This is a genomic window from Mycobacterium sp. VKM Ac-1816D, from assembly GCF_000416385.1.
GTDB classification, from domain to species: Bacteria; Actinomycetota; Actinomycetes; order Mycobacteriales; family Mycobacteriaceae; genus Mycobacterium; species Mycobacterium neoaurum_A.
In genome coordinates this window covers 56,830-114,500 of the sequence record NZ_AOHQ01000138.1, presented here as the reverse complement: position 1 = coordinate 114,500, position 57,671 = coordinate 56,830, and the positions used below count along the sequence as shown (strand labels likewise).

Annotated in this window: 44 protein-coding genes and 1 pseudogene (2 of these 45 only partly in view); 21 read left to right on the top strand and 24 right to left on the bottom strand. The window is 67.5% G+C overall.

The annotated features are described in order from the left end of the window. Nucleotides 1–464: the 3' end of an NADP-dependent malic enzyme gene (locus G154_RS17350; RefSeq protein ID WP_019510454.1), read on the top strand. 706 nt of this gene lie to the left of the window's left edge; only the last 464 of its 1,170 coding nucleotides appear in the window; its start codon lies beyond the left edge, outside the window; its stop codon occupies nt 462–464. Continuing rightward, entirely contained in the window at nt 346–1,311 is a 966-nt protein-coding gene (locus G154_RS17345) for a glycine betaine ABC transporter substrate-binding protein (protein ID WP_187697566.1), read from the top strand. Before G154_RS17350 ends, G154_RS17345 begins: the two co-directional genes overlap by 119 nt. 4 nt (nt 1,312–1,315) lie before the next feature. On the opposite strand, the gene G154_RS27160 is transcribed toward G154_RS17345, so the two are convergent. After that, on the bottom strand, nt 1,316–2,143 hold the full coding sequence (locus tag G154_RS27160) for an SDR family oxidoreductase (protein ID WP_023986119.1): 828 nt from the start codon (nt 2,141–2,143) through the stop codon (nt 1,316–1,318). 123 nt (nt 2,144–2,266) lie between these two features. Further along, nucleotides 2,267–3,058, bottom strand: a pseudogene (locus G154_RS27155) (alpha/beta fold hydrolase); the annotation flags it as partial. Nucleotides 3,059–3,181: 123 nt separating this feature from the next. Between G154_RS27155 and G154_RS17335 the strand changes: the two are divergent. Next, nucleotides 3,182–3,538, top strand: coding sequence for a DUF732 domain-containing protein (locus G154_RS17335; protein ID WP_019510451.1), 357 nt, complete (start codon nt 3,182–3,184; stop codon nt 3,536–3,538). A 75-nt stretch (nt 3,539–3,613) separates the two neighbouring features. Here the strand turns inward: G154_RS17335 and G154_RS17330 are convergent, their stop codons facing one another. Beyond that, a complete protein-coding gene (locus G154_RS17330) occupies nt 3,614–7,423 on the bottom strand; it encodes a multifunctional oxoglutarate decarboxylase/oxoglutarate dehydrogenase thiamine pyrophosphate-binding subunit/dihydrolipoyllysine-residue succinyltransferase subunit (protein ID WP_023986118.1) in 3,810 nt (1,269 codons plus the stop codon). 143 nt (nt 7,424–7,566) lie between these two features. Then, complete coding sequence (locus G154_RS17325) at nt 7,567–8,316, bottom strand: hypothetical protein (protein WP_019510449.1); 750 nt, start codon at nt 8,314–8,316, stop codon at nt 7,567–7,569. 250 nt (nt 8,317–8,566) lie between these two features. On the opposite strand from G154_RS17325, the gene G154_RS17320 reads away from it, so the two are divergent. Both G154_RS17320 and G154_RS17315 read left to right on the top strand, forming a co-directional pair. Next, the gene (locus G154_RS17320) at nt 8,567–9,769 is read left to right on the top strand and encodes a multidrug effflux MFS transporter (RefSeq protein WP_023986117.1); all 1,203 of its coding nucleotides are present in this window, start codon (nt 8,567–8,569) and stop codon (nt 9,767–9,769) included. A gap of 135 nt (nt 9,770–9,904) precedes the next feature. Then, entirely contained in the window at nt 9,905–11,755 is a 1,851-nt protein-coding gene (locus G154_RS17315) for an MFS transporter (protein WP_019510447.1), read from the top strand. A 14-nt stretch (nt 11,756–11,769) separates the two neighbouring features. Here the strand turns inward: G154_RS17315 and G154_RS17310 are convergent, their stop codons facing one another. The 3 genes from G154_RS17310 to G154_RS17305 all read right to left on the bottom strand — a co-directional run bounded on the left by G154_RS17310 (nt 11,770) and on the right by G154_RS17305 (nt 19,029). Continuing rightward, nucleotides 11,770–15,192: a TM0106 family RecB-like putative nuclease gene (locus G154_RS17310; protein ID WP_019510446.1), complete on the bottom strand. Its 3,423-nt coding sequence runs from the start codon at nt 15,190–15,192 to the stop codon at nt 11,770–11,772. A 190-nt stretch (nt 15,193–15,382) separates the two neighbouring features. Beyond that, nucleotides 15,383–18,382 (bottom strand): NACHT domain-containing NTPase, encoded by a 3,000-nt coding sequence (locus tag G154_RS26055; RefSeq protein WP_131701321.1) that lies wholly within the window; start codon nt 18,380–18,382, stop codon nt 15,383–15,385. Nucleotides 18,383–18,474: 92 nt separating this feature from the next. Beyond that, nucleotides 18,475–19,029, bottom strand: coding sequence for an LppP/LprE family lipoprotein (locus G154_RS17305; protein ID WP_019510445.1), 555 nt, complete (start codon nt 19,027–19,029; stop codon nt 18,475–18,477). A gap of 74 nt (nt 19,030–19,103) precedes the next feature. Between G154_RS17305 and G154_RS17300 the strand changes: the two genes are divergently transcribed. Genes G154_RS17300 through G154_RS17290 form a run of 3 tightly spaced genes read left to right on the top strand, consistent with a single transcriptional unit; the run spans nt 19,104 to nt 22,746 of the window. Beyond that, nucleotides 19,104–20,798 (top strand): DEAD/DEAH box helicase, encoded by a 1,695-nt coding sequence (locus G154_RS17300; protein WP_019510444.1) that lies wholly within the window; start codon nt 19,104–19,106, stop codon nt 20,796–20,798. Continuing rightward, on the top strand, nt 20,795–21,997 hold the full coding sequence (locus G154_RS17295) for an acyltransferase (protein ID WP_019510443.1): 1,203 nt from the start codon (nt 20,795–20,797) through the stop codon (nt 21,995–21,997). Before G154_RS17300 ends, G154_RS17295 begins: the two co-directional genes overlap by 4 nt. Nucleotides 21,998–22,032: 35 nt before the next feature. Next, nucleotides 22,033–22,746, top strand: coding sequence for a siderophore-interacting protein (locus G154_RS17290; RefSeq protein WP_019510442.1), 714 nt, complete (start codon nt 22,033–22,035; stop codon nt 22,744–22,746). Here G154_RS17290 and G154_RS17285 read toward each other — a convergent pair. Genes G154_RS17285 through G154_RS17275 form a run of 3 tightly spaced genes read right to left on the bottom strand, consistent with a single transcriptional unit; the run spans nt 22,718 to nt 25,731 of the window. After that, on the bottom strand, nt 22,718–23,311 hold the full coding sequence (locus G154_RS17285; RefSeq protein ID WP_019510441.1) for a TetR/AcrR family transcriptional regulator: 594 nt from the start codon (nt 23,309–23,311) through the stop codon (nt 22,718–22,720). The genes G154_RS17290 and G154_RS17285 overlap by 29 nt on opposite strands. Continuing rightward, complete coding sequence (locus G154_RS17280) at nt 23,302–24,549, bottom strand: cytochrome P450 (RefSeq protein WP_023986116.1); 1,248 nt, start codon at nt 24,547–24,549, stop codon at nt 23,302–23,304. Before G154_RS17280 ends, G154_RS17285 begins: the two co-directional genes overlap by 10 nt. Before the next feature lie 9 nt (nt 24,550–24,558). After that, entirely contained in the window at nt 24,559–25,731 is a 1,173-nt protein-coding gene (locus tag G154_RS17275; RefSeq protein ID WP_023986115.1) for a hypothetical protein, read from the bottom strand. Nucleotides 25,732–25,833: 102 nt separating this feature from the next. Between G154_RS17275 and G154_RS17270 the strand changes: the two genes are divergently transcribed. From G154_RS17270 to G154_RS17260, 3 genes are all read left to right on the top strand, one after another. Beyond that, complete coding sequence (locus tag G154_RS17270) at nt 25,834–26,613, top strand: nitrilase-related carbon-nitrogen hydrolase (protein ID WP_031601628.1); 780 nt, start codon at nt 25,834–25,836, stop codon at nt 26,611–26,613. 96 nt (nt 26,614–26,709) lie between these two features. After that, entirely contained in the window at nt 26,710–29,277 is a 2,568-nt protein-coding gene (locus tag G154_RS17265; protein WP_019510558.1) for an ABC transporter ATP-binding protein/permease, read from the top strand. Beyond that, nucleotides 29,274–31,004, top strand: a complete 1,731-nt coding sequence (locus tag G154_RS17260; protein WP_019510557.1) for an ABC transporter ATP-binding protein — start codon at nt 29,274–29,276, stop codon at nt 31,002–31,004. The genes G154_RS17265 and G154_RS17260 overlap by 4 nt, the downstream gene beginning before the upstream one ends. 13 nt (nt 31,005–31,017) lie before the next feature. Here G154_RS17260 and G154_RS17255 read toward each other — a convergent pair whose 3' ends face one another. From G154_RS17255 to G154_RS17245, 3 genes are all read right to left on the bottom strand, one after another. Further along, the gene (locus G154_RS17255; protein ID WP_019510556.1) at nt 31,018–32,385 is read right to left on the bottom strand and encodes an FAD-binding oxidoreductase; all 1,368 of its coding nucleotides are present in this window, start codon (nt 32,383–32,385) and stop codon (nt 31,018–31,020) included. Nucleotides 32,386–32,391: 6 nt separating this feature from the next. Continuing rightward, nucleotides 32,392–34,995, bottom strand: a complete 2,604-nt coding sequence (locus G154_RS17250; protein WP_019510555.1) for an AAA family ATPase — start codon at nt 34,993–34,995, stop codon at nt 32,392–32,394. A 65-nt stretch (nt 34,996–35,060) separates the two neighbouring features. Continuing rightward, nucleotides 35,061–36,296, bottom strand: coding sequence for an MFS transporter (locus G154_RS17245; RefSeq protein WP_019510554.1), 1,236 nt, complete (start codon nt 36,294–36,296; stop codon nt 35,061–35,063). Nucleotides 36,297–36,371: 75 nt separating this feature from the next. On the opposite strand from G154_RS17245, the gene G154_RS17240 reads away from it, so the two are divergent. Beyond that, on the top strand, nt 36,372–37,226 hold the full coding sequence (locus tag G154_RS17240; RefSeq protein ID WP_110807294.1) for a uracil-DNA glycosylase: 855 nt from the start codon (nt 36,372–36,374) through the stop codon (nt 37,224–37,226). A 7-nt stretch (nt 37,227–37,233) separates the two neighbouring features. After that, entirely contained in the window at nt 37,234–38,286 is a 1,053-nt protein-coding gene (locus G154_RS17235) for an LLM class flavin-dependent oxidoreductase (RefSeq protein WP_019510552.1), read from the top strand. Here the strand turns inward: G154_RS17235 and G154_RS17230 are convergent. The 3 genes from G154_RS17230 to G154_RS17220 are packed head-to-tail and all read right to left on the bottom strand — an operon-like array spanning nt 38,283 to nt 39,639. Continuing rightward, a complete protein-coding gene (locus tag G154_RS17230) occupies nt 38,283–38,732 on the bottom strand; it encodes a nitroreductase family deazaflavin-dependent oxidoreductase (protein WP_019510551.1) in 450 nt (149 codons plus the stop codon). The two genes, G154_RS17235 and G154_RS17230, sit on opposite strands and share 4 nt — an antisense overlap. Before the next feature lie 3 nt (nt 38,733–38,735). Beyond that, nucleotides 38,736–39,173 carry an HIT family protein gene (locus tag G154_RS17225; RefSeq protein WP_019510550.1) on the bottom strand — a complete coding sequence of 146 codons (438 nt, stop codon included), beginning with the start codon at nt 39,171–39,173 and terminating at the stop codon, nt 38,736–38,738. 46 nt (nt 39,174–39,219) lie between these two features. After that, entirely contained in the window at nt 39,220–39,639 is a 420-nt protein-coding gene (locus tag G154_RS17220) for a DNA-deoxyinosine glycosylase (RefSeq protein WP_019510549.1), read from the bottom strand. Between the two features lie 106 nt (nt 39,640–39,745). Between G154_RS17220 and G154_RS17215 the strand changes: the two genes are divergently transcribed. Further along, nucleotides 39,746–40,876 (top strand): adenylate/guanylate cyclase domain-containing protein, encoded by a 1,131-nt coding sequence (locus tag G154_RS17215; protein WP_019510548.1) that lies wholly within the window; start codon nt 39,746–39,748, stop codon nt 40,874–40,876. On the opposite strand, the gene G154_RS17210 is transcribed toward G154_RS17215, so the two are convergent. Together G154_RS17210 and G154_RS17205 are read right to left on the bottom strand one after the other, a co-directional pair. Then, complete coding sequence (locus G154_RS17210) at nt 40,873–43,152, bottom strand: cation-translocating P-type ATPase (protein ID WP_023986112.1); 2,280 nt, start codon at nt 43,150–43,152, stop codon at nt 40,873–40,875. The genes G154_RS17215 and G154_RS17210 overlap by 4 nt on opposite strands. Before the next feature lie 62 nt (nt 43,153–43,214). After that, entirely contained in the window at nt 43,215–43,418 is a 204-nt protein-coding gene (locus tag G154_RS17205; RefSeq protein WP_019510546.1) for a cation transporter, read from the bottom strand. 85 nt (nt 43,419–43,503) lie between these two features. Between G154_RS17205 and G154_RS17200 the strand changes: the two genes are divergently transcribed. Then, nucleotides 43,504–44,133, top strand: a complete 630-nt coding sequence (locus G154_RS17200; protein WP_019510545.1) for a DUF305 domain-containing protein — start codon at nt 43,504–43,506, stop codon at nt 44,131–44,133. Here G154_RS17200 and G154_RS17195 read toward each other — a convergent pair whose 3' ends face one another. After that, a complete protein-coding gene (locus G154_RS17195; protein ID WP_019510544.1) occupies nt 44,134–45,009 on the bottom strand; it encodes an AIM24 family protein in 876 nt (291 codons plus the stop codon). It lies immediately after the preceding gene. 82 nt (nt 45,010–45,091) lie between these two features. On the opposite strand from G154_RS17195, the gene G154_RS17190 reads away from it, so the two are divergent. Then, the gene (locus G154_RS17190) at nt 45,092–45,295 is read left to right on the top strand and encodes a hypothetical protein (RefSeq protein ID WP_023986110.1); all 204 of its coding nucleotides are present in this window, start codon (nt 45,092–45,094) and stop codon (nt 45,293–45,295) included. A gap of 4 nt (nt 45,296–45,299) precedes the next feature. Here G154_RS17190 and G154_RS17185 read toward each other — a convergent pair whose 3' ends face one another. Together G154_RS17185 and G154_RS17180 are read right to left on the bottom strand one after the other, a co-directional pair. After that, nucleotides 45,300–47,183 carry an ABC transporter ATP-binding protein gene (locus G154_RS17185; protein WP_023986109.1) on the bottom strand — a complete coding sequence of 628 codons (1,884 nt, stop codon included), beginning with the start codon at nt 47,181–47,183 and terminating at the stop codon, nt 45,300–45,302. Continuing rightward, nucleotides 47,180–48,907, bottom strand: coding sequence for an ABC transporter ATP-binding protein (locus tag G154_RS17180; RefSeq protein ID WP_023986108.1), 1,728 nt, complete (start codon nt 48,905–48,907; stop codon nt 47,180–47,182). The genes G154_RS17185 and G154_RS17180 overlap by 4 nt, the downstream gene beginning before the upstream one ends. A 158-nt stretch (nt 48,908–49,065) precedes the next feature. On the opposite strand from G154_RS17180, the gene G154_RS17175 reads away from it, so the two are divergent. Together G154_RS17175 and G154_RS17170 are read left to right on the top strand one after the other, a co-directional pair. Then, the gene (locus G154_RS17175; RefSeq protein ID WP_023986107.1) at nt 49,066–49,596 is read left to right on the top strand and encodes a DUF3558 domain-containing protein; all 531 of its coding nucleotides are present in this window, start codon (nt 49,066–49,068) and stop codon (nt 49,594–49,596) included. 5 nt (nt 49,597–49,601) lie between these two features. Beyond that, the gene (locus G154_RS17170) at nt 49,602–50,150 is read left to right on the top strand and encodes a DUF3558 domain-containing protein (RefSeq protein ID WP_110918295.1); all 549 of its coding nucleotides are present in this window, start codon (nt 49,602–49,604) and stop codon (nt 50,148–50,150) included. Here the strand turns inward: G154_RS17170 and G154_RS17165 are convergent. Continuing rightward, entirely contained in the window at nt 50,147–50,647 is a 501-nt protein-coding gene (locus G154_RS17165) for a histidine phosphatase family protein (RefSeq protein ID WP_234713104.1), read from the bottom strand. The genes G154_RS17170 and G154_RS17165 overlap by 4 nt on opposite strands. A gap of 117 nt (nt 50,648–50,764) precedes the next feature. On the opposite strand from G154_RS17165, the gene G154_RS17160 reads away from it, so the two are divergent. Together G154_RS17160 and G154_RS17155 are read left to right on the top strand one after the other, a co-directional pair. Further along, complete coding sequence (locus G154_RS17160; RefSeq protein WP_023986106.1) at nt 50,765–51,934, top strand: exonuclease SbcCD subunit D; 1,170 nt, start codon at nt 50,765–50,767, stop codon at nt 51,932–51,934. After that, the gene (locus G154_RS17155) at nt 51,931–54,582 is read left to right on the top strand and encodes an ATP-binding protein (RefSeq protein WP_019510536.1); all 2,652 of its coding nucleotides are present in this window, start codon (nt 51,931–51,933) and stop codon (nt 54,580–54,582) included. Before G154_RS17160 ends, G154_RS17155 begins: the two co-directional genes overlap by 4 nt. A gap of 10 nt (nt 54,583–54,592) precedes the next feature. Here G154_RS17155 and G154_RS17150 read toward each other — a convergent pair whose 3' ends face one another. Continuing rightward, nucleotides 54,593–55,528: an NtaA/DmoA family FMN-dependent monooxygenase gene (locus G154_RS17150; protein WP_267885075.1), complete on the bottom strand. Its 936-nt coding sequence runs from the start codon at nt 55,526–55,528 to the stop codon at nt 54,593–54,595. 6 nt (nt 55,529–55,534) lie between these two features. Continuing rightward, nucleotides 55,535–56,737 (bottom strand): acyl-CoA dehydrogenase family protein, encoded by a 1,203-nt coding sequence (locus G154_RS17145; protein WP_019510534.1) that lies wholly within the window; start codon nt 56,735–56,737, stop codon nt 55,535–55,537. Between the two features lie 112 nt (nt 56,738–56,849). On the opposite strand from G154_RS17145, the gene G154_RS17140 reads away from it, so the two are divergent. Next, a protein-coding gene (locus G154_RS17140; protein ID WP_019510533.1) for an alpha/beta hydrolase crosses the window boundary here: on the top strand, nt 56,850–57,671 show its 5' portion. The gene runs 426 nt beyond the window's last position; 822 of the gene's 1,248 nt are visible here — the first part of the coding sequence; its start codon is at nt 56,850–56,852; the stop codon falls past the right edge of the window.

Below are 57,671 nucleotides of genomic sequence, written 5' to 3'. Positions count from 1 at the left end.
ACTCGTTCAAGGCCGAGCTGGCGCAGCGCACCAACCCGCGCGGACTCACCGGCGGGGTCGCCGAGGCGCTCGACGGCGCCGACGTGTTCCTCGGTGTGTCGGCCGGGCTGGTCCCCGAGGAGTTCATCGCCACCATGGCGCCGGGCTGCATCGTGTTCGCGCTGTCCAACCCCGACCCCGAGATCCACCCCGACGCGGCCCGTAAGTACGCCGCGGTGGTCGCGACCGGTCGCAGTGACTTCCCGAATCAGATCAACAATGTGCTGGCCTTCCCCGGCGTGTTCCGCGGTGCCCTGGACGCGGGCGCCCGTCGTATCACCGAGGAGATGAAAGTGGCCGCCGCGCATGCGATCTTCTCCGTCGTCGGGGACGACCTCGCCGTCGACCACATCGTGCCGAGCGCGCTGGATCCGCGGGTCGGTCCCGCGGTCGCCGAGGCCGTGGCCGCAGCCTCCGGGGTCTGAGATCGGTTCGGCGATCCGGTATCTGGCAGTCGCGCTGATCGCACTGCTGGTCGCCGGTTGCGGTGGGCAGACGCCGCCGCCACCCTCGGTGGCGGTGGGTGCCGGCCCCGATGCCGAATCGGCTCTGCTTGCCCACCTCTATGTCGCCGCGCTCGGCTATTACGGCAGCGCAGCGCATATCAAGGAAGTCCGGGACCCGTTGGGCGCGTTGGACTCCGGGGATGTCGACGTGGTGCCGGCCTTCACCGGCCGGGCGCTACACCGGTTCGCCCCCGACGCGCCCGCCCGCTCGGCGGCACAGGTGTACCGCGCGATGGTCGGATCGCTACCGGAGGGGCTCGGTGCCGGTGACTACACCGAAAGCGCCTCGGACAAGCCGACTGTGGCCGTGACCGGGCGTACTGCCGCGGACTGGGGGGCCACCGATGTGCTGGCACTGGTCGGCCGGTGCGCGGAACTGGAACCCGGTGCGGTGCGCGGTGCCCAGGTGCCCACCGTGCTGGGAGCCTGCACGCTGCCCGCGCCGCGCGAGTTCGCCGATGCCGTGGCGATGCAAGCCGCGCTGCGCAGCGGCCGGATCAACCTGGCCTGGACGACGGCTGCCGCACCCGATCAGCCCGAGGACCTGAGCGTGCTGTCCGACCGCACGGCGCTGATCCGGGCCGAGAACATCGTCCCGGTGTTCCGGCGCAACGGATTGACCCAGACCCAGCAGCGGTCGGTCAACGAACTGGCCGGTGTGCTCGATACCGATGCGCTGGCCCAGATGCGGTCCGAGGTCACCGCCGGGGGTGAGCCCGGCGCGGTGGCGGGTGCCTGGCTGGGCACCCACCCGCTGGGGCATTAGGCGCCTACTTGGGGATCAGGCCCTTGGCGACCGACGAGAACAGCTTCTGATAGCCGCCGGAGCCGGTGATCCTGATCAGCACGTCCAGGATCTTGGCGTCGGCGCCGACGAGCACCCGGGCCCGGTCCTTGCGGACCGCTTCCAAGATGATCTGGGCGGCCTTCTCCGGGCTGGTGCGGGCAAGTTTGGTGTCGAAGGCCTTGGCCATCTCGGCGACGTCGATGCCCTCGGCCGCGGTGGCGTTGCGCGCAATCGCGGTCTTGATGCCGCCGGGGTGTACGCAGGTCACCCGGACCGGGTGCTTGTTGATCGCCATCTCCTGGCGCAGCGCCTCGGTGAAACCGCGCACCGCGAACTTGGCCGAGTTGTAGGCCGCCTGGCCGGGCACCGCGAACAGGCCGAAGACGCTGGAGACGTTCACGACGTGCCCGTCACCGGAGGCGATCAGGTGGGGCAGGAACGCCTTGGTGCCGTTGACGACACCCCAGAAGTCGACGTCCATGACGCGTTCGATGTCCTTGAAGGAACTGACCTCGATATCGCCCTGGTAGGCGATGCCTGCGTTGTTGTAGATCTGGTTGACCTTGCCGAAGTGTTCCTTGACGGCATCGGCGTAGAGCTCGAAGGCCTCACGCTCGGTGACGTCGAGGCGGTCGGCCTTCACCGGGGCGCCGATGGCCTTGAGCCGCTCCTCGGTGACGGCCAGGCCCTCGGTGTCGACATCGCTGATCGCCAGCTTGGCGCCCGAGCGGCCCAGCTCGACGGCCAACGCCTGCCCGATTCCCGACCCGGCTCCCGTGACGACGGCAACTTTTCCGGCGAAGCCCTCCATGCACGCACTCCTCTGCGATCGACTGTCTACGCGATTGTGTCCGACCTTAGCCGTTACCGGCGGTACCGAGCCCGACAGGGTCGGTCCGTTCTCCACGAAAGCGGTGACGAGCTCGGCGAACTCGTCGGCCCGCTCGATCTGCGGCATGTGCCCGGTCGCGGTGAACAGGTGGACCTGGGCGTCGGGGAACTGTCGCCGTGCCGCGGCCAGATGCGCCGCGGGAAGGATGCGGTCGCGGTCACCCCAGATCAGCAGGGTGGGCCGGGGATGCGCGGCGACGGCGTCCAGCAACTGGGTTCGCCACTGGGGCCGGACGCCGCGCATGGTGCCGAGGTGGTTGGCCATCTCGAGCAGGAATTCACCGGTGCCGGGCTGGGCGGCGATGCGCAGCGCATGGTCGATGCGTTCGCGGGTGGCCAGCGACGGGTCGGCGAACAGTCGCCGTTCCATCAGCCGGGCACCGGCCGGGGTGCTGCGGGTGGCGAGGTAGCGCCCGATTCCGGGAAGCGAGAGCATCCGCAGCAGCGCGGTGACCTCGGCGCCGAAACCGGCGCTGTTGACCAGGGTGAGGCTGGCGACGCGGTCGGGGTGCGAGGCCAACAGTTGCATGGCCACCGCACCGCCGAGTGAGTTGCCGATGACATGGCACGGTCGGTCCTCGTCGAGCGCGGCCAGTGCCCCGGCCACCCCGTCGGCCACGGTGGCCAGGTCGGCGGGGCCGTCGCGACGTGCGGACCGGCCGAATCCGGGCAGGTCGACCGCGATCACGTAGAAGCGCCCGGACAACCGCTCGATCTGCTCGGTCCAGTCCTCCAGGCTGCGGCCGATACCGTGCAGCAACAGCAGCGGGGTGTCGGCTCGATCACCGGCGGTCAGGGCGCGGACGGTGCGGCCATCGACGTTCACGACGTGCATCCGATCATGATGTGATGACTGTTACCCGTTGGCCAGAGGCAAAACGCACCCGATCGAGGTTCATGCGGTGCACTCTGTGCGATCCGGTTGTAATGATCCGGCGCTCGGAAGCGATTTCCCACCATGATGCGTTTGCGATTGGCGGCTGCCGCCGGTGCCGCCCTGTCCATCGGTCTGCTGGCCGCAGCCCCCGCCCAGGCGGACCCGGCCGGTGACTTCCTCAACACCCTCGACGGCACCGGCCTGAGCACCCTCAACCCTGCCGATGCCGTGGCTGCCGGGCAGTCCGTCTGCCCGATGTTGGCCGACGGCGGCCAGAACCTGGCCGATGTCGCCGGCCGGGTGTCCGAGACCATCGGCCGCCCGATCGGGCCCGCCACCATGTTCACCGGGTTCGCCATCTCGGCGTTCTGCCCCGGCGCGGTCACCTCGATCGCCAACGGTGAGTCGCCCGTCCCGCTGGGGCTGCTGGGCTTCTAGCGCCACGAGCGTGCACGAACTGCGCCCCGACACCGAAGTGTCGGGGCGCAGACACGCACGCTCGGCGGGATCAGGTCAGGGCGCGAACGCCTCGTCGAGGATCTCCTGCTGTTCGACGGCATGGACCTTCGACGACCCGGACGACGGCGCGCTCATCGCACGCCGCGAGATCCGCTTGATGCCGGTCAGCTTCTCGGGCAACAACTCCGGCAGGGACAGCCCGAAGGTCGGCCACGCACCCTGGTTGGCCGGCTCCTCCTGCACCCAGAAGTACTGCTCGACATTCGGGTACTGGTCCAGCGTCGCGTTGAGCCGGCGCCGGGGCAGCGGGTAGAGCTGCTCGATACGCACGATGGCGATATCGTCGCGCTTCTCCTTGGCCTTGCGCGCGACCAGCTCGTAGTAGATCTTGCCGCTGGTCAGCAGCACGCGCTTGACCTTCGACCGGTCGCCGTCGCCGTCCTCGTAGGTCGGCTCCTCGAGCACCGAGCGGAACTTGATCTCGGTGAAATCGCGTACCTCGGAGACCGCGGCCTTGTTGCGCAGCATCGACTTCGGGGTGAAGACGATCAGCGGCCGATGGATGCCGTCGAGCGCGTGGCGGCGCAACAGGTGGAAATAGTTGGCCGGCGTGGACGGCACCGCGACGGTCATCGACCCCTCGGCGCATACCTGCAGGAAACGCTCGATCCGCCCCGAGGTGTGGTCGGGGCCCTGGCCCTCGTGGCCATGCGGCAGCAGCAGCACGACGTCGGAGAGCTGACCCCACTTGGCCTCACCGGAGGAGATGAACTCGTCGATGATGGACTGGGCGCCGTTGACGAAGTCGCCGAACTGGGCCTCCCACAACACGATCGCCTCAGGGTTGCCCACCGAGTAGCCGTATTCGAAGCCGACCGCCGCGAACTCCGACAGCGCCGAGTCGTACACCTCGAGCCGGCCGCCGTTGGGGTTGCCGTCGGCGTCGGTGGTCAGCAGATCGATGGGGGTGAACTCCGCACCGGTCTTGCGGTCGATGATCACCGCGTGCCGCTGGGTGAAGGTGCCGCGGCGCACGTCCTGGCCGGTCAGCCGAACCGTCTTGCCTTCGGAGACAAGCGATCCGATGGCCAGCAGTTCGCCGAACGCCCAGTCGACCTTGCCCTCGTAGGCCATCTCGCGACGCTTGTCGAGCACCGGCTGCACCCGCGGGTGCACGTTGAAGCCCTCCGGTACGGCCAGGTGGGCGTCGCCGATGCGGGCCAGCACGGACTTGTCGACGGCGGTGTTGAGGCCCTTGGGCGTCTGCTGGTCGGCCTCTACCGATTCGCTCGGCTCGATCTCGTGCTTCTCCAGCTCACGGACCTCGTTGAACACCCGCTCCAGTTGGCCCTGGTAGTCGCGCAGCGCGTCCTCGGCCTCCTTCATCGAGATGTCACCACGGCCGATCAGCGCTTCGGTGTAGGACTTGCGGACACCGCGCTTGGTGTCGATGACGTCGTACATGCCGGGCTGGGTCATCGACGGGTCGTCACCCTCGTTGTGGCCGCGGCGGCGGTAACACAACATGTCGATGACGACGTCCTTGTTGAACTTCTGGCGGAAGTCCATGGCCAGCTTGGCCACCCACACACACGCCTCGGGATCATCGCCGTTGACGTGGAAGATCGGCGCGCCGACCATCTTGGCCACGTCGGTGCAGTACTCGCTGGAGCGCGAGTCGTGCGGCGAGGTGGTGAAACCGATCTGGTTGTTGACGATGATGTGGATGGTGCCGCCGGTGCGGTACCCGCGCAGCAGCGCCAGGTTCAGCGTCTCGGCGACCACACCCTGGCCTGCGAAGGCGGCATCGCCGTGCAACATCATCGGCACCACCGAGAACGCCGGCTGCTCGTTGCCGGCCTCGAAGTCGATCATGTCCTGCTTGGCCCGGACCAGACCCTCCAGGACCGGGTCGACGGCCTCCAGGTGGCTCGGGTTGGCGACCAGCGAGACGGCGATATCGTTGTCGCCGAACATCTGCAGGTACGTGCCGGTGGCACCGAGGTGGTACTTCACGTCACCGGAACCGTGGGCCTGGCTCGGGTTCAGGTTGCCCTCGAACTCGCTGAAGATCTGGCTGTAGGGCTTGCCGACGATATTGGCCAGCACGTTGAGCCGGCCGCGGTGCGGCATACCGATGACGACCTCGTCGAGACCGTGCTCGGCCGCCTGGTCGATCGCGGCATCCATCATCGGGATGACGGTCTCCGCACCCTCCAGCGAGAAGCGCTTCTGCCCGACGTATTTGGTCTGCAGGAACGTCTCGAAGGCCTCTGCGGCGTTGAGCTTGCTCAGGATGTACTTCTGCTCGGCGACCGTGGGCTTGTCGTGCTTGGTCTCCACGCGCTCCTGGATCCAGCGCTGCTGCTCGGGCTCCAGGATGTGGGTGTACTCGACCCCGACATGGCGGCAGTAGGCGTCGCGCAGCACCGAGAGCACATCGCGCAGCTTCTTGTACTCGGCGCCGGCGAACCCGTCGACCTTGAACTCGCGGTCCAGGTCCCACAGCGTGAGGCCGTGGGTCAGCACGTCGAGGTCGGGGTGGCTGCGGAACCGCGTCTTGTCCAACCGGAGCGGATCGATATCGGCCATCAGATGCCCGCGGTTGCGGTAGGCCGCGATCAGCTCGATGATCCGGGCGTTCTTGTCGAAGATCGAGTCCGGGTTGTCGGTGCGCCACCGGACCGGCTCGTAGGGGATACCGAGTTCGCGGAAGATCTCGTCGTAGAACTCGTCGTCGAGCAGCAGGGTGTGCACGGTCCGCAGGAAGTCGCCGGACTCCGCACCCTGGATGATGCGGTGGTCATAGGTCGACGTGAGCGTGATCAGTTTGCCCACACCCAGTTCGGCGATGCGCTCCTCGGAGGCGCCCTGGAATTCGGCGGGGTACTCCATGGCGCCTGCGCCGATGATGGCGCCCTGGCCGCGCATCAGCCGCGGCACCGAGTGCACCGTGCCGATGGTGCCGGGGTTGGTCAGCGAGATGGTGACACCGCCGAAGTCCTCGGCGGTGAGCTTGCCGTCGCGGGCGCGCCGGACGATGTCCTCGTAGGCGGCGATGAACTGCCCGAAGGCCATCGTCTCGCACTTCTTGATGGCGGCGACCACCAGCGTGCGGTTGCCGTCCTTGCCGGGCAGGTCGATGGCCAGGCCGAGATTCGTGTGAGCCGGTGTGACCACATTCGGCTTGCCGTCGACCTCGGCGAAGTGCCGGTTCATGTTGGGGAACTTCTTGACCGCCTGCACGATGGCGTAGCCGAGAAGGTGGGTGAAGCTGATCTTGCCGCCGCGGGTGCGCTTGAGGTGGTTGTTGATGACCACGCGGTTGTCGATCATTGCCTTGGCCGGAATGGCCCGCACGCTGGTGGCGGTGGGCACCTCCAGCGAGAAGTTCATGTTCTTCACGACGGCGGCGGCCGCACCGCGCAGGACGGCGGTCTGGTCATCGGTGGCCGGCGCGGCAGTGGGCGTCTTGGGCTTGGCCGGTTCGGCCTTCGCAGCAGGCTTCTCGGCGGGCTTTTCCGCCGGCTTCTGGGTGGGCTTCGATTCCGGCTTGGTGTCCGACGTGGTGTCCGACTTGGCCGCGGACTTGGCGGGCTTGTCGGCCGGGGCAGCCGGCTTGGCGGGAGCGGAGCCGTTGGAGGAGGGGGCGGCGGTCGTGTTGGTGGTGGTCTTGTTGGTGGTGGTCGGGGCAGGCGCTGCGCTCTTGGCGGGCTCGCTGCCCCCGTCGACCGGTTCCGGCGCGTAGTCCACGAGGAACTCGTGCCAACTCGAATCGACCGACGAAGGATCCTCGCGGAACTTGCGATACATCTCTTCGACGAGCCACTCATTTTGTCCGAAGGGTGAAGGTGCACTGCTCACAGCAGCTTTTCGCCTCGATTCCATCTGCTCACGGCAGGCGTCGTGCTACGCCACCCGCCCCCTGGATATGTGCGGTTTACCCGCGTTTTGCCGCCCTAAAGGCTACGCCTCGGAGTACACCCCCACCATGAGAGTGGGACTTGTCACTCAGAGTTAGCCGCGGGAAGTACGTGCAGTGTCGATGGCCAGCGCGCGGGCGGTTTTCCGAACGCCAGCCGGGCGTTGCCGACGATCTTCTTGCCCATCAACCGGTTGCCCATCCCGCCGACGACGGCACCGACACCGACCGGGAGCAACTTGCCGAACGCCAGCGCCCCGCGCTTGAGCGCGTACTTCTTGACGAAGTACTTGACCAGCCGGTTGTTCAGCTGGGACACCACAGGCAGCGGCAGGGTGGCCGCGCCGTCGGAGATCCACGCCCCGCTGGTACGTCCACCACCGACCAGGTCGGCGACCGCACCCTTACCGTCCTCGCCGACCAGCACCGCGAGCACCAGCGCGCGCCGGCGCTCGCGGTGATCGGCGGGAATGCCGTGTATCTCGGCCACCGCCAGCACGAACACCGCGGTCGCCTCCAGGAACACCACCGTCTCACCGGCCACCGCTGACAGCGCGGCCAACGTGCCGATACCGGGGAACGCGGCGGCCGAGCCGACCGCGGCACCGGAGGCCATCACCGCGGCCAGGTAGTGCTTCTCGCACGCGGTGACGATCTCGGCCGGGGTGGCATCGGGACGCTGGCTGCGCAGCCGCTGCACGTAGGCGGTGACCGCCGGTCCCTGCAGACGGTTGCTGCGCTCCAGGATCTGGGACAGCGCCTTGGCGGCGGCGCTGGGGTCCTCGTCGACGCGGTCGCGGGTGGCTGGCAGGTTCTTGCTGGAGCGGGCGTTCATCGGCGCACTTCCCTTCGCATCCTCGGGTCATTCCCGCGGTGCCTGTGGAATACCCAGGCTAACGTGCCTTCAACGTCTGAGATGGCGCTCTGGTGCCCGGCGCGCCCGCGGCCGTCAACCGGGCCGCCTTCGCGGTGAGTCGCGGTGGTCGGGAAGAAAAAACCGATGTGCGTTGCTGTCCCTACCCGTGACACCATCGCCGACCGTGACAACCGAGACCCGAACGGATGGTGCGCCGAACCGGCTGCGGATGATCGCGGTGCTGGGACTGATGGTGGCGCTCGGGCCGCTGACCATCGACATGTACCTGCCCGCGCTGCCGCGGATCGCACAGGACCTCACGGTGTCCTCCTCGATGGTGCAGCTCACCCTCACCGGCACGCTGGCGGGGCTGGCCCTCGGCCAGTTGGTCATCGGCCCGCTGTCGGATTCGTTGGGCCGTCGGCTGCCGCTGATGGCGGGCATCGCCATCCATATCGTGGCCTCACTGATCTGTCTGTTCGCCCCGAATATCGCGGTGCTCGGCGCCGGCCGCGTGCTCCAGGGTTTCGGTGCGGCCGCCGCCTCGGTGGTGGCGGTCGCGGTGGTCGGTGATCTGTACGTCGACAATGTGGCGGCGACGGTGATGTCGCGGTTGATCCTGGTGCTCGGGGTGGCACCGGTGATCGCGCCGTCACTCGGCGCGGCGGTGCTGCTGCACGCCTCCTGGCATTGGGTTTTCGCGGTGCTGGTGGTGCTGGCCGCCGCGCTCTTGCTACTGGCGGCGCTGGCCCTGCCCGAGACCCTGCCCGTCAGCCACCGGCGTCCGCTGCAGGTGCGCGGGATCGCGCGCACCTATGCCGGTCTCCTGCGCGACCCGCGCTTCGTGACGTTGGTCGCCGTCGCGGGATTGAGCATGGCCGGGCTGTTCGGCTACATCTCGGCCGCGCCCTTCGTCCTGCAGGGTGACTACGGGCTGAATCAGCAGATGTTCGCGTTGGTGTTCGCAGGCGGGGCGGTTGTCCTGATCGGCTCCACCCAGTTCAATGTCGTGCTGCTGCGCCGGTTCGCTCCGCAGCAGATCATGGTCGCCGCCCTCGGTGTGTCGGTCGTGGCGGGCATCGTGTTCATCGCGCTGGCGTTCACCGGTGCGGCCGGCCTGACCGGATTCCTGGTACCCGTCATGGTGATCCTCGGGGCGATGGGGCTGGTGCTGCCCAACGCGCCGGCGGTCGCGTTGTCGCGGCACTCCGAAGCCGCGGGCACCTCGGCGGCGTTGCTGGGTGCCGCCCAGTTCGGCATCGGCGCGGCCGTCGCCCCCTTGGTCGGGGTGCTCGGCAACAGTGAATTCGCCCTCGCCCTGGTGATGTTGGTGGGATCGGGTGTCGCGCTGCTCGGCCTGCTGACCGTCGGCGCGCCCGCCCAGCAGGACGGATCGGCGTCGTCGGCCGCGATCGCGACCGATACGGTCTGACCGAGGATCTCGACGATCCGACCCGACTTGTCGGGAAACGGGCCGAACCGTACCGTCGGTCCGGTCGCCACACCCCCCGATGACGAGTAGATGTTCGAGAATCCCACTGATCGCCGATCACCCTCGGCCTCCCGGATGACCGGGCAGGCCCGTCCTGCCAACCCGTGGCACGCCCTGTGGGCGATGCTGGTCGGCTTCTTCATGATCCTGGTCGACTCCACGATCGTCGCGATCGCGAACAAGCCGATCATGGACGCGCTGGGCACCGACTACGACGGTGTCATCTGGGTGACCAGCGCCTACCTGCTGGCCTACGCCGTTCCGCTGCTGGTGGCCGGGCGCCTGGGCGACCGGTTCGGGCCCAAGAACCTCTACCTGATCGGCCTCGGCGTGTTCACCGCCGCATCGCTGTGGTGCGGGTTGGCCGGGTCCATCGAGATGCTGATCGCGGCCCGCGTCGTGCAGGGTCTTGGTGCGGCGCTGCTGACCCCGCAGACCCTGTCCACGATCACCCGGCTATTCCCGGCCGCGCGCCGCGGCGTCGCCATGAGCGTGTGGGGCGCCACGGCCGGGGTGGCGACCCTGGTGGGGCCGATCGCCGGCGGGGTGCTCATCGACGGCCTGGGCTGGCAGTGGATCTTCTTCGTCAACGTGCCCATCGGCATCATCGGTATCGGGCTGGCCATGTGGCTGGTTCCCTCCCTGCCCACCGAGCGGCACGATTTCGATCTGCTCGGGGTGGCGCTGTCCGGGCTGGCGATGTTCTTCATCGTGTTCGGTCTGCAGGAGGGACAGTCCCACGATTGGGCACCCTGGATCTGGGCGACGATGGCCCTCGGCTGCGCCTTCCTGGTGGGCTTCGTCTATTGGCAGTCGGTGAACCCGCGGGAACCGCTGATCCCGCTGCGCATCTTCGCCGACCGCGATTTCACCCTCTCGACCGTCGGCGTCGCCGTCATCAGCTTCACCGTCACCGCGATGATCCTGCCGGTGATGTTCTACGCCCCGGTGGTGCTGGGGTTGTCCTACACCCGCTCGGCCCTGCTGACGGCGCCGATGGCGATCGCTTCGGGTGCGCTGGCGCCGTTCGTCGGCCGGATGGTCGACCGCAAGCCGCCGACGCCGATCATCGGCTTCGGGTTCTCGCTGCTGGCCATCGGGCTGACCTGGTTGTCGTTCGAGATGACGCCGTCCACCGCGATCTGGCGGTTGCTGCTACCGCTGACGGTCATGGGTGTCGGCATGGCGTTCGTCTGGTCGCCGCTGGCCGCGACCGCCACCCGCAATCTGCCGCCCGAATCCGCCGGTGCGGGGTCGGGGGTCTACAACAGCACCCGTCAGGTCGGCGCGGTGCTCGGCAGCGCGGCGATGGCGGCCTTCATGACCAGCCGGATCGGAGCCGAGCTAGGCGGCGGCGGGCAACCGGTCTCCGGCGAGGGCCCGGCCCCGGATCTGCCGTCCTTCCTGGAGGCGCCGTTCTCGGCGGCGCTGGCCCAGTCGCTGCTGCTGCCGGCGTTCATCGCGTTGTTCGGGGTGGTGGGGGCGATCTTCCTGCGCGGCGGGGACCGCGGCGACGTGATGCCCGACCATCCGCTCGCGGCGACGCCGCTGGCCGACCAACATTCCCTCGGCGAGGACTGGGCCGATGGTGACCACTATGACGATTACGACGACGACTACGCCGACGACGAATACATGGAGTGGTCGGTGTCGGATCCGCACGCCGACATGCAGCACGACATGCCCACCGATGTCGTGCCTGCCGTCACTCACGAGTTCGCCGACGAGTTCGCCGAGGATGTTGTCGCGGGCGATGACTCGGTGACCGATCAGCTGAGCCTGCGGCACGGCGACACCGGGCAGGTGGCATCGGGCGGACCGCTGGGCGCACACCGCGTCGACGACTCCTGGTCCGCACCGGCCGAGGACTGGTCGAGCCTGCCGGTGGCGCGCCCCGCGCGGGGCAGGCACTCCCGCGGGGACTGACCCGTAGCGGGTGGCTACACCGGATCGGTGAGCGCCAGGAAGGCGCCCAGCTCGATCAGTCCGGCAGGGGTGGCGGGAAGGTAGTCGGTCAGCGTCGCCGAGCGCACGATCACCGCGGCGTACTTGGCTCGGCTGATCGCGACGTTGAGGCGGTTGCGGTTGAGCAGGAACGACACTCCGCGCGGGACGTCATCGGCCGAGGAGGCCGTCATCGAGACGAACACCAGCGCCGCCTGACGGCCCTGGAACTTGTCGACCGTGCCCACCTCGACCTCGTCGAGCCCCGCCGCGTCGAGCCTGCGGCGAAGCGTCACCACCTGGGCGTTGTACGGGGTCACCACCAGGACGTGGTGCTGATCCAATGCGGCGGTGCCCTTTTCGTCGGTCCACTCACTGCCCAGCCTGGACGTGATCTCGGCGATGATCGCGTCGGCCTCCTCCGGGCTGTCGGTGGAGTTGCCGGTGTGCTCGACGGTCAGCACATGCACCCCGGGTTGCACGCCGGCCAGCCTGCGGGCCCCGCTGACCTCCGCCATGGCCTGCAACCGCCCGTCGTAGGACAACCGTGACACCGGACGGCACACCGCCGGGTGCATCCGGAAGGAGCGGTCCAGGAAGTAGCCGCGCTCCTCGGGCAGGGTGGCGTGGCCGTCCACCAACCAGCCCAGCGCCGATCCGTCGACCGGCTCGGGGTGGGTGCCCTGGCTGACCTGCGGTAGCTGCTGCGGGTCGCCGAGCAGCAGCAGGGTGCGCGCCGCCGAGGCGACGGCGATGGTGTTGGCCAGGCTGTACTGGCCGGCCTCCTCGATGACCAGCAGGTCGAGGGCCCCACGAGGTATCCGCGAAGGATTCGCGAAATCCCATGCGGTGCCGCCGATGACACACCCGGGTGTCTCGGCGATGAACGCCGGATAGTCCTTCTCGGCGATCTCGCGCCAGGGGCGGTCCGGGCTCTTCTTCTTGCCGACCCGCTCGGCGTCCACACCGGCATCGATGACCCCGCCCAGCAGGTTCTCCACCACGGCATGGGACTGGGCGACCACGCCGATCCGCCAGCCGTGCTGGTCGACCAAGCGGGCGATCACCGCCGCCGAGGTGTAGGTCTTGCCGGTGCCTGGTGGGCCGTGCACGGCCAGATAGGAGGAGTCGAGATCCAGCAGCGCCGCGGTGATATCGGCGCAGACGTCCTCGGTGCGGGGGAGCGGGCCGCCGCTGCGGGTGCGCGGCGGGCGGCGCAACAGGATGTCGGTGACGGCGGTCGCGGGCAAGGTGGGCAGCCCGGTGGCCACCGTCGCCGCGGTGTCCGCGATCGACTCCTGCAGCGGTTTGGTGTTGATGGGTCCGGGTGGGGTGAGGGCGAACGGCAGCCGGTCGAACGGCTCGCTGTGTTTCTCGACCGCGACGACGGATGTCGGCGCCTCCGGGTTGTCGCAGTCGGTGACGACGACGTTGCCGAAGGCGCGCCGGTCGGGGTCCTCGGACAACCCGGTCGGCGACGGCGGGTCGTACAGGGCGAACATCTCCCGGCACAGCTCACCGTTGGCGAGTTCGCCGGTGAGCCGGATGTGCCGCTGCGGCTTGCGTGCCCGCGGCGGGGTGTGCCAGTCGGCGATGATCTCCGCTGTGTCGGCGACGAACACGTCGCTGTTGTCCGACCATTCGTCGACCGGGTTGTTGACCCGGTCGAAATGCGACCACCAGAACGGTTTGTCCTCGCGTTTGTGATAGCCGCGGGCGGCGGCGATCATGGCCACCGCGGTCTGCTCGGCGCTGCGCTCGGTCGTGTTGTCCCCGGCGAACTTCAGCAGTGCGCGGTCGGTACCGTCGATGACCGTGACGGCGGCCTGGGTGCCGGCCCGGGATCCGTTGTCGCGCACCGATTGCGGGCCGCGCGGGGGGACCGCGGATTCGATGGCGCGGGCCACCAACCAGTCGCGTAGCCGTCGTGTCGAGCGGCAGTCGTAGCGGTTGTAGTCCTCGATCTGTTTGAGCACGATCTCGGCGTCGGCGGTGCGCCCGTCGGCGTTCAGGGCGCAGAACTTCGCGTACTGGGTGATCGAGTCGGTGGCGGTGGTGACCTCACCATCACGCAGTTCGTTGCCCATGTAGAGCGGTTCCAGGTACTTGATGCTGTAGCTCTCCGTGCCGACCCGAATGCTCTTGCGCACCAACGGGTACAGATCGACGAGCACCCCGTTGCGCAGCAGGTCGTCGATATCGTCCTCGCCGACTCCGTAGCGGCCGGCCAGCCGCAGCAGCGTGCTCTTCTCATAGGCCGCGTAGTGGTAGATGTGCATGTTCGGATAGCGCTTGCGCCGTTTGCGGACCATGGCCAGGAAGTCCTGCAACGCCTGCTTTTCCGCCGCCCGGTCATGCGCCCACAACGGGGTGAACTCATCGTTGACGGTCAGCACACCCCACAGGTATTCCAGACCCCAGTCGACACCGTTGCGGGTCCACAGCGGGTCGCCCTCGAAGTCGAAGAACAGGTCACCCTTGTCGGCGTCGGGCAGCACCATCAGCGGTTGGGCGTCGACGATCTCATAGGGCGGCTTACCGTCGGTGCGCTCGGCGATCTGCAACCGGGCCTGCGCGGTCAGCGCGGTGACTGCCCGTGCCGACAGTTCGGGAACGGGGCCGTGATGGCCTGCCAACTCGTGCACGGTGGTGATCCCGGCGTCCAGCAGCCGGGCCCGCTGGCTGACCCGCATCCCGGCGACCAGCAGCAGGTCGTCACTGTCCTTGACCTGCACGCTGCACTCGGGGCAGCGGAAGCAGGCCCGCACCCCCGAGTCGGTCCAGGACACCGGTCGGCCGCCGGCCAGATGCTCGTCGAGCAGCCGTTCCAGCGCGGCGCGGCGCGGTCGGTACACCGGCAACAACTCGTCGACGCGGTAGGTGGCTACCGCGCCGTCGCCGAGCAGCAGGTCGATCTCGTCGGCGACCGGGACACCGGCGGCGGCCAGGGTGTCGGCGTAGGCGGCCAACTGCAGCAGTGCCTCGACCTTCACCGAGCGGGCGAGCTTGGTATCGCGCAGTCGGTAGCTCCCACCGCGGGGGCCGGCGTGCAGCGTGAGAAAGTCGGCGAAACCGGCGAACCGGCCGTCGAACATGGCCGCCTGGTAGATCGCCGGTGCGCGGCGTTCGATGGCGTCCATGGTCTGGGCGGCCGCCGCGGTGAGCCCGGCGACCGTATAGCGCGGCCGCCCGATCACGGTGACCTCGACATCCTCGCGCAGCGACTCCAGGTGACGCTGTTCGTGATCGTCACCCAGATCGGCCGTGCGCGCGAGTAGTTCGTCGTCACCGGAGATCTTCGGGCCGCGGCCGAGGTGCGCGTCGAAGGAGCGCAGCAACGCGTATTCACACCGGGCGGCCGCCGCGAGGTCGGAGGCGCTGTAGACCACGAGGCCTTCGGTCGCGGGGTCGGTGAACACGCGTCCAGGCTAGGGGACGCCTCCGACATCGCCGGGCCTGGCTCAGACCGGCAGTAGCCTCAACAAAAGAGCTGCCGGAGCACAACCAAGACTATCAATAGTCTTGGCCAATGGGTGATGGCTAACGGAGTTGACGAATTAACGGGTCCGCCTAAAGTCCCAAATCAAAGCGAAAAGCTCGAAATTCACTCTAAGTCGGAACCGGCTGTACGAAGCTGACTTTGTTCTCAGCCCATTCGGTAAGCACATTCTGATGGTGAGTGCCGATTGGCAATCGAGCCACCACTTCATCTGTACTCAGCCCGTCAGTATCATGACCGCGCCGTCGGTCCATCAACGTTTGCAAAGGGTCTGGATAACGTCTCATGAATATTTGTCGCTCGGAGCTTGATTGGATACTTAACTCCCATTCAATCAAAAGGATAACGACTGCAATCCACAAATATTCTGGTTTAATAGTGCTTAAACTTGTGCGTTTACGGGCCAATCGAAAGCGGCGGCCATAGATAGCTTGATCTTGTTTGAGAAATGGCGGTCCACCGCTCGATTCGATTGCCGTTCCGATCGCTTGAAGGCGTTGTTCATGCCAAGTGCGAATTGAGTCCTCGAGGTCGGCCGGTTCGATACTCAAGCGTTCTGCTGCATGCAGGGTTTGCTCGCAAAGCGCTGAGTAAGTCATCCCTGACAGTTCCGACCAACCACGAACGAAAAAAGCATCAATCAACCGATCGAATCCCAAAATATCAGATAAGTTTTTCGCAGCTTCCATTGTTGTTACCAGCTTTTGTTGCTCGCCTAGAAGCCAGAAGTTGACTGTTGTTAAGCTGTTATCGCCGAAGTACTTTGAAAACTCTCGCCTCTGCTTGGCACTCCAAGTCCGCCAACTAGGGTGTACTGGGCCAGGAAGGTCCCGCTGATTCAAAACAATTGCGGGCGTTGAAAGAAGTTCAGTGACAATAAATCGACCTATTCTTTGCTCTTCATCTGAGCCTGCAAATAGATCGACTAGTGATTCTTCCATCTGTTGCTGTATCGCTGGAATCAGCTCTTCTCGGGTTCGAAGTAGACGCACTATGGACGAGATTGGCCAATTGAAGCCTGGTCTGGTTGGCAGTGTATTACGGATACCGTCGGTCGAGTTCGAAATTATTTCAATCGTCAGCTGTTTGGCGAATGTCTGCGAGACTGGTATGAAGGCGATGCATCGAACTACAAAACTAAGAATTGCGTCGCGCCGCGCTGAGGATCTGCGGCGACGATCTTTTATAAAATAGTTAAACACACGCTCAGCGCCATCTGCACGGGATTTGTCAAAGATCTGAATTGCTAATTGAGCAACAACATCCCATTCCTGACTACTTATTCTTGGTAGTAGGATTCGACCGATGGTATTCGGCGTATCAGCAATCCTCGTCAAGTGGAATGCAGCGAAGTACTCCATGAATGTTTGATGCGTAAATCGGTATAGTGGCTGACCATCAGCCGTTGAGCCGGCATCAGAGAAAACCCAGGCCCTTCCGCGACAGAACTCGATAAATTCGACCGCGGCGTGGCGCGCTTCGGTTTCGTTCTGAAAGTTCTTCGCGAGTAACTGTGTGCATTCATCGACTAGGTCGGCCTCAATTACGCCCACCGGCTCGTTTTGAGAATTGAGCATCCAATACGCAAGATGCTTCATTGCAGCATCTACGTAATCTGCTGCTCTAAGTTCCACATGAATACGCCTGCTGCTGTCCCACTTTTCAAACAAGAGCGTTGCGCATTTTTCGTAAACGGCCGGCCGATTTTTGGGTATGAAATTTTCACCGCGATAAATGATGCAGATCAACGCTAGCATGAGTGGATTCTGTCTCAAGTCTGGAACGTTGTCGCTTTCTGCTATTAGCGCTGCGGCCATAGACTGTGCTGCATCTTCTGCTAACTGTTCGTTTGTAGCGAACCATTTACGTACGTAATGTTCGACCTTGTCCTCTGAAAAATCGGCTAATCCGTATGTCGCGAATATATCGGGGTCTAAGCGAGCTTGCTCGTAACCGACTCTGCGGGAGGTGACTAGAATCCTTGCGAGCGGATAACGTCGGGAGAATAGTTCGACCCGTTCGGTAATCTCGCGGCGTTTTCCAGTATTTATCAGCTCGTCTAGGCCATCCAGAAGTACCAGAGCTCGACCTGAATAGAGAATGTCCTCGACGCAGCCAGCCGGCGCGGGCGTTTGATAATGGATATTCAACCACGCCTCGATATGATCTAATAATGACTCGTCTTGATCGTTAGGCGAATCGTTAATTTTCAGGTTTCGCAATATCACATAGAAGGGGATAAAGTCGCCCAACTCTTTGGACGCTGCCTTGAACGCAATGTAACGAGAAACGGTGGACTTTCCACCGCCCGGATCGCCTAAGATCACCGTTCGATCAATGGTCGCCATCAATGAGGCTAGGGAAATTACCTCAGGATCGTCGGGCTCACGTTTATCTATAAAGTCTGGACTGACATAGAGTTGATCAAAAGGTATCTTAGTTTTTCGATCAAAGTCTGGCGGTTCGAGGTATCCGTGAGCATCCACGGCGACGTTAAGATACGTTTTCTCCCACAGTCGGTAGGTTTCAGTCTTGGCCTGCGAATTACGTAGCTCAACTGATTTCAAATGTTCTTCGATAGATTGTGAGGACGAGATCAAGGTGTGGAATTGTGACGAGAGGCTAAGTTTTTCAAACAAAGCTGGATCTGCCTCGCGTAGCTTCACTACGAGCTCACTGCATGAAGATTGCAACTGATCAAAAATTGCCAACCCTATCTCGCGCAATTCCTCGATAGAGTTGGTGCTAACGCTTCTGGTGAAACAATCCCCGAAATTAGCCTTGATCTTGGAGGTCATCTGGGATGGTAGATCGGCAACCTCTGCTGCCATGAGTTCTTTGACGATCCCAGAAAGCTCTGGCATCGCGAGAGTCTTTTCTATGTCCCTTACAGAGACGTCGTCAGGCAGTTCGAAATACAACGATAGCGTGCTGAATGTTGCTAGTAGGTCGCCCGGGTCCAATGTCTGCATCATCGTTTTCTCGGTGCGTGAGATCCCAACCCGGCGTCGCCGAGCGTCCTGGAGTGCTGCTTTCACGCCGCGCGCCAGAGCTTGGCCAATAACGGGACCTACGATCTTTCCAACGGGTATCTCAACGCCTGTCAGCACGAATCGAGCTCCTTGGTCCGATATCAAAGCGACCGGTGTCGCCTATCGACTTCTCATTATCCGATGAGAAGGAGCTGATCTGGATGATGTCGTCAGCCTGTGTTGCCGATCAGTTCGACACCGGCGCCGTTCCACCGGAACCGCACCACACTGTTCACCCCGGGCACGCCACCGGTGAACATCAGCGCCACGGTGTCCCCGGTGCTGGCGGTGGTGTCGATATCGTTGAACCCGTAGGTATCGGGCACGCCGGTGGGGATGAACTTTCCGAGGTGGAACATCACCGCACGGGTGTTGGCGTTCTGGGCATTGGTGTTGGCCTTGACGATCACCGCCGACAGCTGGGCGCACTCGTTGTAGTTGCCCGCCAACGGTTCCGCGCTCCACGGCTGATTGCTGCGCGGGTCACGCGGCAGCTCGGACACCGCGCGGACGACCTCGGGGGCGGCCAGGTTCACCGCACACGGGTCGGCGGCCGGGGTGGGTTCCGGCGGTGGTGGCGGCGGGGCGGCCGTGACCGTCGCGCTGGCCGGCGCCGACACCGGCGCCGGTGCGTCCGGGGTCTTGGACACCGTGGAATCGCTGGACCCGCAACCCGCCAGTAAGAGGGCGGCTGCCAGTACCAGTGCACCGTTGGCAGTCGTCATCACAACACCGCACCGTACCGGTGTGCCACGTCTGGTCGGGGGTGGCGACGCGCACACATTAGACTGCTCGTGAAATGACCTCGATCGATGAACCCAGCCCCGCCCCCGAACTGACCTTTGCTGACCTGCAGATTCACCCGTCTGTGCTGCAGGCCGTCACGGAGGTCGGCTACGAGTCGCCTTCGGCGATCCAGGCGGCCACCATCCCGCCGATGCTGGCGGGCTCCGATGTCGTGGGCCTCGCCCAGACCGGAACAGGTAAGACGGCGGCCTTCGCCATCCCGATCCTGTCCAAGATCGACGCCGGCAGCCGCAATACCCAGGCCCTGGTCCTGGCCCCGACGCGGGAACTGGCGCTGCAGGTCGCCGAGGCCTTCGGCCGCTACGGCGCACACCTGTCGGTCAACGTGCTGCCCGTGTACGGCGGCTCGTCCTACGGGCCGCAGCTGTCCGGTCTCAAGCGGGGTGCGCAGGTGGTCGTCGGCACGCCGGGTCGCGTCATCGACCATCTGGAGAAGGGCAGCCTGGACCTCTCGCATCTGGATTACCTGGTGCTCGACGAGGCCGACGAGATGCTGCAGATGGGCTTCGCCGAGGATGTCGAACGCATCCTGGCCGACACCCCCGAGTACAAGCAGGTCGCGCTGTTCTCGGCGACCATGCCGCCGGCGATCAAGAAGATCACCTCCAAGTACCTGCACGATCCGGTCGAGGTCACTGTCAAGGCGAAGACGCAGACCGCCGAGAACATCACCCAGCGCTACCTGCAGGTGTCCTACCCGCGCAAGATGGATGCGCTGACGCGGCTGCTCGAGGTCGAAGAGGGCGACGCGATGATCGTGTTCGTCCGTACCAAGCAGGCCACCGAGGAGGTCGCCGAGAAGCTGCGTGCGCGTGGTTTCGCCGCGGCCGCCATCAACGGTGACATCGCGCAGGCCCAGCGTGAGCGCACCATCGCCTCGCTCAAGAGCGGTGCCATCGACATCCTGGTCGCAACCGATGTCGCGGCCCGCGGCCTGGATGTCGAACGCATCAGCCACGTGGTCAACTACGACATCCCGCACGACCCGGAGTCCTATGTGCACCGCATCGGGCGCACCGGTCGCGCCGGGCGGTCGGGCAACGCCATGTTGTTCGTGACACCCCGCGAACGGCACCTGCTCAGTTCGATCGAGCGGGTCACCCGTCAGAAGCTCGTCGAGATCCAGCTTCCGTCGGTGGACGATGTCAACGCCCAGCGTGTCCAGAAGTTCCGCGACTCGATCAGCGAATCGCTCAACTCCCCGGGCATCGACCTGTTCCGCCGCCTCATCGAGGACTACGAGCGTGACAACGATGTGCCGTTGGCCGATATCGCCGCGGCGCTGGCGTTGTTGTCCCGTGACGGCGAAGCGTTCCTGATGACCGAGCCGCCGCCGGAGAAGCGCAAGGAGCGCCCCGACCGCGATGATCGGGGTGCCCGTGAGGACCGCCCGCGCAAGAAGCACAGCACCCGCACCGATCTGGCGACCTACCGCATCGCGGTGGGCAAGCGGCACAAGGTGGCGCCCGGCGCGATCGTCGGGGCGATCGCCAACGAGGGTGGGCTGAACCGCAGCGATTTCGGTCATATCGCCATTCGGGTCGACCACTCGTTGGTGGAGCTGCCGGCCAAGTTGCCGCGTGAGGTGTACAAGAAGCTGGAGAACACCCGGATCCAGGGTGTGCTGATCAACCTGCAACCCGACCGCGGGAGCGGCACCAGCAAGCCTCGCCGCAAGGACTCGTGACGTCGCAGCGCGACGCCCAGGGCGGTTTGGAATCGGTTTCTGCCACCGGGCGGGTCGACGCGCTGACCGGTGTGCGCGCGGTCGCCGCGCTGTTGGTGGTGTTGACGCACGCGGCGTACACCACCGGAAAGTACCCGCAGGGGTTCACCGGGTCGTTCTGGTCGCGCGCCGAGATCGGTGTGCCGATCTTCTTCGTGCTGTCGGGTTTTCTGCTGTTCCGCCCGTGGGTGCGCGCGTCTGCTGCCGGCCTTCCGTCCCCGTCGGTCCGGCGTTATGCCTGGCATCGGGTGCGCCGCATCATGCCTGCCTATGTGGTGACCGTGCTGGTGGCCTACGCGGTGTATCACTTCCGCGAGGCCGGGCCCAACCCCGGACACACCTGGGAGGGGTTGCTGCGCAACCTGACTCTGACCCAGATCTACACCGACAACTATCTGTATTCGTATCTGCACCAGGGCATGACGCAGATGTGGAGCCTGGCCGTCGAGGTGGCCTTCTATCTGGTGTTGCCGGTGCTGGCCTGGCTGCTGCTGGTGGTGCTGTGCCGGCGACGGTGGCGACCGGGTCTGCTGCTGACCGGGTTGGGTGTGCTGTTCGCGATCAGCCCGGCGTGGCTGTGGTTGGTGCACAGCACCGATTTCCTGCCCGACGCCGCACCGCTGTGGCTGCCGACCTATCTGGCCTGGTTCGTCGGCGGCATGCTGTTGGCGGTGTGGGAGGCCGCCGGTGTTCGCGCTTACGCGATGCTGTGCCTGCCGCTGGCGGTGATCTGTTATCTGATCGCCGCCACACCGCTGGCCGGTGCGCCGACCACCTCGCCGGCGTTGTTGAGCGAGGCGGTGGTGAAGACGGTGTTCTACATGGCGATCGCCACGCTGGTGGTCGCGCCTTTGGCGCTGACGGGGTCGGCGCCTTTGGCGCTTACCGGGTCTGCGCTGACGGGGTCGGCGCCGGGGCAGACCGGCTGGTACTACCGGGCGATGGCGAGTCGGCCGATGGTGTTCCTCGGTGAGATCTCCTATGAGATCTTCCTGATCCATCTGATCCTGATGGAGCTGGTGATGGTCGAGGTGCTGCGCTTCCCGATCTACACCGGCTCGATGTGGGCGCTGTTCTTCGGCACCATGGTCGCCACCGTCCCGTTGGCCTGGTTATTGCACCGGCTGACCCGGGTGCGAGACCGTCCGAGTAGAAATTAGGCTACCCTTACCTAAGCATCGACTTAGGAGGGCTCATGATCGATCTGAAGCCGTCACGCGGTATCGAGGGCGTGCTGGTCAAGCTGTGGCGCGGCGGGGATTACGAACTGACCGTCACTGGCCGTACCGATATCACCGACAACTTCCTGCGGTTGCACTTCTCTGCACCCGAACTGCTGAGCGAGCAGTCCATCCACCCGACGATGTGGGTGCGCGGCTGGTTCCCCGACGGGGCGCGTTCCCATCAACGCGGTTACACCCTGGTCAATCCGGACCCCGAAAAGGGCACCGTCGATATCGATTTCGCCATGCACGACGGTGTCGCCACCCGGTGGGCGCGCAACGCCGCGGTCGGTGACACGCTCGAGGTGACGGTGCTGGGCAGTGATTTCGCCATCCCGGAACCGGCGCCCGCGGGGTATGTCATCGTCGGCGATGCTGCGTCGTTGCCCGCGATCAACTCGTTGCTGGCGGCCATCGGCGACGCACCGGCGCAGGTCTTCCTCGAGTCGTCCCATGACGACGACCGCGAGATTCCCACCGGCAGAGCCGATGTCACCTGGGTCGACCGGGTCGACGGCGGTGCCGAGTTGGTGCGGGCCGTCGCCGAGGCGGCCTTCGACGCTCCGGACCACTTCGGCTGGGTGGCGTGTGACAACCGCACCACCAGGGCGGTGGCCAAGGTGCTGCGCGAGGACTACAAGATCCCGCGCAAATCGGTCAAGGCGCGCGCGTACTGGGCTGCGTGAGGAAGCCGCCGACCGTCGGGGCGACGAACGTTTCCAACATGGCGCGTTCATCGGCGTCGTCGTGGCCGGGAAACTGCAGCAGTGAGATCAGCACCCGTACCAGCCAGCGGGCGCGCAGCGTGGCGCCGGGTTGATCATCGCCCATCGACAACAGAAAGGCCTCGGCCAGCGTCCTGATCACCTCGGAGCGTTCGGCCATCTCGCCGCCGATCGGGCGGGCCGAATGAGCGAACCATGACGCCAGCGCCGGGCTGTTCCGCACCCGGTGCAATGCGCCCAGCGCGCCCTCGACCAACCGCTGCCGTGGGTCGGTGATCGTGGCGAGTTGTGCGCCGATCTCACCGAACAGTCGATGCGTCTCGCGGTGCACATAGGCGGTGTAGAGCGCATCGCGGCTCTCGAAGTAGCGATACAGCGTGGCGCGCGAACAGCCTGCGGCGCGGGCGATCTCGTTCATTCCCACGGCGGCCGCGTCGTACTGGGTGAACAGTTCCTCGGCGGCATCGAGAATGCGTTCGGCGGCGGCCTCGGTCCGCCGGTCGGCCAGCCAATCGCTCATCGGCATACGGTGAACGGTACCGACAGTGGCCGCCGCACATAGCTGCCACCGGCCCACGTCACCCTGTCCAGGTCGACCTCGAAATCCGGTATCCGGCGCAGTAATTCCTGCAGCGCGACCCGCGACTGCATCCTGGCGGCCGCGGCCCCCAGGCAGTGGTGCGCACCGTGGCTGAAGGTCAGGATGTTGCGCGGCCTACGCCGGACATCGAGTTGCTCGGCGTCGGAACCATATTGGCGTTCGTCGTGATTGCCCGAACCGTAGAGCAGCAGCACCTTGCGGCCGGCGGGAATCGTGGTGTCGCCCACCGTGGCATCGCAGGTCGTGGTGCGCGCCAACCCCTGTACCGGTGAGGTCAGCCGGAGGAACTCGTCGACCGCATCGTCGATCAGGTCCGGATGTTCGACGAGTAACCGGCGTTGGTCGGGGTGTCGGTGCAGCAGTTGCACCGAGCCGCCCAGCATTCCGGTCGTGGTGTCGTTCCCACCGGTGACCATGGTGAAAGTGAAGGCCAGGATGGCCAGCACCCCGGCGATGTCCCCGTCGGCGCCGACCCCGGCGGCCACCAGATGTGACACGGTGTCGTCCGCCGGTTCGGCGCGCCGCTTCTCGATCAGCGCGGTGAAGTAGGCCATCATGGCGCCGAGCGCGTCGCCGAGGCTTTCCAGTGCGCCGCCGATGCCCCCGTCGGCGGTGTTGGCGGCGACAATCGCGTCGGTCCAGCCGTCGAACTGACCGCGGTCCTCGTCGGGCACCCCAAGGTAATGGGCGACGACCATCGACGGCAGCGGTTTGAACAGCTCGGCGACGATGTCGCCGCCGCCGTCGGCGCGCAACCTCTCGATGCGGTCGACGACGAAGTCGCGCACCTTGGGCTCCGCCGCCTCCACCTGCCGCGGGGTGAAGCCGCGTGCCACCAACTTGCGAAATTCGGTGTGCACCGGTGGATCCTGCATGACCATCGGCGGATTGTCGGTCAGTCCGATCATCTCCAGCTCGCCGTAGTTGACCGTGAGGCCCTCGGCCGAGGAGAAGGTGCGGTGATCGCGGGCGGCGGCCCAGATGTCGGCATGCCGGGACAGCACGTAGTAGTCGTGGCCGGGGTAGTCGCGGTCGGGGTGATCGGTGCGGACATGGTGCACCGGGTCGTGGTCACGCAGGGCCCGGTACATCGGCCACGGATCGGGCCAGGTCTGGGCGGTCGCCAGCTGGAACACCGCATCGTGAGACATTTGAGCCGTCATGTCTCATAACTACGACAATTGGAAAGGACTGTCAAGAGCTCGTCGCGCGGGTATGGCAACAACGGGGCCGTCTGGCTGACATTGCGTCGGCCCCACCGACGTCGACGGGAGGACCGGACAGGTCCGCTCGGCCGTCACCGCGGCGGCCACGATCCCGGAGGTGGCCGCGCCCCGTGTGCTCACCAGCGTCTCGCGCCGCGACGGACCGCCGACCCCGGTGAGCACCAGCACGACGGCGAATCCGTCATGGTCACCGGTGGTGGTGGTCAGGCTCTGATAGGCATTGTCCAGCGCGACGAGACCGCCGAACGTGGCGTGCCCGCTCGTGACCAACGCCGTCGCCAGCGAATCCCGCGCCTGATTCGACGAGACATAGGCATGGCCGGGAAGCCACCCGGTGAACGCGACCCGCTCGGTGGAGAACGCGCCACTCCAGACGAACCCGGTCGCGGTCTCGATCGGATCCGGCCCGAATATCCGGCCATGGTGGTTCTGGCGCAGGAAGAAATCGTCGGAGTAGCTCAGCAGCACCCCGCCCGGCTGTTGGCCGTAGGCGACATCGTCGATGCGTCCCTGGAACCCGAAGCTGTGCAGCGGCTGGGCCGGGAATCCGGACGCGAACATCGCCTGGTTGAGCCGACGCCCGGCCTGCCCCGGCGACGTCGACCGCGGATCGACGATGATCACGTTCACCGCCTCCAACAGCGTCCGGCCGTCGTGTTGCTTACCGCCCCAGTCGGAGATCTGGCCCGCGGGCGTGAGCATCCACTTTCCGATATCACCGTGCGCCGTGGACATCTCGTCGGTCGGTGCGGGCAGGGTCGCCGGTTCGGCGCGCGCAGCGGCCTCGGCCAGCGGGTCGTCGTCATCGAGCAGCGCCCGCGCGCGCGTCGCGACCCGGCCCGTGCTCGGGTGATCGGTACCCACCGCGGCATCGCGGTCGTGATCGTCCGGTCCGGAGATCGCACCGCCGTCGGCCAACCGCACGGAGGCCGTCTCGGGCGCCGGATCCGATGCGGTCGCTACGTCCTGCTGCGCGCTCGCCGTGCTCGTGGAACTCGGCTCGTCGGCCTGCGCCATCCCGGCCCCGCCGATTCCGAACAGCAGAGCGGCCGCAGCCATGGCCGCGGCCGCCCCCGCACGCCGCATCACATACACACGTCCGCCCCCGCGCACCGCCATCCCCGTCCGCCTCCCCAAGCGAAACACCCGTGTCCAGGAGCGTAACGGCGTACTCGTGCCTTCGTGGGCCGGTTCGCCACGCCGCTGCTGCAGAATGGCCAGATGGCCGACAGCGCTGACACCGTCCGAGTCGCGATCGCTCAACTCGACGTCGCCGCACGCGATATCGCGCGCAACAGCGCCCGGCTCAGCGCACTCGTCCGCCGGCACGCCGACGCCGATCTGGTGGTGGTGCCCGAACTGGCCCTCACCGGTTACGAGATCGACGATCTCGACGAGTTGGCCGCCCCGCCGGAGCAGGCAATGGCCGAGATCGCCGCGGCCTGCGCCGCGGCCGGCACCGCGTTCGTGGGCGGTTACCTGGAGCCAGGGCCGGGCAAGCCCTACAACTCGATGGCCGCCATCGACGCCTCCGGCGTGTTGGTCGCCAACTACCGAAAGACACACCTGTTCGACGCCGAGGCACAGGCGTTCACCGCCGGGGACCGGCTGGTGGTCGCGCAGCTCGGCGAGCTGCGGGTGGGCCTGGTGAACTGCTTCGACATGGAGTTCCCGGAGGTGGCCCGCACCCTGGCCGACGGCGGGGCGCAGCTGCTGGTGGTCAGCTCGGCCAACATGGATCCGCTGTACAACGATCACCTGATCGCCGCACAGTCCCGCGCGCTGGAGAACCGGTTGCCGCTGGTCTACGCCAACCGGTGCGGTGCCGAGATCGGGCACCGATTCTGCGGTGGCAGCCGCGCGGTCGACCCCGACGGCCGGGTGGTGGCCGAACTCGGCCGCGACGACGACGTCCTCACCGTCGACCTCGCGTTGCGCAGCGCGCTCGGCGGGCACGTGAACTATCTGCGGTTGCGCCGCCCGGAGCTCTACACCCACTGAGCGCGCGCCGAGGTGCGCCCGGATCGGGCGGCGGGTAAGGCTAGCCTAAACTCCTAACGGATGCAGACCGGTGGCATCTGAGAAGGAGGCCCCGAGATGGCACGCGGATTCCAGGGCGTGATGATGCGCGGTTTCGGTGCGCGCGATCACCAGGTGACCGTGCTGGGTACCGAACGGTTGGCCCCGCACTGTGTGCGCATCCAGATGGTGTCACCGACGATCTTCGAGGACTCGTCCGCCGAACCCACCTCGTGGCTGCGCTTCTGGTTCCCCGATCCCGACGGCACCGACACCGAGTTCCAGCGCGCGTACACGCTCTCGGAATCCGACCCGACCACCGGACACTTCGCCATCGATGTGGTGCTGCACGAGCCCGCCGGCCCGGCATCCCGCTGGGCCGCCGATGTCACACCCGGTGCCACGATCGCGGCAATGGTCATGGGATCCAAGGGTTTCTCGGTCCCCGAGGATCCGGCGGACCGGCCCGCCGGCTACCTGTTGATCGGCGACAGTGCCTCCCAGCCGGCCATCAACGGCATCATCGGCGCCGTCCCGCACGACATCCCCGTCGAGGTGTACCTGGAGCAACACCATGACGACGACCCGCTGATCCCACTGGCCGAGCATCCGCGGTTGCGGGTGCACCGGGTGCCGCGGACCGATGCCGCCGCGATCACCGCTGCGATCGAATCCCGCGACTGGTCCAACTGGTACGCCTGGGCCGGCCCCGAGGCCGGCACGCTCAAGGGTCTGCGGACCCGGCTGCGCGACGAATTCGGCTTCCCCAAACAGGAGATCCACGCCCAGGCCTACTGGACCGAGGGCCGTGCCATGGGCAGCACGCGCGGTGACGAACCGACGGTCGAGACTCCCGTTGCGGCACCCGAGCCGGCGCACACGCCGCGGCCGGCGCCGACCGGTACCTGGCGGGCGCAGGCCGCGGGCCGGCTGTTGGCGCCGCTGAAGAAGACCATGATCATCTCCGGCGTCCTGCAGGCGCTGATCACCCTGGTCGAGCTGGCGCCGTTCGTGTTGCTGGTCGAGTTGGCCCGGCTGCTGCTTGCCGGTGCCGACGCGGACCGGCTGTGGGACCTGGGTATTGCCGCGCTCGCGCTGTTGGGTACCGGCACCTTCCTGACCGCGGCCCTGGCGCTGTGGCTGCACCGGGTGGACGCGGCGTTCGCCAGGGACCTGCGCGGCAGGCTGCTGACAAAGCTGTCGCGACTACCGTTGGGTTGGTTCACCGCCCGCGGATCGGGATCGATCAAACAGCTCGTCCAGGACGACACCCTGTCGCTGCACTACCTGATCACCCACGCCATCCCCGACGCGGTCGCCGCGGTCATCGCGCCCGTGGCGGTGCTGGTGTACCTCTTCGTCGTGGACTGGCGCATCGCCCTGGTGCTCTTCGGCCCGGTGCTCGTCTACCTGGTGCTGATGTCGGTGATGACCATCCAATCCGGCAACAAGATCACCCAGGCGCCCAAATGGGCCGAACGGATGAGCGGGGAGGCGGGCGCCTACCTCGAGGGTCAGCCCGTCGTCCGCATCTTCGGCGGCGCCGCATCGTCGAGTTTCCGCACTCGGCTCGACGACTACATCGCCTTCCTCGTCGATTGGCAGCGCCCTTTCATCGGCAAGAAGACGCTGATGGACCTGGTGACCAGGCCGACGACGTTCCTGTGGCTGATCATGGCCGTGGGCACCCCGCTGGTCATCGGCGGTGCGCTCGACCCCGTCGATCTGCTGCCATTCCTGTTGCTGGGCACGACGTTCGGGGCGCGGCTGCTGGGTATCGGCTACGGGTTGGCCGGTATCCAGGGCGGCACGCTCGCCGCCCGCCGGGTGCAGAGCGTGCTGGACGAACCCGAGCTGACCGTCCGCGAGAATCTCGCGACCGGCGCCGACGGCGTCGCACGCGCGGTGGTCTTCGACCGCGTGAGCTTCGGTTACCGACCCGAAGTTCCGGTGATCAAGGATGTTTCGCTGACCCTGGCACCCGGGACGGTCACCGCCCTGGTCGGGCCGTCGGGCTCGGGCAAGTCCACACTCGCCGCGCTGCTGGCCCGGTTCCACGACATCCAGCAGGGCGCCATCAGTATCGGCGGTGACGATATCCGCGCGCTGTCGGCCGACGAGCTGTACCGGCGGGTGGGATTCGTGCTGCAGGACGCACAGCTGGTGCACGGTAGCGTCGCCGACAATATCGCTCTCGCCGATCCGGACGCCGATATCGACCGGATCATCGCCGCCGCCCGCGACGCCCGCATCCACGACCGTATCGAGGGCATGCCGCAGGGCTACGACACGGTGCTCGGCTCCGGTGCGGGACTGTCCGGTGGGGAGCGGCAACGCCTGACCATCGCCCGCGCCATCCTGGCCGACACCCCGGTGCTGATCCTCGACGAGGCCACCGCATTCGCCGACCCGGAATCGGAATACCTTGTGCAGCAGGCGATCAACCGATTGACCAAGGACCGGACCGTGCTCGTCATCGCGCACCGTTTGCACACCATCACCCACGCCGACCAGATCGTCGTCCTCGACGACGGCGTGATCGCCGAGGCCGGAACCCACGAACAACTGCTCGCCGCAGACGGGCGCTACCGGGCGCTGTGGGAATCGGCGCACCCCACCGCCGAAGCCGCGGAGGCCACCCGATGATCCGCACCCTGTTGGCCCTGATCCCCGCCGACCGGCGCAACAAGGTCGGCCTGTACACCGTGCTGGCCGTCGTCTCGGTGGTGCTGCGGGCGGTCGGCGTGGTGCTGTTGGTGCCGCTGGTCGCCGCGCTGTTCAGCACCACACCCGGTGACGCCTGGGGTTGGCTTGGCTGGCTGACGGCGGTCACCGTGGCCGGCTGGGTGATCGACACCCGCACGGCGGCACTCGGTTTCGATATCGGCTTTGCCGTGCTGGACAACACCCAGCACGATATGGCCGACCGGCTCCCGGATATCCGACTGGATTGGCTGTCTCAGGACAACACCGCGACCACCCGGGCGGCCATCGCGGCCACCGGACCGGAGCTGGTCGGCCTGGTGGTCAACCTGCTGACCCCGCTGATCGGTGCCGTGCTGCTTCCCACGGCGATATCGCTTGCCCTGTTGACGATCTCGGTGCCGCTCGGGCTGGCCGCACTGGCCGGCGTCGCGGTGCTGCTCGGCGCCCTGTGGTGCTCGGGTCGGCTGACCCGCGGCGCCGACCGTATCGCCGCCGACGCCAACACCGCGCTCACCGAACGGATCATCGAGTTCGCCCGCACCCAGCAGGCGTTGCGTGCGGCACGCCGCGTCGAGCCCGCCCGCAGTCTGGTGGGCTCCGCGCTGCAGGCCCAGCACGGAGCCGGCCTGCGGCTGCTCACCATGCAGGTTCCCGGGCAGCTCCTGTTCAGCCTGGCCAGCCAACTCGCGCTGATCGTCTTCGCTGCGGCCGCAACCATTCTCACGGTGCGCGGTGCGTTGACGGTGCCCGAGGCGGTCGCGCTCATCGTGGTCATCGCACGCTATCTGGAACCGTTTACCGTCCTGAGTGAGTTGTCCGGTGCGCTGGAATCCACCCGCGCCACGCTGGCCAGGATCCAACAGGTGCTCGATGCCCCCACCCGCAGCGCGGGCGCCGATGTGTTGCCCGGTGACCGCGCACCCCGCATCGAATTCGAGCGGTTGTCTTTCGGGTACGGCGAATCGACGGTTCTGGACGGGCTCAGCTTCACCCTCGAACCGGGTACCACCACCGCGATCGTCGGACCGTCCGGTTCGGGTAAGAGCACCATCCTCGGCCTGATCGCCGGTCTGCACGAACCCGACAGCGGCCGCGTGCTGTTCGACGGACAGGATTTGGCGCAACTCGACCCGGCGGCGCGGCGCGCGGCGATCAGCATGGTGTTCCAGCACCCCTACCTGTTCGACGGGTCACTGCGTGAGAACATCCTGATCGGCGAGCCACATGCGGGGGGGCAGTCCTACCGTGCGGCAACCGCACTCGCGCGGGTCGACGAGCTCACCGAACGATTGCCCGACGGTGATCGCACGGTGGTGGGGGAGGCCGGCTCGGCCCTGTCCGGGGGTGAGCGTCAGCGGGTGAGCATCGCTCGTGCGCTGATCAAACCGGCTCCGGTGCTGCTTGTCGACGAGGCCACCAGCGCGTTGGACACCGAGAACGAGGCCGCCGTCGTCGCGGCGTTGACCGCCGACCTGCGCGACCGGACCCGGGTCATCGTCGCGCACCGGTTGGCCAGCATCCAGGGAGCCGAACGCGTGCTGTTCGTCGAGGGCGGGCGGATCGTCGAGGACGGTTCCATCGACGAGTTGCTGGCTGTCGGTGGCCGGTTCGCCCGGTTCTGGACCGAGCAGACCGACGCATCGGCCTGGCAGGTTGCCGGTCGCTGACGCGGCGCCTCGATCAGAGCCCGGCGCCGGGGTTGAGGATTCCGGCCGGGTCCAGGGCAGCCTTGATCCGGCGGTTGAGTTCCATCGCCTCGGGGCCCAGGTACCCGGCCAGCCACGGTTTCTTCAACCGGCCCACCCCGTGCTCACCGGTGATGGTGCCGCCCAGCGACACCGCGAGATCCATGATCTCGCCGAACGCGATCTCGGCGCGGCGGGCCATATCGGTATCGGCGGGGTCGAACACGATCAGCGGGTGGGTGTTGCCGTCACCGGCATGAGCGATCACCGAGATCAGCAGATCGTGCTGCGCGGCGATCTTCTCGATACCGGCGACCAGATGCGACAGCGAGGGCAACGGCACGCCCACATCCTCGAGCAGCAGCGACCCCTTGGCCTCGACGGCGGGAATGGCGTACCGGCGGGCCACCACGAATGCTTCGCCCTCCGCCGGGTCCGATGTCGAGAACACCTCGGTGGCACCGGCCTCGGTGAACACCTCGGCCATGAACTCCGCGTCGGCGGCCCCGGCCGGTCCGCGGTCATCGGAGGCGGCCACCATCATGGCGGCCGCGGTGCGGTCCAGGCCCATCTTGAGTTTGTCCTCGACGGCGTTGATGGCCGCGGCGTCCATGAATTCCAGCATCGAGGGCCTGATCTTGCCGGTAATGGTGACGACCGCATTTGCGGCGGCCTCCACCGAGGCGAATGTCGCCACCACGGTGCACGCCGGGTGCTGCGGGGGCAGCAGCCGCAACGTCACCTCGGTGATGATGCCGAGGGTTCCCTCGCTGCCGACGAACAACTTCGTCAGGCTCAGTCCGGCAACATCTTTCAGGCGCGGGCCACCGAGGCGGACGGCGGTCCCGTCGGCGAGAACCACCTCCAGGCCCAGCACGTAGTCGGTGGTGACGCCGTACTTCACACAGCACAGCCCGCCGGCGTTGGTCGCGATGTTCCCGCCGATGGTGCAGATCTCGAACGAGGACGGGTCCGGCGGGTACCACAGTCCGTGCTCGGCGACGACCTTCTTCACCTCGGCGTTGAGCAGTCCCGGCTGCACCACCGCCGTGCGCGTAGCGGTGTCGACGGTGATATCGCGCATCCGTTCGGTGGACAGCACGATGCTGCCGTCCTGCGCCGTCGCACCACCGGACAGGCCGGTGCCCGCGCCACGCGGGATGACGGCGACCCCATTCGCCGCGGCCCACCGGACGATGGTCTGCACATCCTCGGTACCCCGGGGGCGGAGCACCGCCAGCGCGGTGCCCGCATCGGGATCGGCGGCGCGGTCCTGGCGATAGGAGGCGACGATATCGGGGTCGGTGACGACGGTGCCCTCGGGCAATGCGGCGATCAGGCCGTCCAGCGCGGAACTCACCACTTGAGTCTATGGGCGCCGCCGGCGCAGCAGTTCGGCCAGCTCTTCGCGGGTCGTGGTGCCGGTCTTGTTCATCGCGCGGTAGATGTGGCCCTCGACGGTCCGGATCGACAGGCTCAGCCGGTCGGCGATATCGCGGTTGCTCGGCAGCGGTGTCACCGCCGCGAGCACGGCGACCACCTCCCGTTCCCGGCCCGTCAGCGGTATCTCCTCGCTGGCCGACTCCTTGGTCGGGGTGCGCACACCGCACTCGGCGGCCAGGGCGTCGGCCCGGGTCGAACAGGTCAGGCCCGATCCTCGCTTACCCTGATTTCGGAAGATCGTCGCCGCGTGGGCGGCGGCGTCGAGTGCGGCCACGCGGTCGCCGATCTTCTCGAATTCCTCTGACACCGAGCACAGTTCGGCCGCATCACCGGCGCGCAGTGCGGTGGCGAATCGGGCGGCCAGTCCGGCCCGTGGGCCTTCCACCAGGTCGCCGAGCTCGGTCAGCCGTTCGGCGTGGCTGCGGTCGCCGAACTGGGTGGCCAACTGTCGGCACCACACCTCCGCGGCGAACCTGTGCTCGGCGCCGGCCTGCTGCGCGGCCGTCGACAGGGTCGCGGTGGCCTGGCTGACCCAGCCGCGCGCTGCCGCCACCCAGGCACGGGCCACCGCACGCTCGTAGCGCAACGGGCGGAAGGGGCGGTCCAGCGCATCGAGCCGGTCGAGGATGGCCTCGGCATCATCGGCCGCGCCCCGCATGGCCAACGCCGTCGCATGGGCGATGTCGTAGCGGAAACCCCACCCCTTCTCATGTCCGGCCATCACCGCGGCGATCTGCTGGAAAAGCGCTGTCGCCCCGATGATGTCACCGTCTGCCAGCGCGGCGCGGGCGGCTATGGCCGGGCCAAGGGAGTGCGCGGTGCCGGGAAGATCGGTGGCCTCGGAGACGACCCGCTCAGCCACCTGCCGGGCATCCTGGATCCGGCCGGCCAGCACCAGGGCGGTCAGCTCGGAATCGGCGAGGTTGAACCTGATGTGGGGTGTGTCGAAGGCACCGTGCACCGCGGTCCGGTAGCCCAGTGCAACGAGCTCGCCGGCCGCGGTCATCCGGCCGGCGTCGGCGGCGATGGTGGCCAAGGCCCATGCGGTCTCGGCGCGCAGCACCTCCGGCAGGGCGTCGAGGTCGACCGATTCGGCCACCCGCTCGGCGTCATCGGGTCGGTCCATGGCAAACCAGTACACGGTGCGAAAGGCGTCCAACCACTGCCTGCCTGCCGGGTCGAGGCCGGCGGCGACCGCGTCGGCGTGGGCCTTGGCTTCGTGGGGTCGGTGCAGCGCCCAGAGCAGGTTGGAGGCGCGCAGGTGGGCGAACCCGGCGCGTTCGGTATCGGACAGCGTCGTGGTGTCCAGCGCCGCCAGGATGTCCTCGGCTTCTCGCCCACGGAACAGCCAGGACAGCGCGTGCGCCCGAAGGTAGGTGGCCTCCGGGCCCGCGCCGGCCTGATGGGCGGCCGTCGCCAACCGCTCGGCCAGCGCGAGGTCGGCAAGTCTGATGGCACCGCGGGTGGCCCGCACCAGCAGGTCGGGATCGGGGGCCAGGTCCGAGTCGATGAGCAGGGTGGCGCGCCGGACCGTCGCCCGCAGGTCGTCGGTCTGGTTGCGGGTCGTCAACTCCGTGGCGATGCGACCACGAAGTCGGCGCAGGGTGGCCGCCGGGCAGCGGCTGCGCCGCAGTTCGCCGTAGAGCGGATGCGCGATGCGGACCTGTACCCCCTCGGCGGTGTCCTGCAGCACCACCAGTTCGCGGACATTGGCTGCTTCGACCGCGTCGACCGAGGTGACCCGTTGCAGGACCGCGAGTTCGAGCGGTTCGGCGACCGCCAGGGCGTCGATGGCCTCACCGACCGAGGGCTCGAGATCACGAAACCGGGATTCGATGAGCTCGACCAGGCCGGTCGGCAGCACCGGACGGCCCAGCCACTGCCAGCGGCCCTCGCGTGACACCAGCCTGCCCTCGGCGAGTTCGTGTTCGACGATATTGCGCAAATAGAGCGCGTTTCCCTGGGTCAGATCCCAAAGACGTTGCGCCGCAGACTCGTCAACGGTCCCGCCGAGCACCGCCGTCAGCAGCGCCGAACTGTCGGGCTGGCGCAGCGGACGGAGCTCCAGCCGATCGAACGGATGGTCCTTCCATATCTCGCGGACGGTGTCGGGGACCGGTTCGCCATCGCGCACGGTCAGTACGACGCGGCCGGTTCCGCGCTGCACTATCTGATGCAGCACGAACGCGGACAGCTCGTCGAGCAGATGGGCGTCGTCGACACCGATGACCGCCGGTTCGCCGGTCGGGGTGGCCGTCACGGCGTCGATGACGCCGCGCACCAACTGCAGCCGGTCACCATCAGGGTCGGGGGCCCATTCGGCAAAGGCGCCCAGCGGCAGGGTACGCGCCGCCGTGGTGCCGACGATCCACCGTGCCGAGCTACCGTGCAGCGCATCGCGTGTCAGCCGGCTCTTGCCGACGCCGGCCGGCCCGGACACCACGATGCCGCGCAGCTCCGGGGACGTGACGGCCTGGCGGATCGTCTGGATCTCCGCCGCTCGTCCCACCAGTGGCCACTTCAACCGCACTCGCAAAGCCTAGTCGGCGATCCACGTCCGGCACGGCGGCAGTTCCGGTTCCGGCGCGGGGCGCACTACCGGTCGACGCGGCGATCGCGGTCGAGGTCGCGCAGCGCGGGTAACCCGATGGCGACCAGGCCGATCAGCAACATCGGCACCGCCAGCGCGAGGAAGGTGGCGTGCAGACCCGCGGAATCGGCCAACGGACCCGCCAGCAACAGTCCCAGCGGCCCGGCGGCGTAGGCCAGCGAACCCATCACCCCGACCACCCGGCCACGCAGATGTGCCGGCGCGTTGGTCTGCATGACGTAGTTGTAGATCGGTTGGATCGGTCCGTAGACGAAGCCGACGATCGCCGAGAGCCCGAGGATCAACGGCAGCGGCGGCAGGAACGCGATGATCGTCATCGCCACGCCCAGGGTGATGACCGCGATCAGCATGGTGGTGCGCCGCTTCATGTACTTCGACAGCACCGCATAGCTGAGCGCGCCGACCAGCCCGCCGACCGAGAGGGCCATCAACACCCAGCCCAGTTGGGCGGGTTCGTCGCGGTCGGTGAAGTACTTCGGGAACAGCACCGCTTCCATCGGCATGTACAGGCCGGTCACCGCCAGGTCGATCAAGGCCAGGGTGCGCAGCACCTTGAGGTTCCAAACGAACCGCAAGCCCTCGACCACACCGGCCCAGACCTGTTCGGGCAGCTGGGAGCGGTCCGGTGGTCCGGCGCCGTCGAGGCGCAGCACCGAGACGGCCAGGATCGAGCAGCCGAACGCGGCCGCGGTCACCCACATCGTCTCGATACCGCCGACGGTGGCGATCAGCATGCCGCCGATGCCCGGACCGACGATATAGGCCAGGTTGAAGACCGCCTCGTACACGCTGTTGGCGTGATCGAGGGTCCACCGGGCGCGCGTCGCGGCCTCGGGCAGCATGGTTTCGCGGGCGGTCATGCCCGCCGGGTCGAATGCTGCGCCGAGTGCCGCCAGCGAGGCCAGCACCGCGACGTTGACCCCGTCCACCCCGAACACCAATGCGATCACCGGTACGGCGGCCACCGAAAGCCCCGACAGCGCATCGGAGATCATCGAGACCCGCCGGCGGCCGATGTAGTCCACCGCCGCGCCCGCGATGACGGTCGAAGCCAGCAGCGGCAGGGTCCCGGCCATCGCGACCAGCGATGCCTCCCAGGCCGACCCGTTGCGCTGCAACACCAGCCACGGGAACGCGACCATGGAGATGCCGTTGCCCGCGCCGGCCATCAGCGCGGCGAACAAGATGAGGTACGCCGGGCCTCGGCTGGGGGTCTGCATGGCTATCGCGGCGAATCTAGCAGCGGTATCGGCGTCCCCGCGACCGATTTACCGACCGCGGGGCAGGATGGATCGGTGCCTGGAAAAGAGCCGAGACTGCCGCATCCGCGCACCGGGCAACCGTTCTGTTCGCCGGTGCCTCCGGGCTCTGGCTGGCCGGGTGATCCCGCCAAGCGGACCACTCCGGTGGCGCGTGCCGCCGCCGATGTCGAGGTGCTGGCCGCCGGTGCCCGCTCGCTGCCCGTCCTGGACGCCGAGGTGAGTGTCTGTCGGGCATGTCCACGGCTGGTGACCTGGCGTGAGGACGTCGCCGTGCAGAAGCGCCGCGCGTTCGCCGACCAGCCGTACTGGGGCAGGCCCATCCCCGGCTGGGGTACGCGCCGGCCGCGGGTGCTGATCGTCGGATTGGCACCGGCCGCGCACGGCGCCAATCGCACCGGCCGGGTCTTCACCGGGGACCGCTCCGGTGATCAGCTTTTCGCGGCGCTGTTCCGGGCCGGACTGGTCAGCGCCGGGGTCAGCGTCGACGCCGCCGACGGGCTGAGCACCGAGGCGGTGCGGATCGTCGCGCCGGTGCGGTGCGCGCCACCGGCCAACAAGCCGACCCCGGAGGAGCGGACCACCTGTGCGCCGTGGCTCACCGCGGAGTGGCAGCGGGTCAGACCATCGGTGCGGGTGGTGGTGGCCCTCGGCGGATTCGCCTGGCAGGTGGCGGCCGGACTGGTGGCCGACGAGCTGGCCGCGGGGCCCAAGCCGGTGTTCGGCCACGGTGCGCAGGTGCGATTGACCTCCGGCGCGGTGCTGCTGGGCTGTTATCACCCCAGCCAACAGAACATGTTCACCGGCCGGCTCACCCCGGCGATGCTCGATGATGTCTTCACCACAGCGGCCCGGATCGCGGGGAAAGAAACGGGGCCGCGGCGACGTTGAACCGTTAATGCGTCTATCTGTCCTGGACCTCGTTCCTGTCCGTACCGATCAGAGCACCGCCGACGCGGTGGCGGCGACCGTGCAGGTCGCCCAGACCGCCGACCGGTTGGGCTTCACCCGTTACTGGGTGGCCGAACACCACAACATGCCCGCCGTGGCGGCGACCAGCCCGCCGGTGCTGCTGGCCTATCTGGCCAACCAGACCGAGCGGATCCGGCTGGGGTCGGGTGGGGTGATGTTGCCCAACCATGCGCCGCTGGCGGTCGCCGAACAGTTCGCCCTGCTGGAGGCGATGGCCCCCGGCCGTGTCGACCTGGGCATCGGCCGAGCCCCGGGATCCGATCCGGTGACGTCGATGGCGCTGCGCGGGGCCCGTGCCGCCAACGACGAGGACATCGAGCGGTTTCCCGAGTACCTCGACCATGTTGCGGCGCTGATGAGTACCGGTGGTGCGCGGGTGGGACTGTCGCGGGGGATGCTGGCCCAGCAGGACTACACCCTGAAGGCGACGCCGGCCGCGGTCGGGGAGTGCACGTTGTGGCTGTTGGGTTCGTCGATGTATTCGGCGCACCTGGCCGCCGCCAAGGGGCTGCCCTATGTGTTCGCCAACCACTTCTCCGGTCAGGGGACCGCCGAGGCGCTGGCCACCTATCGTGCCGAATTCCGGCCCAGCCCGGAGCTTTCCGCGCCGCGGACCTTCCTGACCGTCAACGCGTCGGTGGCCGACACCGCCGAGGAGGCGCACCGGTTGCTGCTGCCGAACCTGCAGATGATGGGCCGATTGCGGACCGGCCGTCCGCTCGGGCCGCTGGACCTGGTCGAGGACGCCGAGGCCACTTCGGTATCGGCGCAGGAGCAGTTGATCATCGACTCGTCGGTGGCGCGAACCGTCGTCGGGGACGCCGCCGGCGCGGCCGATCAGATGCGGGCGCTGGCAGCGGAATTCGACGTCGACGAGGTGATGGTGAACCCCGTCGCATCGGCGTTCGCCGGCACCGCGGCAGGCACCGCGCCGGCCCGCGAGCGCACCCTGGAGCTACTGGCCAAGGAACTGCTCTAGGGGCTCAGCACGATCACCGGGATGGGCCGCGATGTGCGCTTCTGATAGCCGATATAGCGGTCCTTGTTGCCGCGCATGTCGTTGACGATCCGCCACAACCGGTCGAAATCGGGATCGCCGGGAAACACGGCCCTGGCCGTCACCGGAATGCGCCGCGGACCGACGTTGATCTCGACCTGCGGGTTGGCCTTCAGATTGTGATACCAGCCGGGCGCCTTGGGCTCGCCGCCCTTGGAGGCCACCACCAGGTAGTCCTCGCCGTCGCGGGCGTAGGTCAACGCGTTGGCCCGGGCCAGTCCCGTCTTGGCGCCGACGGTGTGCAGGATCAGGGCCTTCGGGCCGAAGGGGATCGTATGGCCGATCCGGCCGTCGGTGGCCTTGTACAGCTTGTCGTGCAACAACAGCAGCGGAAGCCCGATGTATCGCTCCCATGGCGGCATGCTCATGGGTCAATCCTGCTCGGCCGCGTCGAGTTCCGCCAGTGCGGTGCGCAACAATCGCCCGGACTCCTCGCGGTCGGGGTCGCGGCGCACCAGCATGCCCTTGGCGAAACTCAGTTTGTCGCCGGCGCGGCGCGGCACGACATGCAGGTGAATGTGGAACACCGTCTGGAACGCCGCTTTGCCGTCGTTGATGGCGATGTTGTTGCCGTCGGCGTGCAGCCCGGAGCGCCTGGCGGCGCGGGCGATGCGCTGGCCCAGTGCCGCCATCGCCGCGACGGTGTCGGGCGCGGTGTCGGTCAGATCGACGCTGTGGGTCTTGGGGATCACCAGGGTGTGGCCGCGGGTGAAGGGGCGGATGTCGAGGATCGCCAGCAGGTCGTCATCCTCGTGGATGCGGACGGCGGGCGCCTCACCGGCGACGATGGCGCAGAACACGCAGGACATGCAGACACCGTATCCGCCCGCCCCGGCCGGTCTGTCCGTCCCGCGGTCAGCCGAGCGCGTCCCGCCAATGCCGCAACTTCTCGGCATAGGCCATCGTGTGCGCCGGGCTGGTTGACGGTAGTTGCACGGTCGGCAGGTCCGGCGCACCGACGACCAACCTGCGATGGTTGCGTTCGGCGGCCTTGCCGTTGAACACCAGCAGGCCGATGCCGGGGTGGTCGGTCAGCAGCGCGCCGATATCGTTGGCCACCATGCTGGCCGGCTCGATGGCCGAGTCGAGGCTGCCGATCCGCCGGCACGACTTCAGCACATCCCACACCGCGACGCCGTGCCCGGCCAGCGCCGCCGCGCGGTGCGGGTAGGGCGCGTCCGGCTCGAAACCGTAGATGTCGGCGCAGATCCGCCAGAAGGCGTTGCGCGGATTGCCGTAGTACTGCCGGTGCTCAAGGGACAGTGCACTGGGCATATTCCCAACACCAGGATGGTGGGGTGCGCGCCGATGATGGGCGCGAGGCCGTGCAGCACGTCGCTCACCGCCCCGATCTTGCCCGCCGCCGGTATAGGTTGGCCCGGTGGGTAGCGACTCCGATATCGACTTCGACGTCGAGGCCTCCGGTCTGCTCGACGGGTTGACCGGTCAGGCCCGTGCCGACCGGGCCGAACTGATCCCATGGTTGCTGGACCAGGGTGTCACGGTCGAACAGATCCGCGACTGCGACGAACCGGTCCTGTTGGCGTCGCGCCGGATCCTGGGCGATGACGGCGATTATGTGTCCGCCCGCGAGATCTGCGAGAGCACCGGGATCGATCTGGAGCTGCTGCAGCGGGTTCAGCGGGCGCTGGGCCTGCCACGGGTCGACGATGTCGACGAGCCTGCGCACCTGCGCGTCGACGGTGAGATAGCCCGCTATGCAAAGCAATTCGCCGACATGGGTATCGACGAGGACAATATCGTCCTGGTCGTGAGGGCGCTCGCCGACGGATTGTCCAAGACGGCCGAGGCGATGCGGTTCACCTCGATGGCTGCTGTCATGGCCCCGGGGGTCAGCGAGCTGGATGTCGCGGTGGCATCCGAAGCGCTGCTGCGACAGGTCAACCCGCTGCTCGGCCCGCTGATCGAGGACATGCTGCGCCTGGAACTGCGCCGCACCATGGAGTCCGATGCGGTGACCGCAGGCGAGCGTGCCGAGGGACGGCCACTACCTGGTGCCCGAGAGGTGACCGTCGCGTTCGCCGATCTGGTGGGCTTCACCAAGCTGGGCGAGGCGGTGCCGCCCGAGGAACTCGAAGGCCTGGCCAACCGGCTGGTGCAGACCACGCACGAGGTGGTCGCGCCGCCGGTGCGATTCGTCAAGTCTATCGGCGATGCCGTGATGCTGGTCAGTCCCGAACCGATGGCGTTGTTGACGGCGGTGCTGGCGCTGCTGGAAGCCGCGGGCGCCGATGACGAATTCCCCCGACTGCGGGTGGGTTTGGCCTCGGGGAAGGCGGTCAACCGGGCGGGCGACTGGTTCGGCAGCCCGGTCAATCTGGCCAGCCGAGTCACCGGCGCGGCCCGGCCCGGCGCCGTGCTGGTCACCGAGGCGGTGCACGATGCGATCGGCGAGGACGCCGGCATCGAGTGGTCCTTCGCGGGCGCCAAACGGCTCAAGGGCATCAAGGACGAGGTCAAGCTGTTCCGGGCGCGCTACTGTCCCGGTTAGCCCACCCGACCGCCTGCGGCGTCCGTGCTCGGCGAGAACCGGCGCAGCCGCAGACTGTTGCTCACCACGAACACCGAACTGAAGGCCATCGCGGCGCCGGCGATGATCGGGTTGAGCAGGCCGACCGCGGCCAGCGGTAAGGCCGCGACGTTGTAGGCGAACGCCCAGAACAGATTTCCCTTGATCGTGCCCAGCGTGGCGCGGGACAGCCGAATGGCATCGACGGCGGCACGCAGATCCCCGCGCACCAGGGTCAGATCCGATGCCTCGATGGCAACATCGGTGCCGGTGCCCATCGCCAGGCCGAGATCGGCGGTGGCCAGCGCGGGTGCGTCGTTGACTCCGTCGCCCACCATGGCGACGACATGGCCCTCGGCCTGCAGCGCGGTGATCACGTCGACCTTCCCTGCGGGCAGGACCTCGGCGACCACGCGTTCGATACCCAACTGACCGGCCACCGATTCGGCGGCCCGGCGGTTGTCGCCGGTCAACAGGATCGGGGTCAGGCCGAGCGCGCGAAATCCGGAAATCGCTTCTGCGGCGGTGTCTTTAACCGTATCTGCCACCACGATGACGGCGCGGATCTGCCCGTCGGCGGCGAACCAGATCGGGGTATGCCCATGGGTGGCAGCCTCGTCGGCGATCTGCACCAGGCGCTGCGGCGCATCCAGCGACCAGTCCGCGCGCAGCCAGCTGATCCGGCCGGCGGCCACCGCCCTGTTCTCGACCACCCCGGTGACGCCGAGACCGCCGTGATTGGTGAACGCGTCGACCGCGGGCAGCGGGCCGCGCCGGGCCGCATACTCGCTGACAGCACGTGCGATCGGATGTTCGGAGCCGTGCTCCAACGCGCCGACCGATCTGAGGATCTCGTCGACGTTCTCGCCGTCGGCGACGTGCACGTCGACCACCGACATCCGGCCGGTGGTCACGGTCCCGGTCTTGTCCAGGACGATGGTGTCCACCCGGCGAGTGGATTCCAGGATCTGAGGTCCCTTGATCAGGATGCCCAACTGGGCCCCGCGGCCCGTGCCGACCAGCAGCGCGGTCGGGGTGGCCAGGCCCAGGGCGCATGGGCAGGCGATGATCAGCACGGCAACTGCCGCGGTGAAGGCGGCGGCCGGCGCACCTCCGGCCAACAACCAGCCCACCAGGGTGGCCAGCGACAGCACCAGCACGATCGGGACGAAGACCGCCGAAACCCGGTCGGCCAGCCGCTGGACGTCGGCCTTACCGCTCTGGGCGTCGGTGACCAGGCGGGCCATCTGCGCCAGTTGGGTGTCGGCGCCGACGTGGGTGGCGTGGACCTCCAGCCGCCCGGACACGTTCACGCACGCACCGACCACCGAGTCGCCGACGTTGACCTCGAACGGCACCGACTCACCGGTGAGCATCGACGCGTCGACGGCCGAGGTGCCCGCGGTCACCACACCGTCGGTGGCGATCTTCTCGCCGGGGCGCACCACGAAGGTGTCCCCGACGGCGAGTTGCGCTATGGGGATGCGGATCTCACCTGCCCCGGTGTTTTTCCCCGTCGCTTCGCTCGCCCCGGTGCGCAGCACGGCCACATCCTTGGCGCCCATGTGCAGCAGCGCCCGCAGCGCGGCACCGGACTGCCGTTTGGCCCGCGCCTCGAAATAGCGCCCGGCCAGCAGGAAGGTCGTCACGGCGGCGGCGACTTCGAGGTAGAGATGTGGTTCGTTGCTGCGCGAGATGAACTCGAACGGCATCTTCATACCGGGCATGCCGGCGTGGGTGAAGAACAGCGCCCACACCGACCAAAGGTAGGCCGCGGTGACGCCCACCGAGATGAGCGTGTCCATGGTGGCCGCCCCGTGGCGCAGGTTGGTCCAGGCGGCCCGGTGGAACGGCCAGGCGCCCCACACCACCACCGGGGAGGTCAGGGTGAGGGTCAGCCATTGCCAGTTGTCGAACTGCAGTACCGGGATCATCGACAGTGCGACCACCGGCAGGGACAGTGCCGCCGAGATCAGCAGCCGCTGTCGCCAGGGCGCGGACTCGTCGGGTTCGGTTCCGGTGCCGTCGGTTTCGGTGCTGTCGGTCCGGGCGGCGGGCACCGCCGCGGTGTACCCGGTGGCCTCGACGGCGGCGACGAGATCCTCCGGTGTGACGGTGTCGGGGTAGTCGACCCGCGCCTGTTCGGTGGCGAAGTTGACGCTGGCTTCGACACCGTCGATCCGGTTGAGTCGCTTCTCTATCCGGGCCGCACACGATGCGCAGGTCATGCCTCCTACGTCGAGGGTGACGGTACTCATCTCGCCTCCGGTTCTCTGGCGTTGTGGTGGGGGTGGCGGCGTACGGGCGCTTGCAGGTCAGTTCAGGCCGGTACGGCCACGTCGTAGCCGGCGTCCTCGATGGCGGCCGCAAGAGATTCGGTCGCCGCGCTACCTGCGACGGTGACGGTTCCCGCGCTCAGATCGACATCCACCGAGGTCACACCCTCGACGGCGGTGAGTGCGGCGGTGATGGACTTTACGCAGTGGCCACAGGTCATACCGTGGACGTCAAGGACGATGCTCATGCCGCCATGGTATACCGGTAGGGGGTATGGGTAAACGTCTACGTCCACGTCTGTAGGGAGGAACACATCGATGAGGAAAACGGCGATGGCGATCGCAACAGGAGCGGCCGCCGTCCTGCTGCTGGCAGGCTGTACCAGTCAGTCCGAACCCGCCGCCGACGGTCACACCGACCACGGCCATGACACCGGTCAGGAGAGCGGTCACAACACCAGTCACGATGGCAGCGGGGCAAACCCCGGCCCCGGCGCCGACGCCGGCACGCACAACGGTGACGACGTCGCGTTCGCGCAGCACATGATTCCGCATCACAGCCAGGCCGTGGAGATGGCCGACATCTTGCTGGCCAAGCCCGACGTGGATCCCCGGGTGGTCACGCTGGCCGAGCAGATCCGCGCCGCGCAGGCGCCCGAGATCGAACAGATGCAGGGCTGGCTGGACCAATGGGGCAACCCGCCGATGCCCGCCATGGACCACAGTTCGATGGACGGCATGGTCGCACCCGCCGATATCGAGAAACTGCGCGCGGCACCGGGTCCGGAGGCCACCAAGCTGTTCCTGGAGCAGATGATCGGACACCACGAGGGTGCGGTCACCATGGCGCAGAGCGAGATCGACGGCGGGCAGTACCCGCAGGCCGTCGACCTGGCCCGGGCCATCATCGACAGTCAGCAGAAAGAGATCGACGAGATGAAGTCGATCCTGAACAGCCTCTGACTATTGCACGGGGATGGTGATGCCCTCTGAGGGCTGCACGATCACGAATCCCTGGCCGTGGAAGGCGACCTGCACGGCCTCACCGGAGCCGCGACCGATCAGGGCACCCGCCTTGAAGCTGGTCTTGAGCTGGGTCTGCAGGTTCGCCGACCAGGCCACCACCGCGTTGGTGTCGGCGTAGGTCGGCGCCTCGGCGGCATTGAGCACCACCGGCGGTCCGTCGGTGGTCAGGGCAACCCACCCACTGCCTCGCAGCGTGGTGTTGAACAGGCCACCGACGGCGATGCTGCCGCCCTTGACCCGCTCGATGTTCCAGTCCAGGCTCGCCGAGAAGGCCAGCACGTTCTTACCGCTGATCGACAGCCCCGAGTTCGTCAGATGCAGCAGGTGCACGTAGTTGGCCTGCTCGGCCAGGAACACGTCACCCTGGCCCTGGACGCGCATCAGCGGAAGTCCTTCGCCGGTCAGTGCCTTCTTGAGGAACTTGCCGGCCCCGCCGCCCTCGAAGGCGAAATCGACGTTGCCCTGGTAGGCGACCATGGAACCTTGCCGGGCCATGAAGGGTTCGCCGACCCGGACCCGTAGCAGCCGCTCGTTCTGGAGCGCGATCGCCGACGACTCCTTCTCGCTGAACCGGCCGTCGATCAGGTCACCACTGATACCGCTGAAACCGTCACCGCCGCCCTGCGGCTGGGGATCCTGGCGAACCGGTGCGGCCTGCTGCTCGTCCTGCGGGTGGCCGCCGGCGCCGGGCGGCGGGCCCAGCGGGGACGCGAACACCTGGCCCTGGTGGGATACCTGGTCGGTCCAGTTCTGCCCGTCGTACCAGCGGTACTCGTAGCGTCCCTCGGGATCCCGCAACCACTGACCACTCACCGTGTGCTCCTCAACGTCAATCGTCTCGCCCAGTATCCGATCACCACATATCCAATCACTTCACGCTGGCATGCTGGGTCGCATGGCAGCTGACGAAATCGATCGGGTCCGGGGTAGAAGCGCGTTGGCGGTGGTCAAGCAGCATCCGGGCATGGTGTTGTTCCTGGCCTCGCCGGCGATCATCGGGTTGATCGCGGTGTGGTGGCTCGCCGGAGTGGGGTGGGCGGCATTGCTGTTGGTGGCACTGGTTCTGGGCGGGGGAGTCGCGGTGCTCGTCAAACGCTGAACCGTCAGGCCTTGGCCATCTCCCAGTACTCACCGCGCCGGGCCAGCAGCTCGGCATGAGTGCCGCGCTCGACGATACGGCCGGCCTCCATCACCAGGATCTGGTCGGCGTCGCGGATCGTCGACAGCCGGTGGGCGATGATGAAACTCGTCCGGTCCCTGCGTAACTCGGCCATCGCCTGTTGGATCAGCAGTTCGGTGCGGGTGTCCACCGAGCTGGTCGCCTCGTCGAGGATCAACAGCTGGGGTCGGGCCAGCACCGCTCTGGCGATGGTGATCAGCTGCTTCTCGCCGGCACTGATCGCACCGCCGTCATCGCCGACGCGGGTCTGGTAGCCCAGCGGCAGCGTTCGTACGAACCGGTCGACGTGGGCGGCCCGGGCGGCCGCATGCACCTCGTCGGCGCCGGCATCGGGTCGCCCGTAGGCGATGTTGTCGTAGACGGTCCCGCTGAACAGCCAGGTGTCCTGCAGCACCATGCCGATCCGCGAACGCAGATCGGCCCGCGGCATGGTGGCGATGTCGACATCGTCGATGGTGATGCGGCCGGAGTCGGCATCGTAGAACCGCATCAGCAGGTTCACCAGCGTGGTCTTGCCGGCCCCGGTCGGCCCGACGATCGCGACGGTGGTGCCGGGCTCGGCGATCAGCGACAGCTCGTCGATGACGGGGGAGTCGGGCCGGTAGCCGAAGGACACCCGCTCGAACCGCACCCGACCAGGGCCGACCGGTCGGGTGGCCGGCGGCGCGTCCGATGGCTCCTCCTCGGCATCGAGCACTTCGAAAATCCGCTCTGCGCTGGCAATCCCGGACTGCAGCGCGTTGTACATCGCGGCGACCTGCGTCAGCGGCTGGTTGAACTGGCGGACGTACTGGATGAAGGCCTGGATGCTGCCGAGGGTGATCTGCCCGGTGGCGACCTGGATGCCACCGACCACCGCGACGGCGACGTAGCTGAGGTTGCCGATGAAGGTGGTGGCGGGTCCGACCAAGCCGGAAAGGAACTGCGCGGCAAGGCTGGTGCGGTGTACATCGCCGTTGAGCGTGTCGAACTGCCGGCCCGCCGCGGCTCGGTGGCCGTAGGTCTTCACGACAGTGAAACCGCTGTAGGTCTCCTCGATATGGGCGTTGAGCCGGCCGGTGTTGGCCCACTGCTCGGCGAACAGCTTCGCCGACCGGCGGGCGATGGCGCGGGTCGCCCACAGCGACAGCGGGACGGTGAGCACGGTCAGCGCCGTCAGCAGCGGGGAGATCGTCAGCATCGCCACCAGCACGGCCAGCACCGTCAGCGCCGACGTGAGCAGCTGGCTGATCGCCATGCCCAGCGTGGACTGCACATTGTCGACATCATTGGTGACGCGGCTGAGCAGTTCGCCGCGCTGACGGCCGTCCACATAGGACAGCGGCAACCGGTGCACCTTCTGCTGGATTTCGGCGCGCAGCGTCATCATGGTGCGTTGCACCACCACGTTGAGGATGCGTGCCTGCAGCCATACCAGCAGGGCGGCAACCAGATACAGCCCGAGCGCGAGCAGCAGGGTGTGCGCGACCGCGGTGAAATCGACCCCCTTGCCGGGTACGACGTTCATCCCGGACAACAGGTCGGCCAGGGTGTCGTCACCGCGGGCCCGGGCGGCGGTGATCGCCTCCTCCTTGCTCAGCCCGGCCGGCAGTCCGCGGCCGATGACACCGTCGAACAGCAGGTCGGTGGCGTGGCCGAGGATTCGTGGGCCGATCACGCCGATCGCGATACCGCCGACGGCCAGCATGATCACCGTCGCGGTCAACATGCGTTGCGGGGTCAGTCGTTTCAGCAGCCGCAGCGCCGAACCGGTGAAATCTCGGGAGCGGACGGTCGGCGGTTGCATCCCGCGCGCCGGGCGCGTCATGCGATCCCCACCGTCTGGGAATCCACGAACTCCACATATGTCCGGCAGGTCTGCAGCAGCGACTCGTGGGTGCCGCTGCCCACCACGATGCCGTCCTCGACGACGATCACCTGATCGGCCTGGGCCACGGTGCTGATCCGCTGCGAGACAATGATGACGGTGGCCGACCCGGACACCTGCCGCAGCGCGGTCTGCACCCGGGCGTCGGTGCGGGTGTCCAGCGCCGAGAAGGCGTCGTCGAACAGGTACACCGCGGGACGGCGGATCACCGCGCGGGCGATCGCCAGTCGTTGCCGCTGACCGCCGGAGAAGTTGATGCCGCCCTGCGCCACCCGCATGTCCAGACCGTCGGGATGAGCGCGCACGAAATCGTCGGCGGCGGCCACCCGCAACGCGTCCCACATCTCGGCTTCATCGGCGTCGGCCTTGCCGTACCGCAGGTTGTCGGCGACGGTTCCGGAGAACAGGTAACCGCGCTGGGGCACCAGCCCGACGGCCCCCCAGAGATCCTCGGTGTCATAGTCGCGCACGTCGACGCCGTCGAGGCGGGCCGATCCACCCGTCACATCGTAGAGCCGGCAGATCAGCGACAGCAGCGTCGACTTTCCCGAACCGGTGCTTCCCACGATCGCCGTCACGGTGCCGGGCCGGGCGGTCAGCGAGACTCCTTGCACGACAGCACGGTCGGCGCCCGGATAGCTGAATGTGGCATTTTCCAGCGTGATCTCACCGCGCAGATCGGTGCCGTCGACAGGCTCGGCGGGATTGCCGATCTGTGCGACGGTGGACAGCACCTCGGTGATCCGCTCCGCGCATGCCGAGGCACGTGGCAGCAGTACCAGCAGCAGGGTGGCCATCACCACCGCCATCAGGATCTGCATGAAATAGGCCAGGAACGCGATCAGCGAGCCGACCTGCATCTGGCCGGTATCGATGCGCTGGCCCCCGAACCAGATCAACGCGACGCTGGAAATGTTGATCACCAGCGTCGTAGCGGGCAACATCAGCGCCTGCCATCGCCCGGCGATCAGTGCGGTATCGGTCAGTGCGGTATTGGCCTCGGCGAACCGTTCTCGCTCCAGCGGCTCCCTGGCGAATGCGCGGACCACGCGGATACCGGCGAGTTGTTCGCGCATCACCCGGTTGATGTTGTCGATCAGCCGCTGCATCGACCGGAAGATCGGCAGCAGCTTGGACACCACCCACCAGTTCGCCACCGCCAGGACCGGGACACTGACCAGTAGCAGCCACGACAGGCCGGCGTCCTGGTGGATCGCCATCGCGATCCCGCCGACGCCCATGATCGGCGCGGTGATCAGCATCGTCGCCGTCATCTGCACCAGCAGCTGGATCTGCTGGACATCGTTGGTGGTTCGGGTGAGCAGTGTCGGCGCACCGAACCGGGCACTCTCGGTGGCCGAGAACGTCAGGACATGGCCGAAGATGGCGGCGCGCAGATCGCGGCCGAACCCGATCGCGGCCCGGGACCCGAAGAACACCGCGCCCACCGCGCACACCACCTGCAGTGCGGTCACCCCGAGCATCACCAGGCCGAGGTCGACGATGCGGCCGGTGTCACCCTTGGCCACGCCGTCGTCGATGATGGCGGCGTTGACCGTCGGCAGATACAGCGATGCCAGCGTGCTGACCACCTGCAGCACCGCCACCACCGCGAGCAGCCCGCGGTAGGGCCGCACGTGGTGGCGGACCAGTGCCAGCAGCATGTGGTCACTCTTGCACACCGCGCTGTCCGGACCGCTCATCGGCCGAGACACGAAAAGGCAGGTCAGTCCGTATGTCAACGGTGTGGTGCGGGTCGGCCGCTACAGTGCATGTCGTGATCTTCCGACGCGGTGACGGCCGACTCAGCTGCGCGGCGAAGATGCTGGTTGTCGCCACTGCGGTGCTGCCCGTCGTCGTCGCGTGTTCGGATTCCGAGAGCCCGAGTACACCCTCGGTGCCCTCCACCACGGAGTCCGCCCCGGAGGCCCAACACGGGCCGGTGTTCCCCGAGTGCGGTGGCATCAGCGATGAGACCATCGCCCAGCTGACCCAGGTCCGTGGGCTGGTCAACACCGCGCGCACCTCGGTGGGGTGCCAGTGGCTCGTCGGCGGTGGCATCATCGGCCCGCACTTCTCGTTCACGCACTTCCGCGGCAGTCCGATGGGCCGCGAACGCAAGACCATGGAGCTCTCGCGGGCCAGCGTCGAGGATGTCAGCATCGAGGGACACGACGGTTTCGTCGGCATCGGCGAGGACCTGGTCCTGGGCCGGAACCTCTGCGAGGTCGGCATCGGATTCGGCGACGACTTCATCGAGTGGTCGGTGAGCTACACCCAGAAGCCGTTCCCCGATGCCTGTGAAGTGGCCAAAGAATTGACCCGCCAATCGATTGTGAATGCGCAGCGATGAGCATGATGAAGCGTCCGTTGACGGTGGTTGTGGCGTTGCTCGCGGCGCTGACGATGGTCCTCGGGGTGCAGGGCTGCTCGCGGGCGGTCGACGGCACCGCGATCAAGTCCTCGGGTGCGGGGCCGCGTAACAACGACTCCCAGCGCAGCTACCCGAACCTGCTCAAAGAATGCGATGTGCTGACCGAGGACATCCTTGCCGAGACCGTGGGCGCCGACCCGCGTGACATCCAGAGCACCTTCGTCGGTGCGGTGTGTCGCTGGCAGGCCGCCAACCCGAACGGGCTGGTCGACATCACCCGGTTCTGGTTCGAGCTGGGCAGCCTGGACTACGAGCGCCAGGTCGCCCAGGAGCTGAAGTTCGGAGTCGAGGAGCGCCGCATCGCCGGTGTGCAGTCGATCGTCATGCGTAACCCCACCGACGCCAATGCCTGCGGGGTGGCTAGCGATGCCAGCGGTGTCGTCGGCTGGTGGGTCAATCCGCAGGCACCCGGCATCGATGCCTGCGGGATGGCGATCAAGCTCATGGAACTGACGCTGGCCACCAACTCCTAGCGGGGTACGTGGAAATCGGCGAGTTCCGCGCCGCCGAGCTGTAGATCGCGCCACGACCCCGGCACGCGCAGCAGCGAGATCGCCGAGGTCGGATACTTCGACTCGATCTCGGCCACGGTCGCGGGATCGCTGTCGTCACCGGCCAGGCCGAGCGCCAGACCGGACATCACCGGCTCGTGCCCGACCACCAGCAGCGTGGACACCTCGTCGCCGATGTCGTTGATCTCGGCCAGCACGATCCCGGGTGTCGAGTCATAGAGGCGATCGACAAAACTCACCGGTGCGTCGATGCCGGTGCGCTCCAGAGTCAACCGAGTCCTGGTGGCCGTCGAACACAGCACCGCGTCGACGGCCGGTGCGTGGGACCGCAACCACTCGCCGGCCAGTCCCGCCTCACGCTCACCGCGCGGGGCCAGCGGCCGCTGGTGATCGACGGTATCAGCCGGGTAGTCCGACTTGGCGTGGCGCAGCAACAACAGGGTCCTCATCGCAACCAGGCTAGGCCACAGCGAGGCCATGCCGATGCACCTCCCGGGACTTGTCGGGGGCCCGACCTAGACTCACCGCGGGGTCTTATCCAGGACCGGGAGACGAACACGGAAGGGAGTGCACCGATGCGCTTTCTGCATACTGCCGACTGGCAACTCGGGATGACGCGCCACTTCCTCAGCGCCGCCGGCGGTGAAGCTCAGTCGCGCTACGGTGCTGCCCGGCGGGAGGCGGTCGCCGGGCTCGGTGCGCTGGCCGCGGAGGTGGGCGCCGAGTTCGTCGTGGTGGCCGGGGACGTCTTCGAGGACAACCAGCTCTCGCCGCGGGAGGTAAGCCTGGCGCTGGAGGCCATGCGGGCCATCGAGGTCCCGGTGTATCTGTTGCCCGGCAACCATGATCAGCTCGACGCCGGTTCGGTCTACACCAGCGCGCTGTTTGCCGCCGAGCGCCCGGCCAATGTCACGGTTCTCGACCGGGACGGCGTGTTCCGGGTGCGCCCCGGTGTGGAGATCCTCGCTGCCCCATGGCGTTCCAAGGCCCCGACCACCGATCTGGCCGCCGCCGCCACCGCGGGTGTGGTGGCCGACGGCACGGTCCGGGTGCTGGTCGCCCACGGGGGTGTGGACGTCCTGGATCCCGATTCGTCCAAGCCGTCGCTGATCAGGTTGGCCGCGCTGGAGGAGGCGCTGGCCGCCGGCGCGGTGCACTATGTGGCATTGGGGGACAGGCACTCTCGGACCGAGGTCGGCTCGACGGGCCGCGTCTGGTACTCCGGGGCTCCCGAGGTGACCAACTACGACGATGTCGAGACCGACCCGGGACATGTCCTGGTGGTCGATATCGACGAGGACGATCCCGCCCACCCCGTGCAGGTCACCGCGCGCCGGGTCGGCAGGTGGCGCTTCGTCACACTGCGCCACGATGTCAACGACGACCGTGATATCGCCGGGCTGGACATCAACCTCGACCAGTTACCCGACAAGGAGCGCACCGTGGTGCGTTTGGTGCTCACCGGGTCGCTGACCATCGGGCACAAGGCCGAACTCGACGACTGCCTGGATCGCTACGCCCGGTTGTTCGCCTCGCTGCGCACCTGGGACCGGCATTGTGATCTGGCGGTGCTGCCCGCCGACGGCGAGTTCGACGAGCTGTCGATCGGCGGTTTCGCCACCGGGGCAGTGCAGGAGTTGGTCGCCGCCGCGCGCGCCGACGGTACCGATGCCGATGACGCGCGGTCGGCGCTGGCATTGCTGCTGCGTCTGAGCGCGCCGCACGGACAGGGGAATGTCGCGTGAAGCTGCATCGGCTCACCCTCACCAATTATCGCGGTGTGCTGCACCGTGACATCGAGTTCCCCGAGCGTGGTGTCGTGGTGGTCAGCGGTGCCAACGAGATCGGCAAGTCCTCGATGATCGAGGCGTTGGACCTGTTGCTGACCGTCAAGGACCGTTCGTCGAAGAAGGAGGTCAAGGCCGTCAAGCCGACCCACGCCGATGTGGGTGCCGAGGTGAGTGCCGAGATCTCCACCGGGCCATACCGTTTCATCTATCGGAAACGCTTCCACAAGAAGGCCGAGACCGTGCTCACCGAGCTGGCGCCAACCCGGCGCCAGCTGACCGGGGACGAAGCCCACGACCGGGTACTGGCGATTCTCGACGAGACGGTCGATACCGCGCTGTGGCAGGCACAGCGGGTGCTGCAGGCCTCGGCGACCGCACCGGTCGACCTCTCGGGCTGCGATGCCCTTTCGCGGGCACTGGACGTGGCGGCCGGGGCGGCCGAGGTCTCCGATGCCCCCGGCGGGCCGGCCGGGGATGCCGATCCGCTGTTGATCGACAAGATCGAGCGCGAGTATCTGGAGTACTTCACCGCGACCGGCAGGCCGACCGGAGTCTGGGCGGCCGCCACGTCTCGGTTGCGCACGGCCGACGACGCCGTGGCCCGATGCACCGCCGAGCTGCGCGAGGTCGAGCACGCCGTCGCCCGGCACGCGGTGCTGACCACGGAGTTGTCCGGGCTGGCCGAGCGGATCAGCACCGCCGAGGCGCGGCGCGGCGCGGCGCGGCAGTCCGCCGAGGCCGTCCGCACGCTGGCGGCCGCCCGGGATACCGCCAAGTTGCTGGCCGATGCCGCCGGTGCCGCGCACAGCGCGGCGGCCGCCGCCGTGACCGAACGCCGCCGTTTGCGCATCGATATCGACGAAAGATCGACTGTGGCAGCGGAACTGGTGGCGACCGCGGCCGAATCCGCGCAGGCGCATCGGTTGGCGGGTGAGGTGGTCGAGGCCGCCGAAGCCGAAGCCGAGCAGGCCGACGCCCTCGCCGCGGCCGCCGCCGTGGCCGTCGACGCCGCACGGACCGAACTGGCCGCATGCGTGGCCCGTGACGAGGCGGCAAGGCTCGCCGCGCGGATCGCCAAGCTGGACACCGTGACAGGTGAGCTCGCCGGCATCGACCGCGAGCTGGCAGACAATCCGATGACCGACGCCCTGGTCAAGGACATCGACATCGCGGCCCGCGCGGTGGAGCGCGCCGCGGGCCGGGCCGAACTGGCCTCGGCGCACGTGGAACTCGTCGCGCTGGGCGATATCACCGTGCGCAGCGGCGACACGGCCGTCGACCTGGCTGCCGGTACGGAGTGGGGCGCCGCGATCGCCGAGCCCACCATGATCGAGGTGCCAGGGGTACTGCGTGCCCGGGTGTCACCGGGGGCCGATGCGTTGCAGACCCACGCCGAACTCGATGCCGCGCACCAGGTGCTGGCACAGCTACTCGAGCGGGCCGGAGCTGCCGATGTGGCGGCAGCCCATACGCTCGCCGAACGCCGCCGCGAGCTGCGTGCCGCGCGGTCCGCCGCCCAGGCCACGGTCGCCGCGCTCACCGACCACGAGACCGCGGCGCAGCTGCGCGCCCGCCACGCCGAGTTGACCGCCGGCCGGCCGCCGGCCGGATCCGAGGTTGCGGGTCATATGGGCGACACCGATACCGCGCGTGCCGCGCTGACCGATGCCGTGTCGGCGCACACCGCAGCGGCCGAGCAGGCCACCCTGCGGCGCAACGTGGTCGCCGCGGCCACCGCGAAATGCAATGACGCTGCCGTAACCGCCGGGATGCTGCGCCAGAAGCTCGAAGGTGTACAGGCCGAGCTGGACGCGGCCACCCAGCGGTTGACGGTCGCGCGGATGGCCGCGACCGACGAGCAGCTGAGCCTGCAGGCCGAGGCCGATGCCGAACGGGCAGGCCGGGCGACCGCGGAGCTGGTCCGCCTCGAGGGCGAACTGGCCGCAGCGCAGCCGGATGTCGTTGCCGCAGAACTCCGGTCGGCCACCGCGGCGTTGGAGGTCCTGCTGGGTGAGCGCGAGACCGCGGCCACCGCACTGGCCGAGATCTCCGCTGCGCTCAAGGTCTACGGCAGCCAGGGGCGCCGCGGCGCGCTGGATGCCGCCGAGGCCGAACGTGAGCATGCCCACGGCGAGTTCCTGCGGGTCGGTCGGCGCGCCCGCGCGGCGGCGTTGTTGCGTACCGTCATGCTGCGCCATCGGGAGTCGGCCCGGCTGCGCTATGTCCAGCCGTTCCGGACCGAGATCGAGCGACTGGGGCGGTTGGTGTTCGGGCCGGACTTCGAGGTCGATATCGACACCGATCTGACCATCCGCAGCCGCACGCTGGCCGGCACCACCGTCGGCTACGAATCCCTCTCCGGCGGCGCCAAGGAACAGATGGGTATCGTCGCGCGGCTGGCCTGTGCCTCGCTGGTGGCCAAGGAAGATACCGTGCCCGTCGTCATCGACGACGCGCTCGGGTTCACCGACGCCGAGCGGTTGACCAAGATGGCCGCGGTGTTCGACGCCGTTGGCGGTGACGGTCAGGTGATCGTGCTGACCTGCAGCCCCGACCGGTACGCCGCCATCGACGACGCCCAGCTGATCGAGCTGACGGCCTAGTTGTCGTGACCTAGGCGACCGCCTCCACCCGACCGGCGCCGGCCGATGCGGTATCGAGGCCCAGGTGCTCGCGCAGCGTGTCACCGGTGTACTCGTTGCGGAACAACCCGCGCCGCTGCAGCTCGGGCACGACGTAGTCGACGAAATCGTTGAAGGTTCCCGGACTCTGGGCGGCTGACACCATGAAGCCGTCGGCCTCACCCGCGGTGAACGACGCCTCGATCTGGTCGGCGACCTGGGTGGCGGTACCGACGAACTGCGGCAACAGCACCCCCTGGGCATACCACTTGCCGATATCGCGCAAGGTCAGGTTGTCCCGGTTGGCCACCCGCCGGGCGGTGTCGAACAAGCCCTGGGTTCCGGTCACCTGGACATCCTCGACGGGTGCGTCCAGGTCGTATCGGGAGAAGTCGTGGTCGGTGTGCACACTCAGCGTGATCAGACCCGAGATCGGATCGGCCAGCTCGTTGTGGAACGCCTGCTTCTCGCGGGCAATCGACTCGGTCTCACCGATGAACGGGATGAATGCCGGGAAGATCAGGACCTGATCGGGATTGCGGCCGAAATTGCTTGCCCGCGACTTGATGTCGTCATAGTAGGCGCGCCGGCCCTCCGGGGTGGGGTCGATCTCGAAGATGGCCTCGGCCCATCGGGCCGCGAAGTCCCGGCCGGTGTTCGATGATCCGGCCTGGATGAGCACCGGGTGACCCTGCGGGGAGCGGGGCACGTTCAGCGGGCCGCGGGTGCGGAAGAACTTCCCGTCGTGCTCGACGCGGCGGATCTTGTCGGGGTCGGCGAACACGCCGGTGTTCTTGTCGACGACCAGCGCGTCGGGATCCCATGACGACCACAAGTCCAGGGTGGCGCGCAGGAACTCCTCGGCGCGACCTTTCCGTGCGATTTGTGGAGCGCCACCCGCGCTGAGCGCGGGTGCCGCTCCACATATCGCTGATCAGAAGTACGCGTTGGCGGGCAGCGGTGCGTCGTGCAGCAGGTTCTGCCCGATGGCACGCGCCTTCAGCCCGACCGGGTTGTGCAATGTGATGGTGCGGATGTTGCGCCAGTGCCGGTCGAGGTTGCGGGTCCGGCTGGCGGCGCTGGCTCCGCCGAGCTCGAGCAGCCGCGACGCGGCGTCCGGCGCGATGGCATCCAGATGCACCTTGACCTTGGCGACCCGCAGTTGCGCCTCGGTGGCCAGGTCGGCGTCCGGGACACCGTCGATCTCCGAATCGGTGGCCGCACCGATGGCCGCGGCGGCGTCCAGCACCGCGGTGCGTGCCACGTGCGCGGTGCTGGCGAGCTCACCGAGCTGACGCTGCAACAGCGGGTCGTCGGTCGGGCTCTCGGTAACGGCGTGGCTGAAGCTGCGCTGCCGGGAGCGCAGCAACGCCACGCCGTCATCGACCACATTGGCCAGTACCCCGGCCACCACGGCATGGATGTAGAGCTGCAGTGAGGCGTACTGCACGGTCGGGACCGGCTCGGCGTCATAGGGGGTGTCGGCGAGCACCTCGTCCTCGGCCACCGCGACACCGCTGAACGTGGTGGTCCCGGTGCCGGTCCGGCGCTGACCGAAACCGTCCCAGTCGTCGATGATCTTGACTCCCGGCCGGTCGGCGGGCACCACCACGGTGGCCACCGAATCGTGGTCGGTGGTGGCGGTCGCGGTCAGATAGTCGGCGAACAGCGTGCCGGTGCTGTAGTACTTCTCGCCATCCAGGCGGTATCCGCCCTCGGGGTGGGGCAGCAGGCGGGTGTTGAACACCAGGCTGCCGACGGCATTGCCGCCCTTCTCGCTGAAGGCGTTACCGAAGATCTTGCCCGCGGCCGCCAGGTCCAGCCAACTGCGGGATTGCGCGCGCAGCCGCTCCTCGACGAACCAGAAGTGCGCCCGGAAGATGTGGGCGACAATCGGATCGGCACGGGCGACATCGATCACGGCCGAAAACAGCTGGGGCACGGTCAGACCGGCGCCACCGAGCTCCCTTGGCAGGCGCAGGGTGCCGAACCCGGCCCGCTTCAACGCCGCTACCTGATCAAAAGGATTCTCGTCGTTGAGGTCTCGGTCACGGGATCCGGCCCCGATAGTGCTCAGCAGATCGGTCCATTCGGGTGTTCCCGGCAGGATGTGGTGGGTGTTCTCGACGGTCGTCATGCCTCAGTAGTACCGAGGGTGCCCCGATGCCCGCACGGCTTGTGCTCACCACGATCCTGAGAACGGGCTCCGCGGACTCTCATGAGCGGCCGGCGGGGCACAATGAACAACGATGACCTCCACCGCGCGCCGCCGGGCCCACGACAGGCTTGCCGCCCTGGCGGGCGTACGAGCCGTCCGGCGGCCCGTTGTCGCCGGTGCCGGCGGTGCCGGCGATGAGTTTGACCTGCATTACGTGCGTGCGGGCCGCAAATCCGCACGTCCGATCGTCGTCATCCCCGGTGGGCCCGGGGCCGCCTCGGTGGCTCTCTATCGGGCCTTTCGCCGGAAGGCCGCCCACGCCGGTCTGGACGTCATCATGGTCGAGCACCGGGGGATCGGTTTGTCCCGCCAGGACGACGATGGCCGCGACCTGCCACCGGAGGCGATGACCGTCGATGCCGCGGTCGACGATATCGCCGCCGTGCTCGACGATGCCGGGGTCGAGGCCGCCCACATCTACGGCGCGTCCTACGGGACCTATCTGGCCGCCGGGTTCGGTGTTCGGCACCCGGGACGTGTCGCGGGCATGGTGCTGGACTCCCCGCTGCTGTCCGCCGACGATATCGCCGAGGTGCGCGCCCACGTCCGGGCGGTGTTGTGGCACGGCCAACCGGGCACCGAGGAACTCGCGGCCATGATCCGAGAGCTGGTGGCCCGTGGTGACTTCGGGCCGACCGCGGTACTCCGCGCGACGGGGCTCTACGAACTGGCCGGACCCGACGTGTTGCGACGCCAACTGGAGCTGCTGGTGACCGGACACGACTGGTTGTGGGCGGCCGTCGGGCTGGGAACTTGGCTGATGCTCGAACGGGAGACGGCCTTTCATCACGAGCCAGATCTGGTCGAGCGGATCGCCTACCGTGAGCTGAACTACGGTGCCGAGCCCGATGGC

What these genes read in the sequence shown, in the direction of transcription:
- G154_RS17265 (WP_019510558.1), top strand. Translation starts at nt 26,710, where the DNA reads ATGGCACGCGGATTCCAGGGCGTGATGATGCGCGGTTTCGGTGCGCGC.
- G154_RS17175 (WP_023986107.1), top strand. Translation starts at nt 49,066, where the DNA reads ATGCTGGTTGTCGCCACTGCGGTGCTGCCCGTCGTCGTCGCGTGTTCG.
- G154_RS17270 (WP_031601628.1), top strand. Translation starts at nt 25,834, where the DNA reads ATGGCCGACAGCGCTGACACCGTCCGAGTCGCGATCGCTCAACTCGAC.
- G154_RS17345 (WP_187697566.1), top strand. Translation starts at nt 346, where the DNA reads ATGCGATCTTCTCCGTCGTCGGGGACGACCTCGCCGTCGACCACATCG.
- G154_RS17220 (WP_019510549.1), bottom strand. Translation starts at nt 39,639, where the DNA reads ATGCCCAGTGCACTGTCCCTTGAGCACCGGCAGTACTACGGCAATCCG.
- G154_RS27160 (WP_023986119.1), bottom strand. Translation starts at nt 2,143, where the DNA reads ATGGAGGGCTTCGCCGGAAAAGTTGCCGTCGTCACGGGAGCCGGGTCG.
- G154_RS17210 (WP_023986112.1), bottom strand. Translation starts at nt 43,152, where the DNA reads ATGAGTACCGTCACCCTCGACGTAGGAGGCATGACCTGCGCATCGTGT.
- G154_RS17260 (WP_019510557.1), top strand. Translation starts at nt 29,274, where the DNA reads ATGATCCGCACCCTGTTGGCCCTGATCCCCGCCGACCGGCGCAACAAG.
- G154_RS17200 (WP_019510545.1), top strand. Translation starts at nt 43,504, where the DNA reads ATGGCGATCGCAACAGGAGCGGCCGCCGTCCTGCTGCTGGCAGGCTGT.
- G154_RS17160 (WP_023986106.1), top strand. Translation starts at nt 50,765, where the DNA reads ATGCGCTTTCTGCATACTGCCGACTGGCAACTCGGGATGACGCGCCAC.
- G154_RS17275 (WP_023986115.1), bottom strand. Translation starts at nt 25,731, where the DNA reads ATGGCGGTGCGCGGGGGCGGACGTGTGTATGTGATGCGGCGTGCGGGG.
- G154_RS17320 (WP_023986117.1), top strand. Translation starts at nt 8,567, where the DNA reads ATGATCGCGGTGCTGGGACTGATGGTGGCGCTCGGGCCGCTGACCATC.
- G154_RS17185 (WP_023986109.1), bottom strand. Translation starts at nt 47,183, where the DNA reads ATGACGCGCCCGGCGCGCGGGATGCAACCGCCGACCGTCCGCTCCCGA.
- G154_RS17290 (WP_019510442.1), top strand. Translation starts at nt 22,033, where the DNA reads ATGATCGATCTGAAGCCGTCACGCGGTATCGAGGGCGTGCTGGTCAAG.
- G154_RS17315 (WP_019510447.1), top strand. Translation starts at nt 9,905, where the DNA reads ATGACCGGGCAGGCCCGTCCTGCCAACCCGTGGCACGCCCTGTGGGCG.
- G154_RS17225 (WP_019510550.1), bottom strand. Translation starts at nt 39,173, where the DNA reads ATGTCCTGCGTGTTCTGCGCCATCGTCGCCGGTGAGGCGCCCGCCGTC.
- G154_RS17280 (WP_023986116.1), bottom strand. Translation starts at nt 24,549, where the DNA reads ATGACGGCTCAAATGTCTCACGATGCGGTGTTCCAGCTGGCGACCGCC.
- G154_RS17285 (WP_019510441.1), bottom strand. Translation starts at nt 23,311, where the DNA reads ATGCCGATGAGCGATTGGCTGGCCGACCGGCGGACCGAGGCCGCCGCC.
- G154_RS17325 (WP_019510449.1), bottom strand. Translation starts at nt 8,316, where the DNA reads ATGAACGCCCGCTCCAGCAAGAACCTGCCAGCCACCCGCGACCGCGTC.
- G154_RS17335 (WP_019510451.1), top strand. Translation starts at nt 3,182, where the DNA reads ATGATGCGTTTGCGATTGGCGGCTGCCGCCGGTGCCGCCCTGTCCATC.
- G154_RS17205 (WP_019510546.1), bottom strand. Translation starts at nt 43,418, where the DNA reads ATGAGCATCGTCCTTGACGTCCACGGTATGACCTGTGGCCACTGCGTA.
- G154_RS17190 (WP_023986110.1), top strand. Translation starts at nt 45,092, where the DNA reads ATGGCAGCTGACGAAATCGATCGGGTCCGGGGTAGAAGCGCGTTGGCG.
- G154_RS17300 (WP_019510444.1), top strand. Translation starts at nt 19,104, where the DNA reads ATGACCTCGATCGATGAACCCAGCCCCGCCCCCGAACTGACCTTTGCT.
- G154_RS17145 (WP_019510534.1), bottom strand. Translation starts at nt 56,737, where the DNA reads ATGACGACCGTCGAGAACACCCACCACATCCTGCCGGGAACACCCGAA.
- G154_RS17305 (WP_019510445.1), bottom strand. Translation starts at nt 19,029, where the DNA reads ATGACGACTGCCAACGGTGCACTGGTACTGGCAGCCGCCCTCTTACTG.
- G154_RS17235 (WP_019510552.1), top strand. Translation starts at nt 37,234, where the DNA reads ATGCGTCTATCTGTCCTGGACCTCGTTCCTGTCCGTACCGATCAGAGC.
- G154_RS17245 (WP_019510554.1), bottom strand. Translation starts at nt 36,296, where the DNA reads ATGCAGACCCCCAGCCGAGGCCCGGCGTACCTCATCTTGTTCGCCGCG.
- G154_RS17180 (WP_023986108.1), bottom strand. Translation starts at nt 48,907, where the DNA reads ATGCTGCTGGCACTGGTCCGCCACCACGTGCGGCCCTACCGCGGGCTG.
- G154_RS17230 (WP_019510551.1), bottom strand. Translation starts at nt 38,732, where the DNA reads ATGAGCATGCCGCCATGGGAGCGATACATCGGGCTTCCGCTGCTGTTG.
- G154_RS17170 (WP_110918295.1), top strand. Translation starts at nt 49,602, where the DNA reads ATGAAGCGTCCGTTGACGGTGGTTGTGGCGTTGCTCGCGGCGCTGACG.